Origin of the sequence: Streptomyces similanensis (assembly GCF_039543625.1) — a bacterium.
Classification (GTDB): domain Bacteria; phylum Actinomycetota; class Actinomycetes; order Streptomycetales; family Streptomycetaceae; genus Streptomyces; species Streptomyces similanensis.
The window spans coordinates 1-57,671 of record NZ_BAABKC010000027.1; the positions used below are offsets into that span (position 1 = coordinate 1).

The window sequence follows — 57,671 nt, forward strand, 5'->3', positions numbered from 1 at the left end:
CGCGCCGGCCGTGGCCGGTGTGCAGGCCCTCGCCCTGGCCGGCTCCGCCCTGCTGGGCCTGCGCGGCGGCGCCGGCACGACGCGGGCGGACACCCCGGCCGCCGCCGCCCGCTGGGCCGCCCTCCCGGCCGGCTGGAGGCCGTGGCAGACGACCGCGGCCGCGGCCGCGGAGAAAGGCGTGCGCGACGCACCGGGGTACGAGGGAAACCGGGCGCCGGCCTGCGTGCCGGACGACGGCGCGCTCTACTGCGCCGGCAGCGCGCTCCTGCCGGAGCGGATCGACGCCACCACCGGACGCACCCTGTGGCGCTCCGGCATCGCGCCCGCCGGCGTCCCGGCCGCCCGCTACGTCACGACGCTGCTCGGGGTGCACGAGGGCGTGGTGCTCGTGGAGTTGACGGTCACCGACGAGGGCGGCATCGGACAGGCGCAGTCCGTCCTCGCGCTCGACGGCGCGAGCGGCGCCCGGCTCTGGTCCCATCCGGTCCGCACCGACAGCCTGGGCTCGGTCTACGCCGCCGGGGTGCTCCTGACCCAGGAGGACGACGGCAGCGCGGTCACCGTCCGCTCGGCGCGCGACGGCGCCGTACGCCGCAGGATCCCCGTGCCGCCCGGGTACGACTGCCTGCCGCTCACCGCCGGGGACCGCCCGTACGTGGAGTGCATGATCAAGGCGGAGGGCTCGCACGCCATGAAGTTCCTCGTCGTCGAGCCCGGCGACGGCTCCGCGCGCACCCTGGACTCCCCGGCGCAGCAGCGGAGTTTCGTGGGCGTCCAGGACGGGCGGCTGCTCTTCGCCGAGACGGACGACCGCCCCGTGGTCAACGGCCCCGACCAGATCTACACCCGGATCGTGCGCGTCGATCCGCGCACCGGGGAGCGCACGCTGACGCCGCTGCCGGAGCGGTACCGAGGGGGCACCCCGACCCTGGCGCACGGGACGCTCTACTTCGTCACCTCCAGCGGCCTGGTCACCGCCGTCTCACCCGGGACGGGAGCCCGGCGGTGGCAGACGCACACGACGCTGGAGACACCGGGGCAGGCGTCGGTGGACGGCGGCGGGCGCACCGTGTACCTGGCCGGGGGCAGCGGCCGGGTGGCCGCCCTCGACACGGCGCGCGGCACCCTGCTGTGGGAGTCGTCGGCACGTGCCGAGGTGCTGAACACCGGGCTGCTGCCCACCGTGTGGTTCGACAAGGGCGCCCTGGTGCTGGCGGCCTCCGACGGCACCCTCTTCACCCTCGACCCGGCGCACCCCGGGCGGAAGCCCGTCACGGGGTGAGCCGGGCGCGGTGTACGGGCGCCGTCGGGCGCCCGTACCGCTGTCGCCGACGCGGCTACTTCACGACCGTGATCCGGTCGGCGGCCGGCGGCGCGATCGGGTGGGACGCCGACGAGGCGGCCGTCAGGTAGTCGTTGAACGCCTTCAGGTCGTCCGCGCCGACCACGGGGTTCTTCCCCTTGCCCAGCTCGGTGAAGCCGTCGCCGCCGCCCGCGAGGAAGGAGTTCATCGCGACCCGGTAGGTGGCGGCCGGGTCGATCGCCGCCCCGTTCAGCCGGATCGAGCCGGTGGCGACGCGGGCCGCGCCCGACTTGGTGAGGTCCAGCGTGTAGGTGAGGCCCGCGGATATCTGGAGGATCTTCGGCGATGCCTCGTTCGGGCCGCTGACCTGCTGCTGGAGCGCGGTGATCAGTTGCGCGCCGGTGAGGTCCACCAGGTTCACCGTGTTGCTGAAGGGCTGGACCGTGAACGCCTCGCCGTACGTCACGACGCCGTCGCCCTCGCCGCCGCTCGCCTTGTGGACGAGGTCGGAGCGGATGCCGCCGGGGTTCATCAGCGCCAGCGCGGCCTTGGGGTCCAGGGACTTGGCGTGCGCGAGCTGGGCGTCCGCGATCAGGTCGCCGAGCGGGGATTCGGGGGTGGTGGCCCCGCGTCCGTTGATGTCGCCGGAGATGTAGCCGACGGGCTTGCCGGCCACCGGCGCGGCCAGCGCGTTCCAGCGGGAGATCAGCGCCGTCATGTCGGCGGCCTTCGGCTGGGTGCGGCTCACCACGTGGTTGGCGGAGCGCACGCCGGTGCGGACGATGTCCCGGGTGCGGCGGTCGTAGGTCAGCGTGGTGTCGGTGTACAGCTTCCCGTACGAGGACGCGGAGGTGACCATGCGCGGCCGGCCCGACGGGTCCGGGATCGTGCACACGTATGCCTGGTGCGTGTGACCGGTGACCAGGGCGTCGACCTTGGGTGTGAGGTGCCGGGCGATGTCGACGATCGGCCCGGAGACGCCGTCGCCGGCGCCCGGGGAGTCGCAGTCGTAGTCGTAGGACTGCGAGGCGGGCTGGCCGCCCTCGTGGATGAGCGCGACGATCGACTTCACACCCTGCTTGTCGAGGATGTCGGCGTACTTGTCGACGGTCTCGACCTCGTCGCGGAACTTCAGTCCCTTGACGCCCTCGGCGGTGACGATGTCCGGCGTGCCCTCCAGCGTCACGCCGATGAAGCCGATCTTCACGCCGTCGTGCTTCCACACCCAGTAGGGCTTGAGGATCGGCTTGCCGGTCTTCTCGTCGGTCACGTTGGCGGCGAGGTAGGGGTAGTCGGCGCCCTTGAAGGTGCGGCCGCGTTCGTAGCAGCCGTCCTTGGGGTGGCAGCCGCCGTTCTGCATGCGGGCGAGTTCGGTGGCGCCCTCGTCGAACTCGTGGTTGCCGACGCTCGTCACGTCCAGGTCGAGCTTGTTCATCGCCTCGACGGTCGGCTCGTCGTGGAACAGGCCCGACAGCAGCGGGCTCGCGCCGATCAGGTCGCCGGCCGCGGCCGTGACGCTGTACGGGTGCCCCTTGCGGGCCGTGCGCAGCGAGGTCGCGAGGTACTCGACGCCACCCGCGTCGATCTTCTTCGCGGTGCCGTCCGGCGCGGTCTCGGTGACCTGGCCCGAGGAGCCGGCCGGCGGTTCGAGGTTTCCGTGGAAGTCGTTGAACGACAGCAGTTGGACGTCGACCGTGCGACCGCCGTGCCCGTGGTGGTGGGCCGCGGACACCCCCTTCGCCGGCGTGGCGGCGGCGGTCAGCGCACCGGCCGTGGCCAAGGCGGCGACGGCCCCGAGGACACGGCGGGCGCGCCGTCTCGGCTTGGTCGGGTGGGTCATGAGGCTCCCTCGGTAGGAGTACGAAGCGGTTGAAGCTGTGCGAAGCCTATGATCAACGCGCGTAGCGTGGACAGGGGTCGGCGGGTCACGAGGAGGTTGCGCTCAGCTTGGGCCGGGCGCGCTTCCCGCCATGCGGACGTCGCTTGACGCGCCCCTTCCCGCGCTGGCAGCCTCCCCGGTCATGAGGCCGCCCGCCGATCACCACCGTGTCCGCACCGCGCTCGTGGAGCGGCGGCACGTCGATCTGTGCCGGCAGTCCAGCGCCCTGTGTCGCTGAGCCCGTAGGGCCGCCCCTCACCCAGAGGTGATTACTCGACTCCCCGTCCGTGGGGGTCTTTTCGCGTACCGCATCCGCCGCTTCCCCCGCGCGCCCGGCGCCCTCGTGCCGCCGGGCGCCGCGTGGCGTGCGCGGTGGCGCGCCCCGCCCGCCGATCCGCGCCCTGTCACGGGCGCCGCCCGAGCAAGGACTTCGCATGCCCGACACCTCACCCGTCTCCCGCCGTGCCTTCGGCGGCCTCGTCGGCGGCGGCGCGGTCACCGCCGTCGCCGGCGCCGTCGCGACGACGACTCCCGCGGCCGCCGTCCAGGACAGGGCCGAGCGGCCCTTCCGGGCCAAGCCCGGGAGGAGACCGGGACGGCGGCCCAACTTCCTGTTCATCCTCGGCGACGACCTGGGCTGGGCCGACCTCTCCTCCTACGGCGCCCCGCACATCCGCACCCCGAACCTGGACCGGCTGGCCGCTCAGGGAGTGCGCTTCACCGACGCCTACTCCGGCTCGGCGACCTGCTCCCCCACCCGGTTCAGCCTCTACACCGGCCGCTATCCGGGCCGTACCAAGGGCGGACTGGCCGAGCCCATCGGCAGCAGGACGCAGGGCCTGGACCCCCATCACCCCACGCTCGCCTCGCTGTTGAAGCGGGCCGGGTACGCGACCGCGCTGATCGGCAAGTGGCACTGCGGCTGGCTCCCGGACTACAGCCCCACCCGGTCCGGCTGGGACGAGTTCTTCGGCAACTTCGGCGGCGCGCTGGAGTACTTCTCGAAGCTGGGCCAGCTCGGCGACTACGACCTGTACGAGGGCGACGCCGCCTACCAGGACCTGCGCTACTACACCACCGTCCTGACCGAGCGGGCCGTGGACTACGTGGGCCGCCGCCACGACAGGCCCTGGCTGCTGAACCTCAACTTCACCACCCCGCACTGGCCTTGGCTGACCGAGGACGACGAGGAGACGGCCGCCGGGATCGCCGCGCGGATCCGCGCCGGGAACGTGCTCGGCGCCCTCCTGCACACCGACGGCGGCTCGGTGCAGAAGTACAAGGAGATGGTGGAGAGCCTGGACGCGTCGGTCGGCGAGGTGCTCGGCGCGCTGCGCCGCTCGGGACAGGAGGAGAACACCGTCGTCGTCTTCGCCAGCGACAACGGCGGCGAGCGCTTCTCCTACCAGTGGCCGCTCAGCGGCGGCAAGTCCGAGCTGCTGGAGGGCGGCATCCGGGTGCCGACCCTCCTGCGGTGGCCGGCCGCCGTCGACGGACGCCAGGTCAGTCACGAACCCGTCTACTCCCCCGACTGGACCGCCACCCTGCTGGAACTGGGCGGAGCGCGGCCGGACCCGGCCTACCCGCTGGACGGGCACAGTCTCGCCGGTTACCTGCTGCGCGGGGAGGACGTCCCCGAACGCGACCTGTTCTGGCGGGTGCGCGGCAACCGCGCGCTGCGGCGCGGCGACTGGAAGTACTTCCAGGACGCCGACGGCACGGACCACCTGTACGACCTCGCCGCGGACGCGCGCGAACAGGCCGACCTCGCCGGCGACCGGCCGGCCCTGCTCGCGGAGCTGAAGGCGGCCTGGGAGCGGATCGACCGCGGACTCCTGCCGTACTCGGCGGCCTGACCGCACCGCGAGGCCGCCGCGCCCCGGCGGCTGTTACAGGACGGGGACATACGCCGATGAACGCCCCACCCCTCCCGTGCCATCCCTCTCCATGACTGCATCAAACGGCATGTAGCTCACCTCAGGCAGGAAAAGGCACACTCGGCACGGAAGGAACATACCTGTGATGATCTCGAAGCGGCGCTCGCTGCGCACCGTCGTCGTCGGCGCTCTGGGAGCCGCGTCCCTCGCCCTCGCGGGCACCGCGACGGCCGCCACCGCGAGCACGCCCACCGCGTCGCCCGTCACCTCGGCGCACCCGGCCCAGGCCGCCAAGGCCGCCATCAGCGCCACGCCCTCGACGACCTCGGTGCGGGCCTGGCAGCTGTTCCGGGTCACCGGCAGGACCACCGGCATCGCGGCCGGCGGCAAGGTGACCCTGCAGCAGAAGCAGCACGGCACGTGGGTCTCCCTGCCCGCGTCCGCCCCCGTGTCGCGCGGCGGCTCCTACTCGCTGGGCGTCAAGCTCGGCCTCAAGGGCAAGAACGACCTGCGCATCGTCAACGGCGCGACGGCCTCCCCGGTCTTCCAGGTCACCGTGCGCTAGGGGGCCCGCTCACCGGCCCCGCCCGGCCGCCTCACGCACCCGTCCGACGAAGGGGGCGGAGGCCGGCCGGGCGGGCGGTGTCCGCGCGCACGACTCACCCCGCCCGGCGCACTCACCCCGCCCGGCGCACTCACCCCGCCCGGCGCATTCGCGTCGTCAGGCGCACTCATGTCACCAGGCGCAGTGACGTGTCCGCGATGCCCAGCCGTACGCTCTGCCCCCAGGTCAGCTCCAGGGCGTCGGCCTCCATCCCGTCCCCGAAGACCACGACCCGGTCCGACTCCACGGTCAGCCGCAGCGCCTGCCCCCGCCCCAGCTCACCGCCGACCCGGGACGTCCCGGTCGCGGGCGACGGCCACGCCTCGCGCACGAACCACAGGAGCCGCCGGTCGCACGGCGCGGGCATCGGCACGGTGCCGGCGCGCTCCAGCCACACGGAGCGCAGCCAGCCGGTGGCGCCGGTGCCGGTGCCGACCAGTACCCCGGAGGACGCCTGGGCCTCGTCGGGCGCCGTCTCGCCCTCGACGCCGAGGCGGTAACGGGTCGTCTGATGGCCGGCCGAGCCCAGGTAGATCTCGTTCAGCGCGACGAGTCGCTGGGTGTCGTCGGCGACGGCCTCCACCATGGTCAGCTCCTCCACCCGGCCGCCGGCGGTCGTCGCGGCCCGCAGCAGGGCGGCGGCGTCGGCGCGGCGGTGCCGGACCAGGACTCCCGGGTTGCGGCCCGGATCGGTGTCGATGCCCACCACCGGCTGCCCGGCGAGGTACTTCGCGGTGTTGGCGACCAGGCCGTCCTGGCCGACCACGACCACCACGTCCTCCGGGGCGAACAGGAAGCGGTCCAGGTCCGCCCGCTCCACCCGGGAACTGCGCCAGGTGAGCGGCACCGCCGACGAGACGTCCCGCAACGCCTGCTGGGTGCGCTCGTGGCGGCGGAGCACCTCGTCGACGGAGCGGCCCCGGCCGGCGAGGAAGAACGCGGCCTGCCCGTGCGTGCCGTGCCGGGCGAGCAGTTCCTCGTACTCGGTCCTGCGGTGCACGAGGACCGCGCGCGGGGCCAGGCTCACGCGTCCGCTCCGCCGTCCGGGCGCCCGAGCTTGGCGAGGAGCCCGGTGAGGACGTCGGGGGTGAGCACGACGCTGTCGATCCGCGGCAGGTTCTCCGCCAGCCGGGTCGCCGCCAGGGCGTGCAGCGTGGCCGGGTCGACCTCGCCGTGCACCCGCAGCCAGGCGGCCTGGGCCTCCGCGCGCGCCGCGCCGGTCTCGCGGGCCGCCTCGGCCTCCGCGCGCGCCAGGCGGACCGTGCGGGCTGCCTCGGCCTCGGACCGCACGCCGTCGGCGGCCGCCTTCTCCTCGGCCTCACGACGGGTGTTGGTGCCGCGCTGCTCGACCAACTGCTCCTCGCGCCGGGCCAGTTCGATCTGGCTGGCCAACTCGTTCTCGGCGATGGCGCGTTCGCGCTCGACGGCGACGGCCCGCCGTTCGTAGGTGGCCCGGTCGGCCTCCTGCTGGATCTGCTCGCGGGCCGGGGTGCGCAGGGCGCGCTCCACCTCGACCTCGGGACGGATGGCGACGACGCGGACGGTCACCACCTCGATGCCCGTGGCCGGGAGCCGGGGTTCGGCCTCGAGACCGGTGACGACCCGTTCCCGTACGGAGGCGACGCCGTCCACGAGGGCGACGGCCAGCGGGGTCCGGGCCAGTACGTCCAGCGTGTGCTGCTGCGCGGTCTCGGTGAGGAGGGTGGCGATCTGCTCCAGGGGCGCGGCGCGCCACTTCCCGTTGTCCGGGTCCACGGAGAAGTCGATCCGGTCCGCCGCCTCGGCCGGGTCACTGATCCGGTAGGTGACGGTGGCCTGCACGGTGACGTCCTGGAAGTCGGCCGTGCGGGCGTGGAAGGCCATCGCCAGCTCCCGGTCGTCGACCGGCACTTCGGAGAGCGCCGCCGACAGCGACCGGTACCAGAAGCTGAGCCCCCGGCCGTCGTGCGCGAGTCGGCCGCGCTTGTGGTGGCGGATGTGCGCGGTGGGCGCGGAGCGCAGATGGCGCCAGCCCAAGCGGCGGGTGATGTCGGCCATGGTGGACCCCCCTCTACCTTTTATTTCGTCAGTGCGACGATAACGGGCCACGCGAATATCGTCAACAGGACGAGAAGAGGGCGATCGGCAGGGAGCAGCCGCGTCGTCGTATCCCTCGGTCCCTCTCCGCCGAGATCCGCCGAGCCCTTCCGTTGTCGCTGAGGGAGCCGGCTCCGGGGCGGCGACGGGCACGTCAGCCGGCGCTCAGCGCGGCGATGTGCGAGAGCAGCGGGGCGGCGCCGTCCTCCGCGGCGAGGCCGCGGGCGAGTTCGGCGGCGCGGCGGCGGTGGGCCGGCTCGGACAGGCAGGCGGTGATCGCGTCGCCGAGGGCGTCGGCGGTGAGGTCCCGGAACGGCACGGGCCGGGGGGAGACTCCCAGCCCGTGCAGGCGGGACGCCCAGAACGGCTGGTCGGCCATGACGGGAACGGGCACGGCGGGCACTCCCGCGCGCAGACCGGCCGCGGTGGTGCCCGCCCCGGCGTGGTGGACCACGGCGGCCGTGCGGGGGAACAGCCAGTCGTGCGGGACGTCGCCGACGGTCAGGACGTCGGCGCCGCGGCCGCGCACACCGGCCCATCCCGCCTGCACCACCGCCCGCACGCCCGCCCGCCGCACCGCCGCGGCGACGAGTTCGCTGAGCCGCTCCCCCTGCCCCGCCGCCATGCTGCCGAACCCGATGAACACCGGGGGCGGCCCGGCCCGGAGGAAGTCGGTCAGGGCGGCCGGGGGACGCCAGCCGTCCGGCCGGGCGGGCCACCAGTAGCCGACCACCTCGGCCCAGGACGGCCAGTCCCCGGGGCGCGGCACGACCAGCGGGCTGAAGCCGTGGAAGACCGGCCGGACGTCCACCGGCGCCGAGGGCCGGGCGGCGGGCAGCCCGAGGCGGGCGCGCAGCCGGGTCACCGCGCCCGCGAAGGCCCCTTCCGCGCGCCTCAGCACGTCCCGGCCCGCGGCGAGGTTCCCCGCCGGGCCGAGGCTCCCGGCGCTCCGCGCGTTGGGCAGCGGGAAGCGGCCGGTGGGGAAGGCCGGCACGAGGTAGGCGCCGACGACGGGGACGCCGAGCGCTTCGCCGGCCGTCCGGCCGAGGGGCGCCGGGGCGAAGGCCGTGATCAGGAGGTCGGCCCCGCCTGCCACGGCCTGCGCCACCCCCTCGGCCAGGCCGTCGGCGTACGCCCTCGTCAGGGCCCGGACCTCGTCCCGTGACGCCGCCCGGCCCCGGTCCCGGATCAGCTTCCGCGGGTCTCCCGGCACGGGCCGGTGTTCGAGACCGCACGCGCCGACGAGTGCGGCGAAGGCCGGGTGAGCGGCCACGGCGACCTGATGGCCCGCGTCCCGCAGCCGCCGCCCCAGTCCGGTGTAGGGCGCGACGTCTCCCCGTGAACCGGCGGTGATGATCAGAATGCGCATGCCGCCACCCTCCTCGGCGGACGCGGTCCGCTCGCCGTCGCCGGCCGTCTCCGGCGCCGTTGTCACTGGTCTGCTCTACAGTTCCCGGCACTTGATCATTGCGGGTGCGGGAGGCACGTATGGGGTGGGTGTCGGCCGGCGGCTACGAGGTCGCCCTCGACGACGGCAAGGTGGTGTGCCGCAACGCAGCCGGACGGCGGCTGAAGTCCGTGCCGCCGAAGATCGCCGACGATCCGGCGGTGCTCTTCTCCGAGCCGGTGCTGACCTCGACCGGCTACGCGGGCGCGGTCATCTGGACCGCCGACGCGGGCGGCCGCCTCTACACGGTGTCGGACGTGGCGCAGGGCCGTACGGCTCGACGACACCGCGCTGACCCATCGTGAACTGTCGCGGGCGGGGCTGGCCGTGTCGGGCGCCACGGTCTCCGGGACAGGCCGCCTGGGCGCGGGGGCCGGGGTGCGGGCGGTCCGCGCGTCCGGCGCCGCCTGGCACGCCGAGCCGCTGCGCCGGCTGTGGGACGTGCCCGCCGCCGAGCAGGTGGCCCGCGCCCTCGACGGCGGTCACGACCTGCTGTTCCTGGAGGTGACGTGCGTGGGCGCGGTGCGGGAGGCGGCCGGTGAGAGTCTGCTGGCCGACTGCGCGGGCGTGCCCGTGCGGCTGGCCGTCGCGCACGACGATCCCGCGCTCCCCTACCGCGACAACCTCCGGCTGCTCGCGGCCGCCCGCGGCAGCCGGCTGCGGATCGTGGCGCGCCTGGCGCCCGGTCCCCGTCCGCGCGCCCTGCCGCTGGCCGCGGAGCATCCCACCGACCCCGCCGCCCGGGTGGACCTCGGCCTGGACCGGCTCCGGCGCGCGGACCTGCCCACCGGCGCGGCGGCCGTGTCGCCGGCCGCGGTCGCCCCGGGCGAGGACGAGGCTCCGCTGCATCTGCTGCGCCGCCGCGTCCACCAGGCGGTGTCCGGGGGCCGCCCCGTGCTGGCGTTCGCCGGGGACGGGGCGGGCGACGGCGCCCGGCTGCGACGGCACGGCCTCACCACGGCCGCCACTCTCCTGGACGACCTGCACGCCGCCGCCGCGGTCCGCTCCCGCGACGCCTTCGGCCGGCTGCTGCCGACCGACACGGACCGCTTCGCCCGGTCCTGGCTCGCCGCCGCCGTCTACACCGACACGGTCGAACGGTCCCTGTGCGCGGCCGGCTGGAGCGTACCCGCCCCACCGCTCCCCCTCCCGCCCCCGGCCACCTGACCGAAACGCGAACGCCCGCGGCCCGGCCCCGCCCGGCCCCGCCCGAGCCCAGCCGGGCCGGGCGGAGCCGGGCGGAGCCGAGCCGACCCGAGCCGGGGCCGACCCGACCCGAGCCGGGCCGAGCCGAACCGGGCCGGGCGGAGCCGAACCGGGTCAAACCGAACCGGGACGGGCCAACCGGAGCGGAGCCGGGCGGAGCCGAACCAGACCGACCTCGGAGCGGAGCCGGGCGGAGCCGAACCGGGCGCCTCGGAGCCGGGCCGACCCGAACCGGGCCGACCCGAACCGGGCGGAGCCGAGCCGGGCCGAGCTGGACCGGGCCGGGTCGAGCCGCACCGCACCGCACCGCAAGGCGACGACCCGGCCCGGTGCCACGAGGGGTTCGGGGCGCCCGGCCGGTGCCGTCATCGCCGCCCCGGTCCGCTCGCCGCCCGCCACACCACCGCGAACCGCCGACGGTCAGTCGTTGAGTTCCGTGTACACCGTCTCCACCAGTTCGTCGGCCTCGTGCGTCCCGGGGTCGTCCGGGACGACGTAGTAGCCGCCCAGGGTGTTGATCACGCTCTTCTCGGAGCGGTCGAACTCATGCTGACCGTCCCCTCTCTCCTCGGAGGTCCCGGACTCGGTGTGCTGCCACCACCACACCTTGTCCCGGATCTCCTCCTTGCTCAGCGGGCCCGTCAGGACGATGTCCCTGCCCTGGACCTTCCCCGTGATCCTCGGGGAGTTCACGTCGGCCGCCATACGCCATCTCTCCTTCCCGCCGGAGGAGTTGTCACCGATGTGCCGCCCCCGACCACAGCAGCGGATACCCGGCGCGGGCGCTTCCTCACCCCGCGCACCCGCGTGAACACCCCGATGGCCGCGGGGCTCACCCGAGACATGCGGACGCCGCCCTGACGGGTCTGGCATGCAACGGTCAAATCTGTCACTCTTTGGCAGTCGCGGCCCCGACCCCAGTGGGGCCCGACCGGCTCCTGAGCACAGCAACGCGCAAGCCCCACCCACGGCCGCCCCGGCGCACCCCGCCGGTCCGGCGGCCTTCGAGCAGGCCGGGACCCCGGCCGCCGTAGAAGGAGTAGCGTTGAGACCCACCCCCCACAAGGCCCTCGGCGCCGGTGCGCTCACCGTCGCCGCCGTGGCCGCCCTCGTCCTCCCCGGCACCCCCGCCGCCGCCCGGCAGGCCGCCGCACCGGCCGCCTGCACCCCGGCCCAGGTGGTCGCCAACAGCGGTTTCGAGAGCGGGACTTCACCGTGGTCCCCGTCCTCGTCCAGCGTGATCACCAGCCGTTCCGGACAGAGCGCGCACGGCGGCAGCTCCTACGCCTGGCTGGACGGAACCGGCGGCACCCGCACCGACACCCTCACCCAGAGCGTCACGATCCCCTCCGGGTGCTCCACCGCCACCCTGAGCTACTGGCTGCACATCGACACCGCCGAGACCACCTCCTCCACGGCGTACGACAAACTGTCCGTGAAGCTGGGCGGCAGCACCCTGGCCACGTACTCGAACCTGGACAAGAACACCGGCTACGTCCGCAGGACGGTCGACGTGTCCTCGTTCGCCGGGCAGACCGTGAACCTGTCCTTCACCGGCGCCGAGGACTCCAGCCTCCAGACCAGCTTCGTCCTCGACGACGTCGCCCTCGACACCTCGGGCGGAGGCACCACCCCGCCGGCCGACTCCACCCGGACCCCGGCGGCCCCGGCGTACACCGTCAGCCTCAGCAGCGACACCGCCGGCACCGTCTGGAACGGCCACGAGAGCGTCACCTTCACCAACGCCTCCGCCACCGCGCTGAGCGAGGTGTACCTGCGGCTGTGGGACAACTACCACGGCAGCTGCGACGCGATGCCGATCAAGGTCAGCAACGTCACCGGCGGCACCGCCGGCGCCCTCTCGGTGGCCTGCACCGCCCTGAAGGTCGATCTGCCGGCCCCGCTCGCCCAGGGCCAGAGCGCCACCGTCGGCTTCGACCTCGGCATCACCGTGCCCAGCGGCGCCGACCGGTTCGGGCACGACGGAGCGTTCAGCTTCATCGGCAACGCCCTGCCCGTCCTCGCGGTCCGCGACGGCGCCGGCTGGCACCTGGACCCGTACACCAACAACGGCGAGTCGTTCTACTCCCTGGCCGCCGACTTCAAGGTGACCCTGGACCACCCCAGCACCCTGCTCGTCCCGGCCACCGGCACGTCGGCCGACACCCCCGGCGCCAGCGGCCGTACGGTCACCACGGCCACCGCCTCCAAGGTCCGTGACTTCGCCTGGGCCGCGGGTCCGTTCAGCAAGATCTCCGGCACCTCACCCGGCGGCGTCCCGGTGAACGTGTACTCCGTCTCGAACATCAGCTCCTCCAGCGCCCAGTCCATGCTGAGCACCGCCAAGAGCGCGGTCGACGCCCACGCGGGCCGGTTCGGCGCCTACCCCTACGGCGAACTGGACGCCGTCATCGACAACAACTACTGGTTCGGCGGCATGGAGTACCCCGGCTTCGTCCTCGACCTGGTCAGCACCACCGCGCTCACCCACGAGATCGGCCACCAGTGGTGGTACGGCATCGTCGGCGACGACGAGTACAACAGCCCCTGGCTGGACGAGGCGTTCACCGACTACGCCACCGACCTGGCGCAGGGCATCACCGGCGCCAACTGCTGGAACAGCGTGTCCTGGGCCTCCAGCGCCGAGAAGATCACCAACTCGATGGCCTACTGGGACGCCCACTCCTCCCGCTACTCCACCGTCGTCTACGGCTACGGCAAGTGCGCCCTGCACGACCTGCGCCGGCTCATCGGCGACAGCACGATGACGAAGCTGCTGAAGGACTACGCCACCGCGCACTGGTACGGCGTGTCCACCACGGCCGAGTTCAAGGCGGCGGCCCAGGCCGCCACCGGCACGGACCTCACGTCCTTCTGGACCCAGCACCGCATCGACGGCTGACCTGCCCCGTCCGTCGCCGCCCGGTCCGGTGAGGGCCGGGCGGCGACGGCAGCGTCGGGCGGCGCCGCGCTTCGGGCGCCGCCCGACCGCCGACCGGCCCGCGCCCTCGGGCGGTCCCTAGCCGGTGACCTTCACGGTCCAGTCGCACTCGCTGACGATCTGCAACCGGCGCGTGCCCGACGAGTGCTGCCGCGTGTCGGCCTCGCCGGTCTTGTCCATCTCGTTGACGAGCCTGTCGTCCTGGTCGAACACGATGAAGTTGCCCTTGCCGTCGACGGCGCCCATGGCCTTGGTGCAGTCGAAGGTGTAGGACAGCGTCCAGTCGCCGCCGGTCTCGAACGCGCCGGTGGTCTTCGTGCCGGAACCCGTGAGGGTGAGCAGCGTGGCCGGCGCGGCCTTGTGCGCCGGAGCGGGAGCCGCCTTCCGCGACGCGGTCGCCGACGCCGGCGCGCTCGCGGCCGGCCCGCCGCCGTCGCTCCTGTCGTCGTTCTGGTCGTCGCTCCCGCAGCCGGAGACGGCGGTGACGAACACGACGGCGGCGAGCGAGCCGCCGATCCCCCACGGAAGACGGCCGTTACGCTGCGGACGGAAGTCGGACACTCCGGTTTCCCCTTTTCATTTTCCTCGCGACCGCGAGACCCGCTGGCTCCGCATGGCGCCCGCCGTGACGGCGACGGCCGCCCCGGACAGGGTGGGAACGAGCGGCCACGGCAGGCCCGTCCAGCCGGTGATCAGGCCCACGGCGGCACATGCGGCGCCCGCCGCGACGACCAGCCGCCTGCCGTACGGACGCCAGGTGAAGGGGCTGGGCTCATGCGGTCTGACCAGGTGCATCGTACCGAACACCAGTGCCTATGCCGCCAGCAGCCCGGCGTCGCCGAAACGCACGAGTGTCCTGGGGAAGGGTTCCGGGCCGCGCAGGGTCGCCGTCAGCTTCTTCACGTTGAGCGAGGTGTCCTCGACGGTGAAGGTCATCTCCCGCAGGCAGTCCTCCGCCTTCGGCACCGCCTGCCGGGCGGGGCACTTCCCGGCCGCCCGGTACTCCCGGTACAGGGCGCGGTCGCTGGGCAGCCAGCCGGTGAGGACGACGTAGGAGGCGAGCGCGCAGGCCAGGGACAGAACGATCAGCAGCGCGCCCACCAGCAGGTTCCGGCCGGTCCTCGGCCGGGGCGGCGGAGGTCCGTCCACGTTCCTGACGGCCCTGCTTCTCGTCGCGGTCATCGCTCGTCTCCCGCCGTCTTCTGCCGTGCGCCCCCAGTTTTGTCCGTCCGCGATCAAGCAGGCAAGGTGACGAACCCGCAGTCGCGGAGCAGCGCTCCTTGCCGCATCCGGGCAAGGAGCGCCGGGAACGGCGTCCGGCGTCCGCAGCGGTCTGGAGGCCGCGGACGTGGTGCGCGCGCACCGTGCGGCGCTCCAGGTCCTGCGGGACGGCATCGAGACCGCGCACGTCGACGCCTACAGCGACGACGCCTGGCCGCGGGACGTGGTGCCCGCCTACGAGCAGGCGCTGGCGATGGCCGCGCGCGAGGTGGCCGAAGGCGTCCGTCCGGCGAGGAGCGACCCGGGCATGGGGATCGACGTCGACGTCCGCGACGACGCCCAGTTCGACGTACTCCTGGCCCTGGCCCCCCACACGATCCACGCCGAGGCGTGGCAGCGGGGCCGGCTCGTCTTCAGCGCCAGTGACACCGGCACGGCCCTGTGCCTCACCGTCACCCCGCGGCAGGAGGAGCGACTCCTGTCCCGGCTCGACGCGTCGGGCATCCCGCGCACGGCGTTCACGACCCGCCCGGCACGGCGCGGTCGATGGACCTCGCGCTGGAAGAGGGCGGCCCGCACGAGCTGATGACGCGTCAGAAACGTTCCGCGGCCAGGGCGCAGAGTCGGGAGCGGTTGGGCTGGCCGGTCTTGGCGATCAGGCTGGCGACGTGCTTCTCCACGGTGCGCGGCGATATGTAGAGCCGGGCGGCTATGTCCTTGTTGCTGGGGCGGTCGGCCAGCAGCCGGAAGATCTCGTACTCGCGGACCGTCATGCCCTTCAGGCGCAGCTCCGCCGGGATCTGTTCGCTGCCGGTGCGGTGCTGGCGCACCGGCGCGCCGATCGCGCGCAGCAGGGTGCGGCAGGCGCCGACGACCGCGGTGGCGGAGGTCTCGCGGAAGTGCTGCTCGGCCTCCCGCAGCCATCGTTCCGGCTCGCCCCAGCCCAGCGCGTGGGCCTCCTCCGCGATCAGCCGCTGCCCGAGGTGGCGGGCCGTGGGATAGGGCGCGGCCGCCTTCTGGGCGAGCAGTGCCGTGTGTCCGGCCTCCTCGGGCCGGCCCTCCCGGCCGAGCAGGACGGCCTCGGCGAGCAGGACGAAGTGGCGGTTCCACCGCATCCGGCCGGCGGCGCTCGCGGCCAGCCGTTCGAGGTGGGCGCGGTCGGCCCGGCCGGCCAGGAGGTCGAGCAGCAGTCCGAGGCCGTGCCGTCCGCTCAGGTGGAAGGTGGTCGGGTTCTCCGCCTCCAGCGCCTGGAGGTCGGCCATGGTGCGGGCGGCCCGGTCGCGGTCCTCCTCCAGAAGGGCGCAGAAGACCTGGGCGAGGCCGAGGGCCAGCGGCTCCTCGGGCGAGCGGCTCCCGCCCCAGCGGCCGAAGTCGGTCAGGGCCTCCTCCATGGCGCTCCGGTCGCCCTGGTGGGCCGCGAGCACCGCGCGGGCCATCAGCAGGTAGCGGGCCACCGACGTCAGCTTCTGGCGGGCCGCCATGGTCAGCGTCTCGTCGCCCAGCGTCCGGGCCTCGGTGAAGCGGCCGCACAGCACGTCGTGCAGGGTGAGGATGCCGTCGATGCCGTACAGGACGGGGACCGCGCCCAGCCGCCGGGCCTCCGTGCGGGCCTCGTCGAGGGTGGCGGTGCTGCCGTCGTCCAGCCAGCGGATGCCGCCGAGCCGGGTGAGCGCGTACATCCGCTGGAGGGGCAGGCTGTGCCGCTCGGCGGTGCTCATCGCCTGTTCCAGATAGGTGCTGGCCTCCGCCAGGTCGCGTTCGCGGGCGACCACGCCCAGCAGTTCCCACGCCTGGCAGGCGACCAGGTGCAGGCCCTGGCGCTCGGCCGTGTCCAGCGCGGTCCGGGCCAGCCGCTCGGCCCGCTGGGTGCGGTCCGGTCCCGGCGTGTCGAGGCACAGGTACGCCTCCACCACGTCGGTCAGCGCGGTGTGCGCCTCGTCCGGCGCCGTTCCCAGCAGTGCGCGGGCCCGTTCGATCTGGTTGTTGCCGTCGGCCCAGCGGCCGGCCATGTACGCCACGTGCGCCAGGCGGGTGTGCAGGGCCGCCAGCCGGGCCGCGCCGAGGCCGGCTCCGACGAGTTCGCGCAGGCTGCCGGTGAGGCTGAGGGCGCGGGTCAGCTCCCCGGTCTCGGCGAGCGCGGGCAGCAGCGCCTCCAGGGCCTCGGCGCGGGCGGCCCCGTCGCCGCCTTCCGCCAGCAGTCGTTCGGCGCGGTCGAGCAGCGCGACCGCGGAGCCCACCGAGCCGTCGGCGAGGGCGCGGTGCCCGGCCTCGGTGAACAGCCGGCCGGCCCGGACGAGGTCGCCGGCGTCGGCGCGCAGGGTCGCCGCCAGCGGGCACCAGTCGCCCGGCAGGCCCGGGTTGAGGGTCTCGATCGCGTCGGCGGCCTGCTGGGACAGGGCGACCCGGGCGGTCGGGGTGAGCTGAGCGAGCAGTGCCTCGGCGGTCAGCGGGTGCTGGAAGGCGTACCAGTCGGGCGCGGGTTCGTCGGCCGCGACCAGCCGGGCGGCCACGCTGGCGTGCAGATGGCTGAGCAGGGTCCGGTCGTCCACGCCGGTCATCGACTGGAGCACCGACAGGGGGAAGCGCCGGCCGAGCACCGCGGCGGCGCTGAGCAGGGTGCGTCCCTGCGGGCCGAGCTGGTCGATGCGGTGGATGGCGCCTTCCAGCAGGGCCCTGGGCATGTTGCGGCGCAGGTCGCCGACCACGCGCCAGGCGGCGCCCTCGCGGACGAGCGCGCCGCCGGCGACCGCGCCCTGGAGGAGTTCCTCGACCAGGAACGGGATGCCCGCGCTGTCCTCCCACATCTGGCCGAGCACCTCGGCGGGCATCAGGGCGGGTTCGGTGTCCAGGCAGGAGGCGATCATCCGGCCGACCTCGTCGGCGTCCAGCGGCGCCAGCCGGAACACCGCGGCGCTGTGTCGGCGCCCGGCGGACTCGGCGAGGCTCAGCGCCTCGCCGGGCTCCGAGCGCAGCGTCGCCACCAGCATCAGCGGCTGCTGTTCGAGGTTGTCCACGAGGTACTCGACGACGGCGAGGGTCTCGGTGTCGGCGTCGTGCAGGTCCTCCAGCACCAGCAGGCAGCCGCTGTCGCGGCCCGCGAAGGCGAGCACCCGCAGGACCGCCTCGGCGAGCACCACCGTGGACCCCTGGTCGGGGGCGCCGCCGGTGCTCCAGCCCGGGATGAGCCGGCCGAGCACCGGGCGGTACGGTCCGAGGCTCGCCTCGTCCGGTGTCACCCCGCCGCGGGAGAGCGGCATCAGGGCCTCGGTGAGGGGCCGGAGCGGCACCATCGGTCCGATGGTGCTGCTCCGGCCCTTGAGGACCCGCACGCCGGCGGCCAGCGCCGAGCCGATCAGCTCGGCGACCAGCCGCGACTTGCCGATCCCCCCCTCTCCGACCAGGAACGCCGTGCCTCCGCGGGACCGGTTCAGAGCCCGCAACGACTCGCCGAGCTCGGTGACTTCGGCCTCACGACCAATGAGATGAGCTGCCCGCAGACGCATACCTCCGGATAGTAGTCACTCGATCACGAAGGTCACACACCTCCTCGGGCAGAGAGTGCGGGCGACGGCAGGTCAGGCGGGCACCGACACGGTGGTGATGGCGGCGGAGCCGAGGCCGACCACCACGCCGCTGCCGAGGTTCATCCCGGCCAGCGCACGGGTCCGGGCGCACGCCCCGTTCCAGCGGACCAGTCGGATCTCGCCGGCCGGGTCGGCGGCCGTCGCGGACGCGCCGGTGGGCTCGCCGTGGACGGTGCCGTTCTGCAGGAAGCTGGACATGGGGGGTTTCCTTTCCCTGGACGTCGATCCGGTGGGGATCGCTCTGTTTACCGACTGTTCGTGTTTCCGAGGAGGTCGTCGTGGCGCCCGCGGCGCGGGCTCCGGGCCGTACGGCGGTACGGGGGCGCTCAGTCGCGGGCGCCGCCGTCCGGGGCGGGGTCGAGCAGCAGGACCGAGGGCACGGTGTCGGCGAAGCCCAGCCGGAGCAGGGCGTAGCCGATGCCGGACAGTCCGGTGAGCAGCCCGGGCGTCGGTACCCGCCCGGGTGTTCCGCAGCGCGGTCCCCAGGCGTGCAGCAGCCCGAGGACCGGGCCGATCCGGCCGGTCGGGCCGCCGTGTGCCTCGCTGTGGCCGTGCCCGGCGAGGGCGGCCACCGCCTCGGCGATGCCCAGCTCGCCGTGGCACAGGCTCAGGTCGGCCACCGGCGGGTGCTCGGCGAGCCGGCGTCCTGCGGCCGGCGCCGGGCCGTGCGCCCGCCGCGGGCCCAGTCCGGCGTCGGCCGCCGCCAGCACGACGCCCGCGGTGCCGGAGCACCAGCCCGCGTCGAGCCGGTCCGCCGCCGCGAGCGCGGTGGTCAGCCGGTCCCGGCCGGCCGCCGCGGCCCGTGCGGCCAGGGGGCCGTCGGTGAACCGGGCGTGCCGGGCGAGCGCCCAGCCGGTCCCGGCCTCGCCGAAGGCGAAGCCGAGGCGTTCGGGCGGGCCGTCGTCGGGCGGGCCCGCCGGGGGGAGCGCGAGCAGCCGTTCGGCGATCCGGTCGGCGAGGCCGGCGGCCTGCGGCAGCCCGCGCTCGCGGTGCACCGCGTGCAGGGCGGCGAGCGCGCCGGCCAGGCCGGCCGACACGTCCGGCGGGGTGTCGTCGCCGAGCGCCGCCAGCGCCAGGGCGTCCAGCGCGGTCGGCAGGCACGCGGCGAGGTCGTCGTCGACCAGGGTGGCCACCCGGGCGAGGGCGTAGCAGATGCCGCCCAGGCCCTCGAAGCCGCCCGGGCCCACGGCCCGGCTCAGCGCCGGGTCGGCGGCCAGCGCGGCGACCAGTTCGGGCACCGGGGCGAGGGCGGCCCGGGCCAGTTCGGTGTGCCGGGCGGAGCCGGTGAGCGCGCCGAGCTGGGCCAGGAACAGGGCCACCCCGCTGTATCCCTGGGCGAGGCCCGCGCCCAGGGGCAGCACGGTCCAGCGGTCGTCGACCGCCTCCAGGCCGATCCAGTTGGCCCGCCCGTGCCCGTGCACGGCCCGGCCGGCGATCTCGTCGGCGATCCCGGAGGCGGCGGCCAGCAGCGCGGAGGGCTCCGGCAGGGCGGCGGGGGCCGGGCGGGCCCGGCGGTCCACCCGGTGGTGGCGGCCGGCGGCGTCCGGCTCGGCGGACGCCAGGGTGGCCGAGATGATCCACTCCTGGGCGTGGCGGTCGACGGTGCTCATGGCGGCGAGCTTGGCCCGCGCGGAGGCGAGCCCCGAGGTGTCCAGGACGCCGTCCACCTCGCTGCCGTCCGAGGCGAAGACCCGCGGTGAGCCGGGCCGGTGGAAGAAGACGGGGACGTCGCCGTCCCACAGGTCGGCGATCTCGTACTCGATCAGGGCCTGGCGGGCCGGGTCGCCGTCCGAGTCGGCCCACAGCACCGCGAACATGGCGTCCCGGTCGAGTCCGTCGCGCAGCACCTGCGGATGGGTCGCCTCCTCCAGCAGGGTGGCGTACAGCATCGTCGGGCGGAGCACGAGGCGGCCGACCGCGTCCGCTCCGGCGGCCAGCGGGCCGTTGGGTGCGGCCAGTTCGTCGCGGTGCCGTACGACGGTGTCGTAGCCGGTGCGGAAGCCCGCGAGTACGGCGGTGAGCCGGTCGGCGCTCCGGGGTCCGGCCGCCGCGCTGTACGGCCGGTTCAGCGCGCCGGTGAACAGCGCCGGGCGGCGTACCAGGCGCATCTCGTCCGTGCCGGCGTCCTCCCACACCATGCGGGTGTTGGGGGCGGTGCCGCCGGGTGCGCCGCCGAGCGCGGAGACGTCGACCGCGCCCAGCTCGCCCACCAGGAGCTGCGGCAGCAGGCAGGTGCGGTGCACCGAGGAGGCGTGCGCGGCGGCGGCCGGGTCGGGGCGGGTGGTGCCTCCCTCCCGCAGGACGGGGTGCAGCAGGGTCTCGACGTCGACGAGCACGGGCTGGTCGCCGTGCGCGAGGACGTTCTCGTAGTGCAGGTCCACCCCTTCGAGGGTGTAGGCCAGGGCGAGCAGCGCGCCCTGCCGGCGGTGGAACCGGTCGATCTCGGCCAGGGAACGGCACGTGCGGTGGTCGATGTACTCCAGCCATCCGTAGCCGTCGCCGGCCACCCAGCGCGGGGTGCGCGGCGCGAGGTCCGGCACCTTGCCGTCCAGCCAGCCGGCCATCCGGTCCAGCAGGGCGTGCTGGTCGACCGGCCGCGGCTTGTAGACGGCGCGGGCGCCGTCGGCGAACCGGAGCACCGCCACCGACCTGCCCCGCTGGTGCAGGTCCCCGAGTCCCAGCTCGACGGCGGTCAACGGGCCCGGGTCGCGTCCGTCGAACAGGACGTCGGCGAGCCGTCGCCGGTCGGCGGCGAGCCGCGCCAGCAGTTCGGCGCCGTAGCGGGCGGTGTGCCGGCAGGTCCGGGCCAGCAGCCGGGCGAGCACGGGGTAGCGGGAGAACAGCCGGGTCAGACCGGTGCGGGTGCCGGCCCGGGCGGCGAAGTCGGCGAACCGGGCCGCGGCGGTGGCGCCGGACAGGTCGCCCGCGGTGCGCGCGGCGGCGAGTTCCACGACCAGGGTCCGGGCGGCCGCCTTGGCCAGGCGGCGGGTCAGCCAGCGGGCGTAGAGCGGGGCGAGCACCGCCACGTCACCGGGTTCGGCGCCGTCCGCCGTGGCCCGGTCGACCAGTTCGGCGACGGCCGCCGTCACCAGCGGGCGCAGCACCGGTTCGAACACCGCCGCCCCGTCCGCCGGGTCGGCGGGCGCGGTCACCGCGTCCCCGCAGACCTCGGCGGGCGTCTCGGGGGCCGCGGCGACCGCCGCCTCCACGAACACCGCCCACCGCGGCTTGGCGAGCCGGCCGGCCAGGCGGGTGGCGGGTTCGGCGGCGAGCGCCGCCACCAGGGGGGTGTCGGCGCCCAGTCGGGCCGAACGCACGGACTCGCAGGTCAGCTCGATCGGTGAGCGGGTGCGCGGCCCGGCGGCCGGGCCCGCCGCCGGCGCCGCCGGCGGGTGCGGGGCCGACAGCCGTTCGCGCAGTGTGGCGGCCGGCGCCCACCAGGAGGGCGTCGCCTCCGTGCTGGGACAGGCGGTGTCGGTTGTGGTCACGTCGGCAACCCTTCCAGCGGCCTCACCCGCCCGTACAGGGAGTCGCGCCCCCACATTCCGCGCCGGACTACCCACTCGAGGGGGTCGGGGGTTCTCCATACGTGGGGGGTGGGGGGAGTGGGGGTGAGTGGTGACCGCCGCGATGGTGTCGGCGCGTCCGGGAAACGGCCCCCAGCTGCGGCGGGGTGCTGTCGGGCGGTGCCCGGCGGTGGGCGGGGCGGGTGCGTGGTTGTACGGCCGTTCGCGGACCGGACGCCCGTGCCGGACGTACGCGGGGACGGCCGCCGGCGCACAGCCGTGCGCGGGACGGCCGCATGGGTACGGGCCGGAGGCCGGGCGGGCCTCGGTACAAGTGGGTGGAGCGAACCAGTCGCCACTGTAGGGGTGTTCACAGTTCGGCCGCCGGTGCGCGGCGGGCACGGGGCGGCCACCTGGGCGTATCCGGGGCCGGGCCGCCGGGGTCCACCCGGGGTGGTCGGCGGAGTGGGGGAATCCGGGTAATCGCGCCCCATGCGGCGCGCCGCGCCGGTTGCCGAGACTCCTCGCCGAGAGGTTCGACCCGCGCTGATCGAGGAGTACACATGGGCAACCCCCTGTCGTTGTGCGTCGTGGCCCTGGACCCGCTGCTCGAAGCCGGCGCCGTCGCCGCCCTGTCCGGCGACCCGGACATCGCACTGGTCCGGCCGGAGGAGAGAGCCGACGTGGCCGTGGTGATCTTCGATCGAGTGGACCGTCAGGAACTCGACCTGGTGGCCGCGACCGGTGCCGGACCGCACCGGCCCGCCATCATCGTGATCGCCTCCGACATGTCCCCGGCCGAGGCCGCCGAGGCCATCAACGCCGGGGCCCGCGGCCTGCTGCGCCGGCACGAGGTCAACGCCGACCGGCTGGCCCGCACCGTGCGGACGGTGGCCGGCGGCGACTGCACCGTGCCGCCCGAGCTGATCGACGGCCTCCTCGACCAGAGCGGCGAGGCCGACGCGTATCACGGCTCGCGGGGGCGCGGACCGGACTGGGGTCTGGACGAGCGGGAGCGCGCGGTGCTGCGGATGGTGGCCGACGGCCGGGAGACGGACGAGATCGCCAGGGAACTCTGCTACTCCCCGCGCACGGTGACCACCGTGGTCCGCGACATCACGCAGCGGTTCCGGCTGCGCAACCGCGCCCACGCGGTGGCCTACGCCCTCCGGACGGGCCTGCTGTGAGCGGCCTGGTCCTCGAAGCGGCGCCGGACGCCGGACGCGCCGTCGGCGCGCTGCGCGTGCGCCTCGGTCCGGCGGGCGGCGCGGCCCGCGACACGGTGGCCGCCGGGCTGCGCCGGGCCGGCATCGAGCTGGTGGCCGGGCGCTGCGACGAGGCCGTCCGGGTGGCCGTCGGGCGGACGCCCGGCGCGGCGCTCGACGGCTGGCCGGAAACCGGCGGCGGCCCTCTGCTGCTGGTCGCCGACACGTTCACCGCCGCGGGAGTGCGGCAGGCCGTCCGGGCGGGGGCGGTGGCCATGCTGCAGTCGGCCGAGGCCACCCCGGAGCGTCTGCTCACCGCCGTCCACGCGGCCCGCTACGGCGAGGGCCGGATGTCCTACGGCGTCCTGGTCCGCCTCCTCGACCAGGCGGACGGCGGTGCCGCGGAGCGGCGGCGTCCGCCGGCCGACTCGCCGCTGACGGCCCGGCAGAAGACGGTGCTCGCGCTGGTCGCCGAGGGGCACGGCAACGCGGCCATCGCCCGGGAGCTCTCCTGCTCCCAGCACACGGTGAAGAACGTCATGTACGACCTGATGACCCGCCTCCAGGTCCGCAACCGGGCCCACGCGGTGGCCTACGGCGTCCGCACCGGCCTGATCTGACCCGGCCGCGGGCCCGGCCGCCGAAGAGCGGTCGCGGCCCTGGCCGTCCCACCGCTGGCCCGGTCGCGAGGCCCAGCAGCGGACCCGATCACCGGTCGCGGCCCCGTCCACCCGACGCTGGGGCCGGCCGCACCCCCGGCCGCCCGGCCGCGCGGCCGCAGTCCCGCCCGCCCGACCGCGGGCTCGGTCACGGCGCCGACTGCCCGGCCGCAGACCCGGTGACCGGTCACGCGCCCCCGGTCGCCCGGTCCGAGGACCAGTCACGCCCCCGACCGCCGGACCCGGCAGCGGCCCCGCCGCCCCAGACCCGGTGACCGGCCCCGGCACCGGCCGTCCGGCCGCGCACCCACCCGATCGCCCGACACCGGTCCCGGCAGGGGCCCCGGCGCGAACCCCGCCCTCCCACCGCAGACCTGACCGTCCGGCCGAGAGCGTGGCCGTGGCGTCGGCCACCCGGCCGCGCACCCGCTCGCCCGGCCGCGGCCTCGGTCGCCAGGCCCGGTCGCGGACCGGCCCCGCCCCGCCCCGCCCCGGCCACTCGGCCGTAGGCCCACTCGCGCACCCGGCCGCCCGGCCGCCCGGCCGCGTACCCGGCCCCCTCGCACCCCGCCCGCAAGCCCCAGGCAGCCGCACCGGCCGCGAACCCGACGGTGGCCCCAGCCACCGCCCCACCGCCGCCCGGCATCCCCTCGCACCCTCGCCGCCCGGCACCCCCTCGCACCCCGCCCCCACCCCAGCCACACCCCCCAACAGAGACATTGACGCAGCAAAAGGCGCGGCGGGCGTTGCCGCTCCTTCCCTACTGCGGTGCCTCGGGGGGACGGCAAGCTCCGGACGTGCCCCGACCACCCGAGGCGCGACGACCTACCCGACTCCTCGGAGGTGAGCCGGTGGACCGCTGTGACGGCCGGACGACATCCTTCTCGCAGCAACGGCTGTGGTTCCTCGACCAACTGCGGCCCGGCACGGCCGACCATCTGCTGCCGATGGCGCTGCGCCTGCGCGGCGGCCTCGACGCCGAGGCCCTCGCCGCCGCCCTGGGCGACGTGATCGACCGGCACGAGGTGCTGCGCACCCGGTACGCGGCCGCCGACGGCGAGCCGGTGGCCCTCGTGGCGCCGCGGGTCGCGGTCCCGCTGGACACGGTCGAGGCGCCCGGCGCCGACGCGGCCGGCGTCGCCGAGGTCCTGGACCGCGCGCTGCGCCGGCCGGTCGACCTGTCGACCGCGCCGCCGCTGCGGGCCACCCTGGCGCGGTTCGCGCCCGACGACCACCTGCTGGTCGTCGTGGTGCACCACATCGCCTTCGACTTCTCGTCCTGGAACATCCTCACCCGCGACCTGGCCGCGGCCTACCGCGCCCGGACCACCGGCGTCCCGCACGGCCTCCCGGAGCTCCCCCTCCAGTACGCCGACCTCGCGGCCCGCCAGCGCGAGCAGTCGGCCGGCCCGCGGCTCACCCGCGGCCTCGACCACTGGCGCACCCGTCTCGCCGACCTGCCGCCGCTCGACCTGCCGACCGACCGCCCCCGCCCCGCCGAGTTCGACGGCGCCGCCGCCGTGACCCGCTTCACCCTCCCGGCGGACCTGGTGGCGCGGGCCGATCTGCTGGCCAGGTCGCACCGGGCCACCCGGTTCATGGTGCTGCTGGCGGCCTTCCAGGCGCAGCTGGGCCGCTACAGCGGGCAGCGCGACTTCGCCGTCGGCACCCCGGTCGCGGGCCGCGGCCAGGCCGCCGCCCGGGATCTCATCGGACCTTTCGTCAACACCGTGGTCCTGCGCGCCGACCTGTCCGGCCGGCCGAGCTTCGGGGAGCTGGTGGACCGGGTCCGCAACGCCTCCCTGACCGACCTCACGCACGCCGACGTCCCCTTCGAACGCGTGGTCGGCGAGCTGGCCCCGCCCCGCGACCTCAGCCGCAACCCCCTCTTCCAGGTCTCCTTCCTCACCCTGGACGCCCAGGCCGCACCGCCCGACCTGCCCGGCCTGTCCGTCGACGTGCTGCCCACGCCGGTCGCCGGAACCCCGTTCGATCTCGCGCTCGACCTGCTCGGCCGTCCCGACGGCGCCCTGGTGCTGCGCCTCCAGTACGCCACCGCGCTGTTCACCCCCCAGACCGCCGCCCGCGTCACCGAGGACTACGTGCGGCTGCTGCGCGCGCTGCTCGCCGCGCCGGACGCGCCGCTGGCCGACGCCGTCGCCGCGCTCGCGCCGCTGCCCGGCGGGGAGCGCCGCCGCCGGCTCGCGCTCGGTCTGGGCGAGGCCCGCGCCGTACCCGCGCACACCGTCACCGACCTGTTCGAGCGGCAGGCGCGCCGCACCCCGCACGCCACCGCCGTACGCTCCCGGGACGGCGAGCTGACCTACGCGGAACTCGACGCGCGGGCCGACGTACTGGCGCACCGGCTGCGCGGCCTCGGCGTCGGCCGCGGCGCCCGGGTGGGCGTCCTGCTGGAGCGCGGCACCGGGCTCCTGGTCGCCCTGCTCGGCGTGCTCAAGGCGGACGCCGCGTACGTCCCGCTCGACCCCCTGCACCCCGCCCGGCGCATCGGCAGCCTGATCGAGGGCACCGAGGCCGCCGTGGTCGTCACCTCGGGACCGCTGGCCGAGCGGGCGGAGGGCACGCGGGCGAGGGCCCTGCTGCTCGACGCCGCCGTGCCGCCGGCCGGTGCGGTACCGCGGCCGGAGCGGACCACCGGCCCGGACGACCTGGCGTACGTGTTCCACACCTCCGGCTCGACCGGCGCCCCCAAGGGCGTGCAGATCCCGCACAGCGCCCTGACCAACTTCCTGCACGCGATGGCGGCCCGGCTGGAGCTGACGCCGGGGCACACCGTCCTCGGCGTCACCACCGCCTCCTTCGATCCCTCGATGCTGGAGCTGTGCCTGCCGCTGCTGACCGGCGCCCGGCTGGTGCTGGCCGACGCCGAGCAGGCCCGCGACCCCGAGCGGCTGATCCGGCTGCTCGGCGAGGCGCGCCCGGACCTGCTCCAGGCCACCCCGTCGATGCTGCGGATGCTGGTCGACACCGGCTGGACGCCCGCCCCCGGCCTGACCGTGCTGTCCGGCGGTGAGAAGCTGCACACCGATCTGGCCGCGACGCTCGCCGCCGGCGGCGCCCCGGTCCTGGACCTGTACGGGCCGACCGAGGCGACGATCTGGACCAGCGTGGCCCGGCACGGCGCCGACGGGCTGGTACGGGAGTGGGCCGCGGTGGACAACACCACCGTGCGGGTGCTCGACGACCGGCTGGAGCCGGTGGCCGAGGGCGTCACCGGACACGTCTGCATCGGCGGCGACGGGCTCGCCTGGGGCTACCGGGGTCGGCCCGGCCAGACCGCCGGCGTCTTCCTGCCCGACCCGCACGCCACCGCGCCCGGCGGCCGCCTCTACGCCACCGGCGACCTCGGCCGCCTGCGTCCGGACGGCTCGCTGGAGATCCTCGGCCGCAGCGACCACCAGGTGAAGATCCGCGGCCACCGGATCGAACCGGGGGAGATCGAGGCCGCGCTGCTCGCCCTCGACGGTGTGCGCGCCGCCGTGGTGCACCCGACGCCGGACGCCGACGGCGGCCGGCAGCTCACCGCCTACCTGGTCGCGGAGGACGCCGGGAACCCGCCCGCGCCGGACACGCTGCGCGCCGCACTGCTCGACTCCCTGCCGCACCACCTGGTGCCGGCCGCGTTCGTCCTGCTGGACGCCATCCCGACCGCGGTCAGCGGGAAGGTCGACCGTCACGCGCTGCCGGTGCCCGCGCCGCAGGCCGCCGGCCCGGCCGCCGCTCCCCGCACCCCGCGCGAGCGGTCGGTCGCCGGGGTGTGGGAGGAGGTGCTGGGCGCCACCGGGATCGGCGCCCACGACGACTTCTTCCTGCTCGGCGGCCACTCGCTGCTCGCCACCCGGGTGTCCGTGCGGCTGCGCGCCGCCCTCGGCGTGGACGTCCCCGTACGGGCGCTGTTCGACCACCCCACCGTCGCCGCGCTCGCCGCGGCCCTGGAGGGCTATCCGCGGCTGGCCGCGGACGGCCCCCTGCCGCGGCTGACCGCCCGCCCGCGCGGCGCGCGCACCACCGCCGGCCGCTGACCGAAACCGCCTCCTCGCCCAAGGACCGCCATGACCCTCGTCGCGACCACCGAATCCTCCCTCCGGGAGCAGTCCGACACCTCCGTCTTCGAGAAAGTCGAGTCCGAGGTGCGGATGTACTGCCGTACCTTCCCCGTGGTGTTCGAGCGCGCCAAGGGCGCGCTGCTGCACACCGACGACGGCCGGGCCTTCATCGACTTCTTCTGCGGCGCCGGCAGCCTCAACTACGGGCACAACCACGACGCCGTCAAGGACCGCATCCTCGGCTACCTCGCCGCCGACGGCCTGATGCACGGCCTGGACCTGCACACCGTCGCCAAGCGCGACTTCCTCACCCGTCTCACCGAGGTCGTGCTGCGGCCCCGCGGTCTCGACTACAAGGTGCAGTTCACCGGCCCGACCGGGACCGACGCGGTGGAGGCCGCCCTCAAGCTGGCGCGCCGGGCGACCGGCCGCACCGGCCTGACCGCCTTCACCGGCGCCTACCACGGGATGTCGCGCGGCGCGCTGGAGGTCACCGGCAGCCGCCGGGCCCGCCGCGCGGGCGCGGTCGCCGGCGGGGACGTGACCTTCGTGCCCTACGAGGACGGCCCGCTCGGCCCGTTCGACTCGATCGGCCTGCTGGAGCGGCTGTGGACCGACCCGTCCTCCGGCACCGAGCCGCCGGCGGCCGTCGTCGTCGAGGCGGTGCAGATGGAGGGCGGCGTGTACGCGGCGAGCCCGGAGTGGCTGCGCCGGCTGCGCGAGGTCACCGAGCGGCACGGGGTGCTGCTGATCGTGGACGAGATCCAGACCGGCTGCGGCCGCACCGGCGCGTTCTTCGGCTTCGAGGAGTCCGGGATCGTGCCGGACGTCGTCACCGTCTCCAAGTCCCTCAGCGGCTACGGGCTGCCGCTCTCGCTCACGCTGTTCCGGCGCGAGCTGGACGTGTGGCAGCCCGGCGAGCACACCGGCACGTTCCGCGGCAACCAGCTCGCCTTCGTCGCGGCCACCGCGGCGTGCGAACTGTGGCAGCGCGAGGACTTCCTGACCGGCCTGCGGCGCGGCGCCGACCGCCTCGCCCGGTTCCGGGCCGAGATCGGCGCGCTGGACCCCCGCCTGGTGCTGCGCGGCCGGGGCATGGTGCTCGGCATCGACACCGCCGGGGCCGGCGGCGCGGAGCGGGCCGGGCGGATCCAGCGCCACGCCTTCGAGCACGGCCTGATCGTCGAGCGCTGCGGCCGCCACGACGAGGTCCTCAAGGTGATGCCCCCGCTGACCATCGCGCCCGCCGTGCTCGATCAGGGCCTCGGCATCCTGCGCGACGCCCTGCAAGCGAACTGACGCCCCGCCACCCGAGGAGGAACCCCTGATGCCTCGATCCGACCGCCGCCACCTGATCTCGGTCGACGACCTCACCGACCGGGAGCTGCGCTGGCTCGTGCACCGCGGCGCCCAGTACGCCGCCGGCGAGTGCGAGGACGCCCGGCCGCTCTCCGACGCCGTCGTCGGCGTCCTGTTCCGCAAGACGTCCACCCGCACCCGCACCGCGTTCTCGGCCGGCGCGCTCCGGCTCGGCGGGCAGCTGATCACCTACGGCCCCGGCGACCTCCAGGAGAACACCGGGGAGAGCTCCGAGGACACCGGGGACGTGCTCTCGCGGATGCTCGACGTGCTGGTGGCCCGTACCGCGGGCAGCACCGAGGAGCTGCGCGCCTACGCCGCCCAGCGGCGGATGGCCGTGATCAACGCGATGAGCGCCGCCGAGCACCCCACCCAGGCCCTCACCGACCTCACCACGATGCTCGGCCGGTTCGGGCGCATCGAGGGGCTGCGGGTGCTGTACGCGGGCGAGGGCAACAACACCGCCTCGGCGCTCGCCCTGGCCCTGAGCCGGTTCCCCGGCACCGAGCTGCACCTGCGGACCCCGCCCGGCTACGGACTCGACCCGGCCTTCCTCGACCGGGCCCGCGTCCACGCCAAGGAGTCCGGCGCGCTGATCGAGGAACGCCACCACATGGCCGACCTGCCGCAGGCCGACATCGTGTACACCACGCGCTGGCAGACGACCGGCACCACCAAGCCCGACCCCGACTGGCGGCGCGTCTTCGCCCCGTTCCGGGTGGACGCCGCCGTGCTGGCGGCCTGTCCCGGCGCCGTCTTCATGCACGACCTGCCCGCGCACCGCGGCGACGAGGTGACCGGCGAGGTGCTGGACGGCCCCGCGAGCATCGCGTTCCAGCAGGCCGAGAACAAGTACCACAGCGCCCGCGCCGTTCTGGAGTGGTGCCTCGGCGGCATCCCGGCGGACCGGCCCTGCCGGCCGGCCTGACCACACGCCGGCCGCCGGTCCCGCGCACGTTTTCCCCAGGGAGGTAGCACAGCAATGTCCGACACCATCAGCATGCCCGGCGGCGGGTGGCGCCTGTGGCGGCACTTCGCGCTCCGCGGGCCCGGTTTCCCCGCCGCGGGGGTACTCCGGCTGGCCCCGGAGGGCCTGGCCTCGGCCGCGGACAAGTTCGCCCCCGGGGAGGTCTTGGCGGGGGCGGACTGGGAGGCGTTCCAGGAGGACTTCTCCGAGGCCGCCGTGCGCACCGCCCGCGACCTCCAGGAGATCGCCGCCTCGGCGCCGTTCCGGGCCGCGGTCGCCTGGCAGAACCGCGCGGTGCTGCGCACCGGCATCAAGCCGTTCCTCGACTGGACGCCGTCCGCCCAGGGCCGCACCAGCATGCCCCGCCAGCGCGAGGAGCTGGTCGCCCACTACTGGCAGCGGTTCTGCGTCAAGAACGACACCATCGGCTTCTTCGGACCGGTCGGCTGGGGCGCCTTCGACACCGCCCGGCGCGGCGTCGAGGTGCACCCCGGCGCCGGGCTGGTCGCCGAGTCCCGGGTCTACTTCTCCAGCTGGTCGATGGACGCGCTCGCCAAGGCGATCGACCGCGACCCGCGGGTGCGCGCCTGGACGCCGCCGCGCCAGGTCCCCTTCGTCCGGGTGGTCGACGGCACGGTGCGCCTGCCCGGCCGTCCGCCGCAGCCGGCCCCCGAGCCCGCGCTCACCGTCCTGCGCCTGTGCGACGGACGCCGCACGCCCACCGAGATCGCCGGCCTGGCCGCCCGGGAGCTGGGCCGCGAGGTGCCGGCCCCGGAGGTCACCGAGGCCCTGGAGTGGCTGGTCGCGCGCCGCCTGATCGGCTGGAAGCTGGACGTGCCCGCCGGCACCTACCCCGAGCGGGAGCTGCGCGCCCTGTTGGAACGCATCGGCGACCCGGCCGTACGCGAGCCCGCGCTGGCCAAACTGGCCGTGCTGGAGAGCGGCCGCGACCGGGTGGAGCGGGCCGGTACGGACGCCGAGGAGCTGACCGCCGCGCTCGCCGCCCTGGAGGCCGGCTTCGCCGAGATCACCGAGGTGTCCGCGGTCCGCGAGAAGGGCGCCAGGACCGCGCCCAACCGCGCGCTGGTGTACTCCGACTGCCGCCGCTCCGCCACGGCGACCGTGGGCACCGCCGTCCTGGAGCAGCTCGCGCCGCTGGAGCTGTGCCTGACCGCCGCCCGCTGGATGACCAACCGGTACGCGCGCACCGTCGGCGCCCGCCTCCACGAGGCCTACGAAAAGCTGCGCGCCGAGCACGGGCAGGTCGACCTCGGCTCACTCTGGTTCGCCTGCCTGCCCGCCCCGCACCCGAGCTCCATCGCCGACATCGAGCGCATCCAGGCCGAGCTGCGCGAACGCTGGAGCCGGATCATCGACGCGCCGCCCGGCGCCCGGCGGGTGACGCTGACCAGCGCCGCCATCGCCGACCAGGTGCGCGAGGCGTTCCCCGAGGGCGGCCGCGGCTGGTCGCTCAGCCGGTACGTCAGCCCCGACCTGATGATCGTCGCCGAGGACCTGGCCGCCGTGGAACGCGGCGAGTTCCAGCTCGTCATCGGCGAGCTGCACGTCGCGATGAACACCATCGGCCAGTCGCTCTTCGTCCACCAGCACCCCGACCGTGCCCAGCTGATCGAGGAGACCACCCGCGACTTCCCCGGCCCGCGGCTGCTGCCCATGCTGCCCAAGGAGCTGCCGCTGAAGTGGTCCGCCCGCAGCCGGCAGTCCCTGGAGCGCCCGGAGGACCACTACGTCGCGCTCGCCGACTTCAGCGCCGACCCGCACCGCCCGCGCACCGTACGCTCCGCCGACGTGCGGGTGGAGGAGCGCGACGGACGGCTCGCGGCCGTACTGGCCGACGGCTCGGTCTTCGACCTGATCGACGTGTTCTGCCACGCGCTCAGCAACCGTGTGATGGACCGCTTCACCCTGCGCGCGGACGGCGACCACTCGCCCCGCATCACCATCGACTCCACCGTCGTCGCCCGGGAGTCCTGGCGGTTCGCCGGCTCCGCGCTGGCGTTCGCCGACGACAAGAGCGAGGCCCGCCGCTTCGTCCGCGCCCGCCAGTGGCGCGACACCCACGAACTGCCCCGCTTCGTCTTCGTCGTCTCCCCCACCGAACCCCGCCCCTTCTTCGTCGACTTCGACAGCCCCGTCTACGTCAACATCCTCGCCAAAGCCGCCCGCCGACTCGCCCGCAAGGACCCCGCCGCACAACTCACCGTCACCGAGATGCTCCCCACCCCCGAACAGGCCTGGCTCACCGACGACCAGGGCCGGCGCTACACCTCCGAACTCCGCCTCGTCGCCGTCGACCGCACTGTCGCCCCCGGGGAGCCGGCATGAGCGCTCGCGCCCGGACGACCTTCGTCGACGCCCTCCGCGCGCACGCCGACCGCGCGCCGCGCTCCCCCGCCCTGCTGACCGCCGAGGGACCGACCGGCTACGGCGAACTCGCCGCCCGGATCGAGCGGCTCGCCGCCCACCTCGCGGCGCACGGCGTGGGACCGGAACGGGTGTGCGCGGTGGCCCTGCCGCCCGGCGTGGACGCCGTGGTCGCGACCGCCGCCGTCGTCCGGGCCGGCGGGGCGTTCCTCACCCTGGACACCGGCCTGCCCGACCGACGGCTCGCCGCGCTCGCCGCCGGCGGCGGCGCGACCCTGCTGCTCACCGGCGCCGCCCTCGCCGACCGCCTCACCGCGCTGGTCGACGCGCCCGCCGTCCTGCTCGACCGGCTCCCGGCCGCCGACCCGCCGCCGGCCGTCTTCCCCGCCACCCATCCGCGCTCGCTCGCCTACGTCAGTCACACCTCGGGCTCCACCGGCGCCCCCAACCCCGTCCTGATCGAGCACGGCGGCCTCGACACGTATCTGCGCGCCGTCGTCCGCGACAACGACCTCGGCCCCGGCACCGTCGCCCTCCAGCTCGCCCCGCCCGGCTACGACGCCTCCATCCGGGACACCTTCGCGCCGCTGGCCGCGGGCGGATGCGTCGTCCTGGTCGAACGCTCGCGCCTGCTGCGCGCCGAGTCCTTCGCCGACACCGTCGCCGCGTACGGCGTCGACACCCTCCTCAGCACCACCCCCTCCTTCCTGAGCTTCCTCGCCCAGTCGCCCGCGGCCGCCGGACGGCTGCGGTCGCTGCGCCTGGTCTGCTCCAGCGGCGAGTCGCTGCGCCCCTTCCTGGCCGCCGGCGGCCGCGCGCTGCTCGGCGGCCGGCTGGTCAACCAGTACGGTCCCAGCGAGTGCACCATGACCTCCACCCGCTACGAGGTGCCGGCCGCCCCCGACACCTCGGCCGACACCGTCGGCACCGCCGTCGACGGCGCCGTGGTGCGCCTGCTCGACGCGCGCGGGCGCGAGGTGCCGGCCGGGCGGACCGGCGAGGTGCACATCGGCGGCGCGGGCGTGGCCCGCGGCTACGGCGGGCGACCCGGCCTGACCGCCGACCGGTTCCCGCCCGACCCGTACGGGCCGCCCGGCGCCCGGCTCTACCGGACCGGCGACCTCGCCCGGCGCTCCCCCGACGGGACGCTGGAGTACCTCGGCCGGGCCGACCGCCAGATCAAGATCCGCGGCCACCGCGTGGACCCGGCCGAGATCGAGGGCGCCCTGCTCGCCCACCCCGAGATCACCGGCGCCGTGGTGACCGCCGAGACCGACGAGCGGGGCCGCACCTGGCTCGGCGCCCACGTCACCGGCCCGCCGGAGAGCACCACCGACGCCCAGCTGCGCGCACACCTGGCCCGTACCCTGCCGCCGCACATGATGCCGCGGCGGTTCACCCGGCTGGAGCGCCTGCCCGTCACGCACAGCGGCAAGGCCGACCGCCGCGCGCTGCGCGCCCGCGCGCCGGAGCCGGTGTCATGACGGCCGCCGACACCCGGATCGCACCGGCCGCCGTGCCGGCCGCCGCCGACCGGATCGCCCCCCATGTCCGGCACACGCCGCTGCTGCGCGGCGACCTGCTGCCCGGACTGCTCGTCAAGGCCGAACACCTCCAGCACAGCGGGTCGTTCAAGCTGCGCGGCGCGGCCAACGCGATGCTGGCGCTGGGCGCGGACGAGGTGGTCGCCGGCTCCTCCGGCAACCACGGCATCGCGGTGGCCACCCTCGGCCGCGCCCTCGGCGTCCGGGTCACCGTGGTGATGGCGGCCGGCGCCGCCGAGGCCAAGGCGGCGGCCGTCCGGGCGCTGGGCGGCCGGGTCGTGCGGGTGCCCGGCGGGGTGGCCGACCGCGACCGGCACGCCAAGGACCTCGCCGCCCGCACCGGGGCCGCGCTGGTGCCCTCCTCCGACCACGAACTCGTGGTGGCCGGACAGGGCACCGTCGGCCTGGAGGTGCTGCGCGACGCCCCCGACATCGACACGCTCGTCGTGCCGGTGGGCGGCGGCGGTCTGCTGGCCGGCGTCTGCCTGGCCGCCGCACACCTGCGCAGCGCGGTGCGGATCGTCGGCGTGGAACCCGAACGCACCCGGCGCTACGCCTGCTCCCTCGCCGCCGGCCACCCGGTCGAACTGCCGCCCGGTGACTCGGTGGCGGACGGACTGCGCGGCCAGCGGCCCGGCGAGGTGATCCTGCCGGTCGTCCGGCACCGGGTCGACGAACTGGTCGGCGTCGACGACCGGGCCGTGCTGCGCGCGATGGACCTGCTGCACCGCGCCGGCATCCCGGCCGAGCCGAGCGGCGCCGCCGCCCTGGCCGGCGCGCTCCGGCTCGGACCGCCCGGCCGCTGCGCCGTCGTCGTCTCCGGCGGCAACACCGCCGCCGCCCTGTCCACCGCCCGGGCTACGCCCGCGGCCGCCGCCCGCTGACGGCTGACCTGCGACACGTCGCACCGGCCGCCGGGCGCGCCGCGTCACGCCTCTCCCGCTCACACCCGCTCACACCCGCACAGCTCACGTGCACCCCCGCACCACTCACACGTGTGCACACCGAACACCCCTCACCGGAAGGACCCACCATGAACCCCGTCGACACCGCCGAACTCACCGGGCTGATCACCGGCTACTACCGCGAGACGCTCGGCGACGACACCCTCGACGCCGCGAGCGACTTCTTCGAGGCGGGCGGCGACTCGCTCGCCGCCTTCCAGATCGTCGGCCGCCTGCACGAACTGCTCGACGCGGAGATCGCCGTCGCCCTGGTCTTCACCTACCCGTCCCCGGCCGAGCTGGCGCAGGTCGTCGTCGACGACCTGGCCCTCGCGCCCGCGTCGGCCTAGGGGCGGCCGGGATGAGCGAGGGAACCGTCTCTCTGAGCGGCCGCTGGCGGCTGTGGGACCAGGTCGCGGTACGCGGCACCGGGTTCCCGGCGAACGGGGTGCTCCGGCTCGCGCCGGAGGGCCTGGCGGCGGCCGCGGACAAGTTCGGGCCGCGCGACGCCCTGTCGGGGGCGGCCTGGAAGGTCTTCGAGGAGGAGTTCACCCGGGCCGCCGCGCTGGCGGCCGCTGACGCGCAGGAGATCGCCGCCTCCGGACGGTTCCGGGCGGCGGTCGCCTGGCAGAACCGGGGCGTGCTCGACTCGGCGATCCGGCCGTTCCTCAACTGGTCGCCCGAGACCGCGGGCCGCACGTTCAAGCAGCGCCAGCGCGAGGAGCTGGTCGCCCACTACTGGCAGCGGTTCTGCGTCAAGAACGACACCATCGGCTTCTTCGGACCGGTCGGCTGGGGCGCCTTCGACACCGCCCGGCCCGGCGTGACCGTCGAACCGGGCAGCGGGCCGACCGCGTCCTCGGAGGTCTTCTGGTCCAGCTGGTCGGTCGACGCGCTGGCCCGGGAGATCGACGCCGACCCCGCGGTGCGCCCCTGGACGGCGCCCCGCCGGGTGCCGTACGTCCGGCTGGAGGAGAACGCCGTACGGATACCCGCCAGGCCGCCGCGCCCGGTGCCGCCCGAGACGCTGCGGCTGCTGCGGCTGTGCGACGGCACCCGCTCCGTCCCGGCGCTCCAAAGGGAGTTGGGGCCGGACACGGACGTACCCGCCCTGCTCGACGAGCTGGTCCGGCTGCGCTGGATCACCTGGCGGCTGGAGGTGCCCGCCGACATCCGGCCCGACCGGCGGCTGCGCGCCGCTCTGGAGCGGATCGGCGAGCCGGGTCCGCGCGCGGCCGCGCTCGCCCGGATGGACGAGCTGGAGAGCGCGGTCGAGGGCGTCCGGGCGGCCGCCGAGGACCCCGAGCGGCTGGTCGCGGCCCTCACCGCCGTCGAGCAGACGTTCCAGCGGGTGACCGAAGCGGCCGCCAAGCGCGAGAAGAGCACCACCACGGCGCCCGGCCGCGCCGTGGTCTACTCCGACAGCCGCCGCGCCGCCCGGGTCACGCTCGGCGGCGACGTCCTGGCCGCGCTCGCCCCGCTCGACCTGCTGATGTCCGCGGCCGCCTGGCTCTCCGGCGCCCTGGCGGCCCGGGTGAGCGAGCGCGTCACCGAGGTGTACGAGCGGCTGCGCGCGGACGCCGGTCCCGGCCGGCCGGTGGACCTCGCCGCGTTCTGGTTCGCCTGCATGCCCGTCCTGCACGGGGCCGCGGTCGCCGACGCCGCCGAACTCCAGGCGGAGTTCGAGCGCCGCTGGCAGCGGGTCCTGCCGGACACGGAAGGGGTGCGGCGGGTCACGGTCGCGGGCGCGGACATCGCCGGCCGGGTGGCGGAGGTCTTCGGTCCGGCCGCCGCACCCGGCTGGAGCGCGGCGCGGTACATCAGCCCGGACGTGATGATCGCCGCGCCGGACGCCGCCGCCGTCGCCCGGGGCGAGTTCGGCCTCGTCCTCGGCGAACTCCACCTGGCCGCCAACACGCTCGGCAACGAGCTGTTCGTCAACCAGCACCCCGACCCCCGCGAGCTGTTCGAGCGGACCGACCGCGACCATCCGGCGCCCCGGCTCATGCCGCTGCTGCCCAAGGAGCACAAGTCCCGGCTCTCCGCCCGGATCCGGCACGCGCTGGTACGGCCTCAGGACTACCAGGTCGCCCTGCTCGACAACACGGCGGACCCGCACCGCGACCGCACCGTGCCGAGCGCCGACGCCGTGGTGGAGCGCCGCGAGGGCCGGCTGTGCGTGGTGCTGCCCGACGGCGCGGTGTTCCCGGCCGTGGAGGTGTTCGCGCATGTGCTGACCACGCTGGTGACGGACCGGTTCCGGCTGCTGCCGGAGGCCGACCACTCCCCCCGGGTCACCGTCGACCGGATGACGGTGGCCCGCGAGACCTGGCGGTTCGCCGGCTCCGCGCTGGCCTTCGCCGACGACAAGAGCGAGGCCCGCCGCTTCGTCCGCGCCCGCCAATGGCGCGACACCCACGAACTGCCCCGCTTCGTCTTCGTCGTCTCCCCCACCGAACCCCGCCCCTTCTTCGTCGACTTCGACAGCCCCGTCTACGTCAACATCCTCGCCAAAGCCGCCCGCCGACTCGCCCGCAAGGACCCCGACGCACAACTCACCGTCACCGAGATGCTCCCCACCCCCGAACAGGCCTGGCTCACCGACGACCAGGGCCACCGCTACTCCTCCGAACTCCGCCTCGTCGCCGTCACCGACTGAACCGTCCCACCGGAACCGCGCCTTCGCGCCGCGGTCTCCACCCCGCACCGCCGAACCGGGCCGGGCTCCCCACCAGGAGCCCGGCCCGTTCGCACGCGCGGGTGCGGATGCGGGACGCGGCCGGTGCCCGGCTGGGGCAGAAGCCTGCCGTGAGCGCGCGGTGGTGCGGCCACGCGTCCCGGGCACCGGCCCGCACGCGCGGACACAGACCGCCACCCGCACCTGCGGCCCCGGACTCGGCCCCTCGGCCCCGCACCGGCACCCGCACCTGCACCCCCACCCGCGGCGCCGGAGCCGCACCCGCAGACCCGCAGCCACACCCGCACCCGCACACCTGCGGGCACGAACCACACCCGTGCCCGCCGCCCCCGCCGACCGGGCCCGCGGCGGACGGTGGCCCCGTACGGCCGGGCACGCCGAGAGGGCGGGGGCGCCGTGTGCGCCCCCGCCCTCTCGGCCGTACCGGCCTTGGGTGTCAGCCGGTGTCAGCCGGCGCCCTCCGTGCCCTCGTCGCCGAGGATGCCGGTGACGGCCTCGGCGAGTCGGGCCAGGTGCGGCGGCTTCAGCACGCCGAAGTGGTCACCGGGGATGCGGTGCAGCGTCACGCCCCCGGTCAGCTCGCGCCAGCGGGCGAGGTAGTCCGGGAAGGACTGCCCGGAGGCCACCTCGTGCTTGCCGTCGGCCAGTTCGTCGCTGGCGATCAGGTGCAGTCGGCCCGCGTACCGGCGGTGCCGGTAGGTCAGGCACATCTCCATGACCTCCCGCCACATCTTCGCCGAGGGCAGCCACACGTCACCGGCGCCGTGCTCCGGCAGCGTGATCCCCACCTCCGGGTCGATGTCGTCCACCAGGTGTTCGAGCAGGGCCAGGGCCTCCGCACGCAGTGCCGAGGTGTCCTGCTCGGGCGGCGCGTCGGCCAGCTCCGTCAGCTTGGCCACACAGCTCTCGATCAGCCAGTACTCGCGCCACAGCTCGATCCGCTCGTGGTTGTCGAGCCCCGGGTCGAGCAGGATGAAGGTCACCTCCTCGCCCTCGGCCGTGAGCCGGTGCGCCAGTTCGCTCGCGATGCCGCTGCCGCCGCACCAGCCGAACAGCCGGTACGGGCCGTGCGGCGCCTCGGCCCGCAGCTCGGCCAGGTAGCGCTCCGCCATCTGCTCCGTCGAGGGCACGGGGCCGTGTTCGGCCTGGAGGCCGGGCCAGCCGAAGGCGGCGACCGGCTGGTCGGGGTCGAGGTACGGCACCAGCGGCCGGTACCAGTGGGCGCTGCCGCCGCCGGGGTGCACGCAGAACAGCGGCGGCCGGCCGCCCTCGCGCCGCAGCCACACCAGTGACCTGGCCTCGGTGGCGCCGCCCTCGGCGGCCGCGGCGAGCCCGGCCACGGTGGGGCGTTCCAGGAACGCCCGGACGGTCAGTTCGATGCCGTGCCGCTCGCGCAGCAGGGCGATGATCCGCAGGATGGCCAGCGAGTGTCCGCCCAGGACGTGGAAGTCGTCGTCGGCGCCGACCCGTTCCACGCCGAGCACCTCCGCCCAGACCTCGGCCACGGCCCGCTCGGCGGGGGTGCGCGGGGCGGTGTGGGACGAGGTGGGGGCGGGTCCGGCGGGTTCGGGCAGCGCGGCCCGGTCGATCTTCCCGTTGGCGGTGAGCGGGAGGGCAGCCAGCTCCACCCAGGCGCCGGGCACCAGGTAGTCGGGCACCCGCCGGCGCAGCCGCTCGCGCAGCGCAGCGACGTCCAGCGGGCCGTGTCCGGGTTCGAGGACGACGTAGCCGGCCAGCCGCTTGTGACCGTCCGGTCCGCGGTGCACGGCGGCGGCCGCCGCCCGGACGGCGGGCAGGTCGCCGAGCGCGGCCTCCACCTCGGCGAGTTCGACCCGGTGGCCGCGGATCTTCACCTGGCCGTCGCGCCGGCCGATGAAGGTCAGCGTTCCGTCGGGGTCGCGGCGGACGACGTCCCCGGTGCGGTACAGGCGCGCCCCGGGGACGGTCCCGGACGAGTCGGGCACGAAGCGGTCGGCGGTCAGATCGGGGCGGCCCAGGTAGCCGCGGGCGAGCCCGGGTCCGCCGACCAGGAGTTCGCCGGGCACTCCGAACGGCACCGGGTCGAGGTGCTCGTCGACCACCAGGGCCCGGGTGTCGGTGATCGGCGTGCCGATCGGCACCCCGCGGTCGGCGTCGGCCTCGGTCACCCCGCGCAGCGCGGTGCTGAAGGTGGTGCACTCGGTGGGGCCGTAGCCGTTGGTGAGGGTCACGCCGTGGGCGAGGGCGGTGCGCACGTGCGAGGGGGAGAGCGCGTCGCCGCCGGCGAGCACCTGCCGTACGCCGGCCAGCGCCTCCGGGCAGGTCTCGACCATGTGCTGGAAGAGGCCGGCGGTGAGCCAGAGCACCGTCACGCCGTACCGGCGCACCACCTCGGCCAGTTCGTCGGCCGTGTTGGCGCCGGGCGGGCAGACGGCGAGCCGGGCGCCGTTGGCGAGGGCTCCCCACACCTCCAGGGTGGAGGCGTCGAAGGCGAGCGGTGCGTGCAGCAGCAGCACCTGGTCGGCGTCGAGGTCGGCGTAGTTCGCGTCGTGCACCAGCCGGACGATCGCGCGGTGGGTGATCTGCACGCCCTTGGGCCGGCCGGTGGAGCCGGAGGTGTAGGTGACGTAGGCGAGGTTGTCGGGGACCGTGCCGGCCTCGACGGGTGTGTCGGGCAGGCCGTCGAGCACGGCCGCGGCGGCGTCCAGCGCGACGCCGCGGACACCGGGGAAGGCGGCCAGGCGGGCGGTGTCCTGCGGGCGGCACAGGGCCACCTCGGCGTGGACGTCGGCCAGGACGTAGCCGAGGCGGGCGTCCGGGTAGGCGGGGTCGAGCGGGACGTAGTGGCCGCCGGCCTTCAGGACGCCGAGCATGGCGATCACCGCCTCGATGCCGCGGTCCAGGCAGAGCGCGACCGGCTTCTCCGGGCCGATGCCGAGCCCACGCAGCAGGTGGGCCAACTGGTTGGAGCGGGCGTCCAGTTCGCGGTAGGTCAGGGTGCGCGGCCCGTCCTGGAGCGCGGTCGCCTCCGGGCGGGCGCGGGCGGCGAGGAGTTCGGGGACGCAGACCTCGGGCAGCGGCCGGGTGGCGGTCGGCGTCCCGTCGGTCTGCTCCAGGCCGGGGGCGCGGAAGCGGCGCGGGTCCGCGTCGGCGTCGTCGGCCATGGCGGTGAGGACGGCCAGGAAGGTGTCGCCGATGGCCGTCAGCCGCTCCTGGCCGGCCCAGCCGGGGCGGCAGGTCATCCGGAGTTCGCCGGGGAAGGTCCACACGTCGAAGGTGAACTCATTGGGGCTGTGGTCCTCGACCGTGCCGATGTCGGCGCGCTGCTCGTCCAGGACGTGGAAGTCCAGGTAGGCGAAGACCACTTCGACGAGCGGGTCGCCGTCCCCCCAGGCGCGCTGCATGGCGGGCAGCGGGTAGCGCCGGTGCGGCCACAGGGCCACTTCCTCGGCGAACACCGACCGCACCAGTGCGCGCCAGCTGGTGGCGCGCAGGTCGACGGCGAACGGCACCGTGTTGAGGTACATGCCGCGTACCCGGTCGCCGCCGGGCCGTTCGGGGCGGCCGTTGGTGACGGCGCCGGCGAAGAACCGGTGCTGGCCGCTGATCAGGCCGAGCACCTTGAGGTGGGCGGTGTACAGGACGCTCTTGAGCGAGGTCTGGGTCTCGGCGGCGAGCCGGCGCAGCCGCGGCTCCAGTTCCCGCCAGGGCAGCCGTACTTCGGGGGCCGGCAGGCCGGCTTCGGCGGGCGCGCCGTCGGCGGGCAGCCGCAGCCGTTCGTGGCCGGTGATGCGCTCCCGCCAGAAGTCCTGGTCCGCCGTCGAGGCCAGGGCCTGCTGTTCGAGGCGGATGAAGTCGGCGTAGCGGACCGGCGGCGGGGCCGCGGACGGGGTGCCGGTGCCCTGGGACAACGCACGGTAGGCGGCGCGGAGTTCGCCGATGACCGAGTGGTGGCTCCAGCCGTCCAGGATGGCGTGGCACTCGACGTGGGTGAGCAGCCACTCCCGTTCGCCGATCAGGTGGGCGTGGTAGCGCAGCAGGGGCGCGCGGCCGACGTCGAACGGGGTGCGCTGGGCCCGGGCGCGGAAGTCCCGTATCCGCGCGCGCTGTTCGTCGGCGGGCAGGCCGCGCAGGTCGGTGACGCCGGTTTCGACCTCCAGGCCGTCGGCCGCGTGTACGAGCTGGAGCGGTTCGGAGTATCCGGACAGGTGGAAGGAGGTGCGCAGGATCTCGTGCCGTGCGATGAGCAGGCGTACGGCGCCGGTGAACGCCTCGGCGGAGAAGGGGCCGTCGTCGAGGATCTGGAAGGTGCTGACGTTCTGGTAGGTGTTGCGCTCGGGGTCGGCGAGCATCTCGTAGACCATGCCCACCTGGACCTGGCCCATGGGGTAGGCGTCGGCCAGTCCGTCGGGGAGCCGGTCGCGGTCGGCCGGGGCCAGCAGTTCGAAGCGGCCGGTCAGGGCGCTCTCCTGCGGCTGGGCCGCCGGCCGGGCGGCGGCCAGCGGGGCCAGTTCGGCGACGGTCTGCCGGGTGAAGACGTCCTGCACGGTGAGGGCGAGACCCTGGTCGCGCAGGGCGCCGACGGCCCGGATGGCGCGCATGGAGTCCCCGCCGAGCTGGAAGAAGCCGTCGTGCACGCCGACCTTGTCGACGCCGAGGGCGGCGGCGAAAGCGTCCGCGAGGGCCCGCTCGGTCTCCGTGCTGGGGGCGAGGTAGGCGCCGACCAGGTCGGAGCGGGTCCGCTCGGGTGCGGGCAGCGCGGTGCGGTCGGTCTTGCCGCTGGGGGTCAGGGGCAGTGTCTCCAGCAGGGTCCAGTGCACGGGCCGCATGTGTTCGGGCAGCCGTCCGCGCAGGTGTTCGCGGGCCGCCTCGACGTCCGCCGAGGGCGGGACCAGGTAGCCCACGAGCTGTTCGTCGTGCACGGCGACGGCGGCGGCCGTGATGCCGGGGGCTTCGGTCAGCACCGCCTCGATCTCGCCGAGTTCGACCCGCTGGCCGCGGATCTTCACCTGGTGGTCGAGCCGGCCGAGGTACTCGATGGAGCCGTCGGCGCGGTGGCGGGCCAGGTCGCCGGTGCGGTAGAGCCGCCCGCCGGGTTCGGTGGCGTAGGGATCGGGGACGAAGCGGTCGGCGGTGAGCGCCGGGCGGTTCAGGTAGCCGCGGGCGAGCTGGACGCCGCCGAGCAGGAGTTCGCCGGGCACGCCGGTCGGCACCGGCCGCAGGGCGGCGTCCAGGACGTAGGCGCGGGTGTTGGCGATCGGGCGGCCGATGGTGACCGGGCGGTCCGGCTCGCACCGGGTGGCGGTGACGTCGACGGCGGCCTCGGTCGGCCCGTACAGGTTGTGCAGCTCGCAGCCGATCCGTTCGTGCACGGCGGTGACGAGGTCGGCGGGGAGCGCCTCGCCGCTGCACACCATGCGGCGCAGCGAGGGCAGCGCCGGCAGCGGCTCGGCGAGGAAGGCGCGCAGCATGGACGGGACGAAGTGGACGGTGGTGATCGCCTCGGCGCCGATGAGTCCGGCCAGGTAGGCGGGGTCGCGGTGGCCGCCGGGGCGGGCGAGCACCAGGGTGGCGCCGGTGATCAGCGGCCAGAAGAACTCCCACACCGACACGTCGAAGCTGTACGGCGTCTTCTGGAGTACCCGGTCGTCGGCGCCGAGCCGGTAGGCCTCCTGCATCCAGTGCAGCCGGTTGACGATGGCCCGGTGCTCGATGAGCACGCCCTTGGGGCGGCCGGTGGAGCCCGAGGTGTAGATCAGGTAGGCCGGGTGTCCGGGGTCCGGTGTGGGGAGCGGGGCGCGGTCCGAGCCGGGGGTCGGAGCGGCGGTGATGTCGACCAGGTGGGGTGCGCGGTCGCGCACCAGCGGGGCGAGGCCGGGGTCGGTGAGCACGGCGCGGGCGCCGGAGTCGGCCAGCATGAAGGCGAGCCGGTCGGCCGGGTAGTCGGGGTCGAGCGGCAGGTAGGCGCCGCCGGCCTTGAGCACCGCGAGCAGCGCGACCACGAGGTCGGGGCCGCGGTGGAGGCAGACGCCGACGACGGACTCGGGTCCCACGCCGAGGGTGCGCAGGTGGTGGGCGAGCAGGTCGGCGCGCTCGTCGAGGTCCCGGTAGCCGAGGGCGGCGCCCTCGAAGCGCACCGCCTCGGCGTCGGGGGTGCGGGCGGCCTGGGCCCGGAACAGCTGCGGGAGGGTGCCGGCCGGGTAAGGCCTGGCGGTCGCGTTCCACTCGACGAGCTGGCGTTCGCGCTCGGCGGCGGGCAGGATCTCCAGTTCGTCCACCGGGGCGCCGGGCGCGGCGACCGCGCTCTCCAGCAGGCGGGCGAACTGGGCGGCGAACCGCTCGGCCGTGGCCGGGTCGAACAGTGCCGAGGCGTAGTTGACGCCGCCGGACAGCGAGCCGTCCGGCCGCTCGGCGAGCCCGAGGGTGAGGTCGAACTTGGCGCTGCTCTCGCCGACCGGCAGCCGCTCGACCGTCAGCGGTCCCATCGCCGGGGGCGCGGCCGGGCCGGCCGCGTCCTGCCACAGCAGCATGGACGAGAACAGGGGTGTGCGGGAGGGGTCCCGCTGCGGCGCCAGTTCCTCGACCAGCCGCTCGAAGGGCAGTTCCTGGTGGGCGTAGGCGTCCAGGGCGCGTGCGCGGACCTGCCGCAGCAGGTCCGTGAAGGACGGCGTCCCGGACAGGTCGACCCGCAGGACCAGCGTGTTGAGGAAGAGGCCGACCAGATCGTCGAGTTGCGAGCGGTCGCGGCCGTCGACCGGGAAGCCGACGGCGACGTCGCGCCGGCCGCTCCAGCGGCCGAGCAGGACGGCGTGCGCGGCCAGCAGGGCCATGAAGGGGGTGGCGCCGTGCTCGCGGGCGAGCGCCGTCAGCCGCCGGGCGGTGCCGGCGGGCACGGCGAGCGGGGCCAGACCGCCCGCCGAGTCGCGTACGGCGGGGCGGGGCCGGTCGGTGGGCAGGTCCAGGGGCGGCAGTCCGGCCAGCCGTTCGCGCCAGTGGTCCAGCGGGCGGCGCAGCGCCTCGCCGGACAGCCGTTCGCGCTGCCAGTGCGCGAAGTCGGCGTACTGCACCGGGAGTTCGGGGGAACGGGTGGGCCGCCCGGCGACCGTGTCCGCGTAGCGTGCGGTGAGTTCGCCGACGAGGATGTCCTCGGAGCGTCCGTCACAGGCGATGTGGTGGACGGTGAGCAGGAGGACGTGCTCCCGCTCCGCCAGGCGGGCGAGCACGGCGGACAGGACCGGTCCCTCGGCGAGGTCGACGGGCCGGCGTGCGCCGGTGGCCAGGGCGGCGACGCGGGCGTCCGCCGCCGCCGGGTCGAGTGCGCCGAGATCCTCCTCGTCGAGGGGGACGGCGCCCGGTTCGTCGACGATCTGCACGGGTTCGCCGTCGACCACCGGGTAGCGGGTCCGCAGCACCTCGTGCCGGTGCTGGAGCCCGTCCAGCGCGGTGCGCAGTGCGGCCCGGTCGAGGGGGCCGCGCAGCCGGAGCGCCACGGTCATCAGGTACGCGGTGCCGCCGGGCTGGAGCCGGTCGAGGATCCACAGGCGGCGCTGGGCGAAGGACAGCGGGAGCGGGCCGCCGCGCGGTGCGCGGGCGATGCCCGCCGCCGGGGCGGGGGCCGCCCGGCCGGCGAGCCGCCGGCGCAGCAGCTCCTGCCGCAGTTGGGCGCGGTCCCTGGTGTCGGTCATCGCAGACCTTCCTCGGCGAGCAGGCCCGCCACCTCGTGGTCGGACAGCGCGGTGATCTCGGCCTCGACGGCCTCGGTCACCGCCTCGGACAGCCGGGCCACGGTGGTGGCCTCGAACAGCAGCCGCAGCGGCAGCTCGACGGCGAACGTCTCGCGCAGCCGGGCCAGTACCCGGGTGGCCAGCAGCGAGTGGCCGCCGAGCGCGAAGAAGTCGTCGTGGACGCCGATCCGCTCCAGGCCCAGGATCTCGGTGAAGATCGCGGCGACGGCCTCCTCGGCCGCATCGCGTGGGGCGAGGTGTTCGCGGGCGCCGCCGGTCAGGGCGGCCGAGGCGTCCGGCAGGGCCTTGCGGTCGATCTTCTTGCTGGCGGTCAGCGGGAACGCGTCGAGCGGCACCCACACCGAGGGGATCATGTACTCGGGCAGCAGGGCGCCCAGGTGGGCGCGCAGCTCGGCCACGTCGGGCAGCGCGGCGCCGGGCCGGGCCACCAGGTAGGCGGCGAGCCGGCGTTCGCCCGGGGCCGTCTCCGGTGCGGTGACGACCGCTTCCTGGAGGGCGGGGTGCCGGGCGAGCGCCGCCTCGATCTCGCCGAGTTCGATGCGCAGGCCGCGTACCTTGACCTGCTGGTCGATCCGGCCGAGGAACTCGATGGCGCCGTCCGGCCGGTGGCGGGTCAGGTCGCCGGTGCGGTAGAGCCGCCCGCCGGGTTCGGCGGCGAAGGGGTCGGGGACGAACCGGTCGGCGGTGAGGTCCGGCCGCCGGTGGTAGCCGCGGGCCAGGCGGACGCCGCCGAGGTACAGCTCGCCGGGCACGCCGACCGGGACGGGCCGCAGGTCGGCGTCCAGGATGTAGGCGCGGGTGCCGGGGACGGGCCGGCCGAGCGGCAGGGCGCCGGCCGCGTCGCCCTCGGCGGGGGTCTCGGTGACGGGGTGGAGCAGGCAGGTGACGGTGGCCTCGGTCGGCCCGTAGTTGCACAGGAAGCGGGCGGGCAGGCCGGTCTCGGCCCAGCGCCGCGCGTCCAGGCCGGTGACCACGTCGCTGCCGACGTTCATCAGCTTCAGCGAGCCGAGCCGGGACAGATCGGGCGACTCCAGGACGGCCCGGTAGTAGGAGGGGGTGATCTCCAGGACGGTGACACCGTGTTCGGCGAGCCGGGCGGGCAGTTCGTCGGGGGTCCAGAACACCGGGTCGGCCACGACGACGGTGGCGCCGGCCACCAGGGTCGCCGCGATCTGGTCCATGGCCACGTCGAAGGTGAGCGCGGACAGCAGGGCCACGCGTTCGCCGGGGGCGATGCCGTACGCGTCGGCGATCACCCGGCAGTGGTGGGCGTAGGAGCGGTGCTCGATCATCACGCCCTTGGGGCGGCCGGTCGAGCCGGAGGTGTAGATGACGTAGGCGAGGTTGTCGGGCCGGACCGGTTCGGGCGCGGGGCCCGCGGGCAGGTCGCCCGCTTCGTCCCGGGCCTCGGCACCGGCATCGGCACCGGTGTCGGCATCGGTGTCGGCGTCGGCATCGTCATCGTCATCGGCGAGGACGACGCGGTGGGCGTCGGTCAGGCGGTCGGCGAACGCGCGAGTGGTGACCACGAGTTCGGGTCCCGCGTCGGCGAGCATCAGCTCCAGTCGCCCGGCGGGGTGTCCGGGGTCGAACGGCACGTACACGCCGCCGGCCTTCAGCACGCCGAGCAGGACGACCACCGCCTCCACGCCGCGTTCCAGGCAGGAGGCGACGACGGTCTCGGAGGCGACGCCCAGGGAGCGCAGCCGCGCGGCGAACCGGTCGGAGAGGGCGTCGAGTTCGGCGTAGGTGACCCGTCGGCCGCCGAAGACGACGGCGACGGCGTCCGGGGTCCGCCGGGCCTGCCGGGTGAACAACTCCGGTACGCACAGGTCGTGTTCGTCGGCCGGGTCGAGCACCGCGGCCCGCTCGGCGTGCGGGTCGGCCCAGACGGTCAGGGCGCGGCGCCGCTCGTCCTCGGTGAGCATGCCGAGGTCGCCGATCCGCGCGCCGGGGGCGGCGGTGGCGGCGGCGACCAGCGTCAGGTAGTGGCCCGCCAGCCGCTCGACGGTCTCCCGGTCGAAGAGCGCGGTCGCGTACTCGAACCAGCAGTACATGCGCCCGCCGCGTTCCTTGACGGTCACGGTGAGGTCGAACTTGGCGGTCTCCAGACCGGCGCGGACCGCCTCCACGGCGACCGCGCCGAGCCGCTCCGGGACGCCCGCCAGGTGCTGGTGCTCGAACATGATCTGGAACAGCGGGTTGCGGGAGAGGTCCCGCTCCGGCTGCAACGCGTCCACCAGGTGTTCGAACGGCACGTCCTGGTGGGCGAAGGCGTCGAGCACCGTGCCGCGGACCTGGTCCAGCAGGTCGGTGAAGACCGGGTCGCCGCCGAGGTCGCCGCGGATCACCAGGTTGTTGGTGAAGAACCCGACCAGGTCCTCCGTCTCCTGGCGGGTCCGGCCGGCGACCGGGGTTCCCACCGCGAGGTCGTCGCGGCCGGTCCAGCGCCGCAGCAGCACCTGGAAGGCGGCGAGCATCACCATGAACGGGGTCGCGCCGTGCCGGCCGGCCAGCTCGGCGACGGCCCGGGCGACGGCCGGGTCCACCTCGACCACGACGTTGTCGCCGCGGGCGTCGCGGACCGCGGCGCGGACCCGGTCGGTGGGCAGCTCGACGGGGGTGAGTCCGGCCAGCCGGTCGCGCCAGTAGGCGAGTTGGCGGTCCAGCCGGCCGGCGTCGCGCTGCTCGCGCTGCCAGAGGGCGAAGTCGGCGTAGTGCACCGGCTGCGGGGTGTGCGGCGACGGATCGCCCGCGGCGAAGGCCCGGTAGGACAGGTCCAGGTCGCGCAGGTAGACGTTGGTCGACCAGGCGTCGAAGGCGATGTGGTGCAGGGTCAGCACGAGGAGGTGGCCCTCGGCGGCGGTGCGGATCAGGGTGGCCCGCAGCGGGTGCCCGTGCGCCAGGTCGAAGGGCCGGCGGGCCAGCTCGTCGACCAGTTCGCGGGCCCGGCGCGCGGCGTCGGGCGCGTCCGTCAGATCGGCCAGGGTGAAGTCCACCGGTCCGGCGGGGTCCACGATCTGGACGGGTTCGCCGCCCTCGTCGCGGTAGCGGGTGCGCAGCACCTCGTGCCGTTCGGACAGCGCGTCCAGCGCGTGGCGCAGCGCGACGGTGTCGAGGGGTCCGGTCAGCCGCAGCGCCAGCGGGACGACGTACTCGTGGCTGCCGGGCTCCAGTTGGTCGAGGAACCACATCCGCTGCTGGCCGAAGGAGAGCGGCAGCGGGCGGTCGCGGCCGGCCGGACGGACGGCGTCCGGGTCGCTCTGCGGCGCGACTTCCTCGCCGGCGCCGGCCTCGGTGACGCGGGCGGCGAGCGCGGCGACCGTCCGCGCGTGGAACAGTTCGGCCACGGTCAGTTCGACGCCGAAGGTGCGCCGGAGCCGGAGCACGAGTTTGATCGCGAGCAGGGAGTAGCCGCCGAGCAGGAAGAAGTCGTCGTCGGCGCCGACCCGTTCGACGCCGAGGACCTCGGCCATCAGCGCGGCGACGGCCTCCTCGGCGACGGTGCGCGGGGCCTGCCAGGCCGCGGTGGCCGGCCGGTCGGGTGCGGCGGCGGCCGGCAGCCCGCGGCGGTCCACCTTGCCGTTCGGGGTGAGCGGCAGTTCGGCCAGTTCCACGAAGGCGGCCGGCAGCATCGCCTCCGGCAGCGCGGCGGCCAGGTGGCCGCGCAGCGCCTCCGGGTCGATCCGGCCGCCCGCGACGGGCACGGCGTACGCGGTCAGCCGGGCGTCGCCGGCGTCGCCGCGGTGCACGGCGACCACGGCGGCGGCGACCGAGGGGTGGGCCGCGAGCAGGGCCTCGATCTCGCCGGGCTCGATCCGCACCCCGCCGATCTTGACCTGGTCGTCCACGCGTCCGACGTACTCCAGCGCGCCGTCCGCGCGGCGGCGCACCAGGTCTCCGGTGCGGTAGCGGCGCGCGCCGGGCACGGCGGCGTCCGGGTCGGGTACGAACCGGTCAGCGGTGAGGTCGCCGCGGCCCGCGTACCCGCGGGCGAGGGCGATGCCGCCGACGTGCAGTTCGCCGGTGACCCCGACGGGCACCTGCCGGCCCTCGGCGTCCACCACGTAGGTGCGGACGTTGGGCAGCGGCAGGCCGATCGGCACCAGGTCGCCGGGTTCGTCCGGGTCGAAGGGCCAGGCGGTGGAGTCCACGGCGCACTCGGTGGGGCCGTAGGTGTTGACCACCTCGGCGTCGAACGCGTCGCGCAGCCGGCCGGCCAGTTCCGCGGTCAGCGGTTCGCCGGCCGAGCACAGCAGGCGCAGCGAGGCGCAGTCGGCCAGGGCCGGTTCGTCCAGCAGCAGGCGCAGCATGGAGGGCACGCCCTGGAGCACGGTGACCCGGTGGTCGGCCACCGCGCGGAGCAGCACCGCCGGATCGCGGTGGGCCTCTCGCGGTCCGGTCACCACCGTGGCCCCGCACACCAGCGGGGAGAGGAACTCCCATACGGCGGCGTCGAATCCGATGGTGGTCTTCTGGAGCACCCGGTCGCCGGGGCCGAGGCCGAGGCGTTCCACCGGCCACAGGACGCGGTTGCGGATGGCGGCCTCGGGCACGACGACGCCCTTGGGCCGGCCGGTCGAGCCGGAGGTGTACATCACGTACGCGGCCCGCGCGTCGTCGGCGCCCCGCGGTTCCAGGGGCGGCGCCGTCTCGTCCCTGTCCGTCGGGGCGGCGTCGAGCACGAGGGTGTTCGGGTGGGCGGGCAGCTGTCCGGCGAGCGCCTGCTCGGTGACGAGCAGGGTCACGTCGGCGTCGGCGACCAGGTGGGCGAGCCGGTCCGCCGGGTGTTCGGGGGCCAGCGGCACGTACACCCCGCCCGCGGTGAGCACCGCGAGGAGGGTGGCGACCAGGTCGGCGCCGCGGTGCAGCGCGACGCCCACCGCGCTCTCCGGGCCGACGCCGCGCGAGCGCAGCACTCCGGCCAGGCGCCGTACCCGGTCGGCGAGTTCGGCGTAGTCGGTCTCCCGCGTGCCGGAGATCACGGCCACCGCTTCGGGGGTGGCGCGGGCCTGGGCGAAGAAGAGTTCGGCGAGCGAGTGCGCCGGGCGCTCGGTCCCCGTGCGGTTCCAGCGCGCGAAGGCGGCGAGGTCCGTCGCGGGGACGGTCTCCAGGGTGTGCGCGGGGGTGTCCGGGTGTGCGGCGATGCTCGTGAGCAGCCGCAGCAGACTCGCCGCCATCCGTTCGATCCGGGCGCGGTCGAACAGCGCGGTGGGGTAGATCAGCCGGGCGGCCAGCGAGCCGTCCGCGGCCTCGGACAGGTGCAGGGAGAGGTCGAAGGCGGAGTGGTCGGTGCCCGGTTCGACCTTGGCGACGTCGAGTCCGGGCAGCCTGAGCGGGCGGCGTTCGGCGTTGTGCAGCGCGAAGCCGACCTGGAAGACCGGGTTGCGGGAGGGGTCGCGCTCGGGCGCGAGATCGGCCACCACCCAGCCGAACGGCACGTCCTGGTGCTCGTAGGCGTCCAGGGTGGTCGACCGGACCCGGGCGAGCAGGTCGAGGAACGAGCCGTGGCCGGACAGGTCGCTGCGCAGGACGACGGTGTTGAGGAACAGGCCGATCAGCGGCTCCAGTTCGACCTCGGTGCGGTCCGAGACCGACACGCCGACCGCGACGTCGGCCTGTCCGGACCAGCGCGCGAGCAGCAGTTGGAAGGCGGCCAGGTGCACCATGAACGGGGTCGCGCCCGCGTCCCGGCCGAGCACGGCCAGCCGTCCGGCCAGGTCCGCCGGGACCGTGAAGGCGACGCTGTCCCCGGCCGGGTCCCACCGCGCCGGGCGCCGGCGGTCGGCGGGCAGCTCCAGCGGCTCCAGGCCGGCCAGGCGCTCGCGCCAGTAGCCGCGCCGCTGTTCGGCGCGGGCGGGGGCGGCGGCCCAGGTGTCGCGCTGCCACTGGGCGAAGTCCGCGTACTGCACCGCCACCGGCTCCAGCGGCGAGGGCCGCCCGTCGGCGAACGCGGCGCACAGCTCATGCAGTTCACGCGCGAGGATGCCCCAGGACCAGCCGTCGAAAGCGATGTGATGAACCGTCACCAGCAGGGCGGCGTCGTCGTCGGCGAACCGGGCCAGGGTCAGCCGCCAGGGCGCGTGCGTACGCAGGTCGATCGGTGTGCGCAGCTCGGCCGCGTGCAGCGCGCGCACCCGCGCCTCGCGGTCGGCCGGATCCGTGCCGGTCAGGTCCACCCGGGCCAGCGGTACGGGGCCGGGCTCGTCCACGAACTGCGCGCCGGCGCCGCCGGCCGTGCCGTAGCGGGTGCGCAGCACCTCGTGCCGTGCGGCGATCTCGGTGAACGCCGCCTCCAGCACCGCCGGATCGAGCGGGCCGCGGACGCGGAACGCCTCGCACATCAGGTACTCGGTGGACGCGCCGGAGCGCAACTGGTCGAGGAACCAGAGCTGTTCCTGGGCGTAGGAGAGCGGGTGACCGCTGTCATCGGCGGGCATCGGCCACCTCCGCGGACGAGGCGGACCGCACGGCCGCCGAGTGGGGTTCGGCCATCGCCACGGCGATCCGGCGCGGTCCGGTGAAGGGCTCGCGGGCGTGCGCCGAGAGCATGTTGTCGACGAGGAGCACGTCGTCGCGCTGCCAGTCGAAGCGCCGCTGCTCGGCGCGGTAGCAGTCCCGCAGGTGGGCGACGACCTCGTCCGGGATCGGCCGGCCGTCGCCGTAGTAGGTGTTGGTCGGCAGCCGCTCGTCGTCGTACATCTCCCGCAGCGCGCCGCACACCTCCTCGGACAGCGTGGTCACGTGGAAGAAGGTGAGGTGGTTGAACCAGACCGTCTCCCCGGTCACCGGGTGGCGGTGCACCGCCCGGCGGCGCGCGCGGGTGCGCAGGCCGTCCGCGGTCCACTCGGTCTCGACGCCGTTGCGGGCGCAGTACGCGTCGACCTCGGCGCGGTCGCCGGTGTTGAAGGCCTGCTGCCAGGGCACGCCGAAGCCGTCGGAGAAGTTGCGCACCACCATCCAGCCGCGGGCGGCGAACTCCTCGCGCACGGACGGGTCGATCGCCGCGTACACCCGGCGGGTGTCGGCGAGCGGGGTGGCGCCCAGGGTGTCCGGCGGCTGTACGCAGTGGAAGAACAGGGTCAGCGGCCAGTCGGCCTGGTAGGAGTTCTCGTTGTGCAGGAAGATCTCCTCGTTCGGCGGATAGTCGGTCGAGGTGTACACCTGGCCCTTGATGGTGCTGCGCGGCGAGGACCGCTCCGCGTAGGCCAGCGGCGCGCCGGACACCGCCCGCACCGCGGCCTCGAAGCCGTCCACGCCGCCGACGTCGAAGCCGCGCAGCAGGACCGCGCCGTGTTCGCGCAGCCGGCGGCGGACGAGCGGCCGGGCGGCCGCCAGGTAGGCGGGCAGGGGGGTGCCGGGCGACTCGGCCGACAGCGTCACGGGCAGGGGGCGGCGCTCGGCGCGCTCCTCGGCGCGGTCGGCCGGCGCGGTCCGGAGGGTGGGGTTCGCAGTCATGCGCCTCAGCGTCGCCGCCGGGCCGTCGCCGCTCCGAGAGAACAACCGGCAGTCACGTCGGCAGCCTGCGCGCCGCGGTGACTGCGCCTCCTTCTCTGGGGCCCGGCCGGTCGGGTGCGGCAGGCTCTCCGGCGCCGCCACCGGTCACGAGAGGTTCGTGACGCGGCAGTCGATCCGAGGGAGGGCCCGCCGTGGCCGAGGAAGACACCGACGAGCGCACCTACCGCGTCGTCCGCAACGACGAGGAGCAGTACTCCGTCTGGCTCGCCGACCGCGAGCTGCCGCTCGGTTGGCACGCCGAGGGCACCGAGGGCACCCGGGCCGAGTGCCTGGCCCACATCGGCACGGTCTGGACCGACATGCGCCCGCTCAGTCTGCGCCGGCGGATGGAGCAGGCGGCGCGCGGCTAGCGTCCGGCCCGGGCCGAGTTGGAGGGTGACAGATGACGAGCCCCGACACGAGGGCGCCGACGGACCCGCGGCCGCCGCACCCGCCGGAGGCGGCGGCCCCTGCGGTAGCCCCTGCGGTAGCCCCTGCGGTGGGCACCGCCGGGGCGGCGGCCGCCGCCGCAGCTTCGGTGGCCGCCGCCGCTTCGGTGACCGCCGCCACAGCTTCGGTGACCGCTGCCAACCCGGCGACCGCAGCGGCTCCCCCGGCCGACGCCGCTCGGGTGGCCACCGCCGGACCGGTGACCGCCGCCGAACCGGTGACCGCCGCCGGACCGGTGACCGCCGCCGGACCGGTGGCTGCCGCCGGACCGGTGGCTGCCGTCGCTCCGGTGACCGCCGCCGCTCCGGTGACCGCAGCCGACGCGGTGACCGTCACACATCCGGCGACCGCCGAACCGACGCCCCCCGGCGAACCACTGGTCCCGCTCCACCGCAACCGCGACTTCCTGCTGCTGTGGGGCGGCTCGGCGGTCTCCCTGCTCGGGTCGACGGCGACCACCATCGCCTACCCGCTGCTGGTCCTGGCCCTCACCGGCTCGCCGTTCGCCGCCGGCCTCGCCGGATTCGTCGCGCTGCTGCCCGGGCTGCTGCTCCCGCTGCCGGCCGGCGCGCTGGTGGACCGCTGGCCGCGCAGGCGGCTGATGATCTGGTGCGACGCGCTGCGGGCGCTCGGCGCGGCGGTCATCGCGGTCGCCGCCGCGCTGCACGTCCTCGGCCTGCCGCTGGTGCTGGCCGTGAGCTTCGCCGAGGGCGCGCTCACGGTGTTCCACGGGCTCGCCGCGCACGCGGCCGTCCCGAACGTCGTGCCGCCGAGCCAGCTGTCGCTGGCCCTGTCCCGCAACGAGGCGCGGGGGCGGGCCGCCGTGATGGTCGGCACGCCGCTGGGCGGTGTGCTGTTCGGTCTCGGGCGGGCCGTGCCGTTCCTGGCGGACGCGCTCAGCTATCTGGTCTCGCTGACCGGACTGCTGTTCATCCGCAAGGAGTTCGAGGCCGAGCGGTCCGCCCGCACCGACGGCATGGGCGCGCAGGTCCGCGAGGGACTGAGCTGGCTGTGGCGGCATCCCTTCCTGCGCACCAGCACCTTGCTGGTGGCGGGCAGCAACCTGATGTTCCGGGCGCTGTTCCTGGTCGCCATCATGCTGGCCACCGCCGTCGGCGCGTCCTCGGCGGGGGTGGGTCTGATGGTCGGCTTCGCGGGCGGCGGGGGCGTCCTCGGCTCGCTGGCGGCGCCGTGGTGCGCCCGCAAGGTGTCCCTGGGCGCCCTGGTGATCGGGGCGAACTGGGCGTGGGCGGTGCTCATGGCCGTGATCGCCCTCAGCCGCGACCCGTTCACGCTCACCGTCGCCTACGCCGCGATGTGGTTCGTCGGACCGCTGTGGAACGTGGCGCTCGGCAGCTATCAACTGGGCATCACCCCGGACCGGTTGCGCGGCCGGGTGCTCGCGGCGATGAGCACGCTGTCCAACGGGGCGCTGCCGATCGGCTCGCTGCTCGGCGGGCTGCTGCTGGACTCGGTCGGCGCGCGCAACGCCGCGCTGGCCCTGGCCGGCTGGATGGTGCTGATCGCCGGCGCCGCCTCTCTGGCCCGCTCCGTACGCGCCACGCCCGGCCCGCCGGCGCGGTGACCGGCCGGGCTCCGGCCCGGCTGCGGCCGGCGCCCCCGCCGCATCCGGCCGGGCGGCCGCCGCACCACCCCCGATCCAGTGCTGACAGGAGGAACTAGCGTGTTCCGCACCATGCTCGGGCCGTGCCCCGATCCGACGGGGCGAGGCCACCATGCCGGAACCTGACGACGGGCCGGCCGGCGTGCTCGGCACGATCGGCGGCACCCCGCTGGTCGAGCTCGCCAAGCTCGCCCCGGGGCGGCACTTCACCACGTACGCCAAGCTGGAGGCCTTCAACCCCGGCGGCAGCATGAAGGACCGCTCGGCCCTGGAGATGCTGCGCGCACTGATCCGCGACGGCACCCTGGTGCCCGGCCGCTCGGTGGTCGTCGAGTCCAGCTCCGGCAACCTCGGCATCGGACTCGCCCAGATCTGCGCCTACTACGGACTCCGGTTCATCTGTGTGGTGGACCCGCGCACCAACCGGCAGAACATCGCCGTCATGCGGGCCCTGGGCGCGGAGGTCGAGGTGGTGAGCGAGTGCGACCCGGCGACCGGCGAGTACCTGCCCGTCCGGGTCCGCCGCATCAACACGCTGGTCGCCCGGATCCCCGGCGCCTACTGGCCCAACCAGTACGCCAACCCGCTCAACCCGCGGGCGCACCGGCGGACGATGCGCGAGATCGTGGCGGCGGTGCCGGGCGGGATCGACTACCTGTTCTGCGCGACGGGCTCGTGCGGCACCCTGCGCGGCTGCGCGGAGTACGTCCGCGAGCGGGGGCTGGCGGTGACCGTGGTCGCGGTGGACGCCAGGGGCAGCGTCATCTTCGACGACGCCCCGGCGCCCCGGCTGATCCCGGGCCACGGCGCGGCGGTACGGCCGGCGCTGTTCCGCGACGATCTCGCCGACGAGGTGATCCATGTGACGGACCTCGACTGCGTGGTCGGCTGCCGGCGGCTGGCCGCCCGGGAGGCCGTCCTCGCCGGCGGCTCCTCCGGGGCACTGGTGGCGGCGGTGGAGCAGATGGCCGACCGCATCCCGGCGGGCGCGCGCTGCGCGGTCGTCCTGCCCGACCGGGGGGAGCGCTACCTCGACACGATCTACGACGACGCATGGGTCGCCCGCCACTTCGGCGACGTGTCCCACCTGTGGAAGGAGACGAAGTTGGCGATGAAGGAGGCATCATGCTGATTCTGGGAGCCGCGGACGTCCACCGGGTCCTCGACGACGCCGAGACCGAGGTCGTCGCGGCGGTGCGCCGCGCGTACCAGCTGCACGACCGGGGCCGTACGGCCCTGCCGCACTCGGTCTTCCTGCGCTTTCCCGACCGGCCGCGCGACCGGATCATCGGGCTGCCCGCCTATCTGGGCGAGGAGGAGCCGGTGGCGGGCATCAAGTGGATCGCGTCCTTCCCCGGCAACACGGCGCGCGGCCTGGAACGCGCGTCGGCCGCGGTGATCCTCAACTCCATGGCCACCGGGCGGCCGGAGGCGCTGCTGGAGGGTTCGGTGATCTCGGCGCGGCGCACCGCGGCGAGCGCCGCGCTGGCGGCGGCGACGCTGCGCTCGTCGGTCCCCGAGACCGGCGTCTCGCTGATCGGCTGCGGGGTGATCGGGTTCGAGATCCTCGCCTATCTGCGGGCCGTCCTGCCGGACCTGGCGGCGGTCACCGTGTTCGACCTCGACCACCACCGGGCCGAGGAGTTCGCCGCCCGCTGCCAGGAGCGCTGGCCCGATCTGAAGACGGAGGTCGCGGTCGGCGCGCAGGAGGCGCTCTGCGCCCACCGGCTGGTCTGCCTGGCGACCACCGCGGCCACTCCGCACGTGACCACCGACGCCTGCCGGCGCGGCACCCTGGTCCTGCACGTGTCGCTGCGCGACCTGACCCCGGGGTCGATCCTGACCTCCGTCAACGTGGTCGACGACGCCGACCACGTGTGCCGCGAGTCGACCTCCCTGCATCTGGCCGAACAGCTCTGCGGCGACCGGGACTTCATCGCGACGTCCATCGGCGCCGTGCTGAACTCCGGACGACCCTTCCGGCGTCCCGAGGACCGCGTCACCGTGTTCTCCCCGTTCGGCCTGGGCGCCCTCGACCTCGCCCTCGCCGACCTGGTCCGCCGCCGAGCCGAGTCCCTGGGCCTGGGCACCCGCGTACCGGACTTCCTCCCGCCCCCCGCCGATCCGGCGGCCGGCTGAGCCGCGGAACGGCGCCGGCGGAACGGCGGTGGATCGGCGGCAGCCGGGGCGGCGGCCGCCGCCGGTCACCGCCGTCCCGGCCGGGACGGCGCCGGGCGGAGCGGCCGGGAGCCCACCGCACCGCACACACGCCGGTCGCCGTCCGCTCCGCGGCCGGCGGGCCCCGCCCCGCACCGCTCGCCGTCGTCCCGACCGGAACGGCGCGCCGGCCGACGCTGCGGGGAGCCGTCACACCAGGGGCACATCGTCGGCCATCCGCCCTGTGGCCGGGCGGAGTTCGCCCCTCGTGCCGGCCGTCGCGCGGGCCGGTGCCGGGTCGGCCACGGTGTGGCGTGGCCGTGCTGCCCGGGGGTCAGTCCCGGGGCAGCAGGACGCGGGCGAGGGCGGCGGTGGCGAGCAGGACGGCGGCGACCGCGAGGAGGCCGAGGCGCATGCCCGGGAGGGAGAAGCCGTCGTCGGCGCCGACCAGCAGGCCGCCGAACAGGGCGACGGCGAGCGCGCCGCCTGTCTGCCGCAGCGCGTTGAGCAGCCCCGACGCCGTTCCCGCGCGCTCCGCCGGAACCGCGTCGATCAGCAGGGCGGTCAGCGCCGGGACCGCGAGCGCCCCGCCGACGCTCAGCGGCAGCAGCAGGACCAGCACCAGCCACACCGGGGTGTGCGCGGTCAGCGGCAGCATGGCCGCCATCGCCGCGGTGAAGATCAGCTGTCCGACGACGATGACCTGCCGGCGTCCGATCCGCTCCGCCAGCCGGGGCGAGACCAGGT

The 57,671-nt window shown here is 75.4% G+C and carries 35 protein-coding genes and 2 pseudogenes (1 of these 37 running past the window's edge); 22 read left to right on the top strand and 15 right to left on the bottom strand.

Features of this window, described 5'->3' with window-relative positions:
* The coding region (locus ABEB07_RS09880) for an outer membrane protein assembly factor BamB family protein (protein WP_345667913.1) at positions 1–1,282 on the top strand (1,282 nt) is incomplete at its 5' end.
* A gap of 55 nt (positions 1,283–1,337) precedes the next feature.
* Here the strand turns inward: ABEB07_RS09880 and ABEB07_RS09885 are convergent.
* Positions 1,338–3,143: a bifunctional metallophosphatase/5'-nucleotidase gene (locus ABEB07_RS09885; RefSeq protein ID WP_345667914.1), complete on the bottom strand. Its 1,806-nt coding sequence runs from the start codon at positions 3,141–3,143 to the stop codon at positions 1,338–1,340.
* Positions 3,144–3,324: 181 nt separating this feature from the next.
* On the opposite strand from ABEB07_RS09885, the gene ABEB07_RS39170 reads away from it, so the two are divergent.
* From ABEB07_RS39170 to ABEB07_RS09895, 3 genes are all read left to right on the top strand, one after another.
* Positions 3,325–3,420 (top strand): putative leader peptide, encoded by a 96-nt coding sequence (locus ABEB07_RS39170; RefSeq protein WP_425588980.1) that lies wholly within the window; start codon positions 3,325–3,327, stop codon positions 3,418–3,420.
* Positions 3,421–3,616: 196 nt separating this feature from the next.
* Positions 3,617–5,038: a sulfatase family protein gene (locus tag ABEB07_RS09890; protein WP_345667915.1), complete on the top strand. Its 1,422-nt coding sequence runs from the start codon at positions 3,617–3,619 to the stop codon at positions 5,036–5,038.
* A 166-nt stretch (positions 5,039–5,204) separates the two neighbouring features.
* The gene (locus ABEB07_RS09895) at positions 5,205–5,624 is read left to right on the top strand and encodes a hypothetical protein (protein ID WP_345667917.1); all 420 of its coding nucleotides are present in this window, start codon (positions 5,205–5,207) and stop codon (positions 5,622–5,624) included.
* A gap of 166 nt (positions 5,625–5,790) precedes the next feature.
* Here the strand turns inward: ABEB07_RS09895 and ABEB07_RS09900 are convergent, their stop codons facing one another.
* The 3 genes from ABEB07_RS09900 to ABEB07_RS09910 form a co-directional block, all read right to left on the bottom strand.
* Complete coding sequence (locus tag ABEB07_RS09900; protein WP_176146909.1) at positions 5,791–6,690, bottom strand: NAD(+)/NADH kinase; 900 nt, start codon at positions 6,688–6,690, stop codon at positions 5,791–5,793.
* Positions 6,687–7,700 (bottom strand): SPFH domain-containing protein, encoded by a 1,014-nt coding sequence (locus ABEB07_RS09905; RefSeq protein ID WP_345667919.1) that lies wholly within the window; start codon positions 7,698–7,700, stop codon positions 6,687–6,689. The genes ABEB07_RS09900 and ABEB07_RS09905 overlap by 4 nt, the downstream gene beginning before the upstream one ends.
* A gap of 193 nt (positions 7,701–7,893) precedes the next feature.
* The gene (locus ABEB07_RS09910; RefSeq protein ID WP_345667920.1) at positions 7,894–9,108 is read right to left on the bottom strand and encodes a glycosyltransferase; all 1,215 of its coding nucleotides are present in this window, start codon (positions 9,106–9,108) and stop codon (positions 7,894–7,896) included.
* A gap of 119 nt (positions 9,109–9,227) precedes the next feature.
* Here ABEB07_RS09910 and ABEB07_RS39175 point away from each other — a divergent pair.
* Both ABEB07_RS39175 and ABEB07_RS09915 read left to right on the top strand, forming a co-directional pair.
* Positions 9,228–9,353: pseudogene (locus ABEB07_RS39175) on the top strand (DUF4132 domain-containing protein); the annotation flags it as partial.
* Positions 9,351–10,353 (top strand): annotated as a pseudogene (locus ABEB07_RS09915) (hypothetical protein); the annotation flags it as partial. The pseudogenes ABEB07_RS39175 and ABEB07_RS09915, both read left to right, overlap by 3 nt.
* A gap of 459 nt (positions 10,354–10,812) precedes the next feature.
* Here ABEB07_RS09915 and ABEB07_RS09920 read toward each other — a convergent pair.
* Positions 10,813–11,097, bottom strand: coding sequence for a hypothetical protein (locus tag ABEB07_RS09920; protein WP_176146912.1), 285 nt, complete (start codon positions 11,095–11,097; stop codon positions 10,813–10,815).
* A 340-nt stretch (positions 11,098–11,437) separates the two neighbouring features.
* Here ABEB07_RS09920 and ABEB07_RS09925 point away from each other — a divergent pair, with 340 nt between their 5' ends.
* On the top strand, positions 11,438–13,294 hold the full coding sequence (locus ABEB07_RS09925; RefSeq protein ID WP_345667921.1) for a M1 family aminopeptidase: 1,857 nt from the start codon (positions 11,438–11,440) through the stop codon (positions 13,292–13,294).
* Positions 13,295–13,411: 117 nt separating this feature from the next.
* On the opposite strand, the gene ABEB07_RS09930 is transcribed toward ABEB07_RS09925, so the two are convergent.
* Genes ABEB07_RS09930 through ABEB07_RS09940 form a run of 3 tightly spaced genes read right to left on the bottom strand, consistent with a single transcriptional unit; the run spans position 13,412 to position 14,515 of the window.
* Entirely contained in the window at positions 13,412–13,894 is a 483-nt protein-coding gene (locus ABEB07_RS09930) for a hypothetical protein (RefSeq protein ID WP_345667922.1), read from the bottom strand.
* A gap of 15 nt (positions 13,895–13,909) precedes the next feature.
* On the bottom strand, positions 13,910–14,128 hold the full coding sequence (locus ABEB07_RS09935; RefSeq protein ID WP_345667923.1) for a hypothetical protein: 219 nt from the start codon (positions 14,126–14,128) through the stop codon (positions 13,910–13,912).
* A gap of 18 nt (positions 14,129–14,146) precedes the next feature.
* Positions 14,147–14,515 (bottom strand): hypothetical protein, encoded by a 369-nt coding sequence (locus tag ABEB07_RS09940; protein WP_345667924.1) that lies wholly within the window; start codon positions 14,513–14,515, stop codon positions 14,147–14,149.
* A 166-nt stretch (positions 14,516–14,681) separates the two neighbouring features.
* Between ABEB07_RS09940 and ABEB07_RS09945 the strand changes: the two genes are divergently transcribed.
* A complete protein-coding gene (locus tag ABEB07_RS09945; protein ID WP_345667925.1) occupies positions 14,682–15,140 on the top strand; it encodes a hypothetical protein in 459 nt (152 codons plus the stop codon).
* A 7-nt stretch (positions 15,141–15,147) separates the two neighbouring features.
* Here the strand turns inward: ABEB07_RS09945 and ABEB07_RS09950 are convergent, their stop codons facing one another.
* From ABEB07_RS09950 to ABEB07_RS09960, 3 genes are all read right to left on the bottom strand, one after another.
* Positions 15,148–18,057: a helix-turn-helix transcriptional regulator gene (locus ABEB07_RS09950; protein ID WP_176146917.1), complete on the bottom strand. Its 2,910-nt coding sequence runs from the start codon at positions 18,055–18,057 to the stop codon at positions 15,148–15,150.
* A gap of 72 nt (positions 18,058–18,129) precedes the next feature.
* Positions 18,130–18,336, bottom strand: a complete 207-nt coding sequence (locus tag ABEB07_RS09955) for a hypothetical protein (RefSeq protein WP_164587058.1) — start codon at positions 18,334–18,336, stop codon at positions 18,130–18,132.
* Between the two features lie 128 nt (positions 18,337–18,464).
* Complete coding sequence (locus tag ABEB07_RS09960) at positions 18,465–21,626, bottom strand: type 2 lanthipeptide synthetase LanM family protein (protein WP_345667926.1); 3,162 nt, start codon at positions 21,624–21,626, stop codon at positions 18,465–18,467.
* A gap of 581 nt (positions 21,627–22,207) precedes the next feature.
* Here ABEB07_RS09960 and ABEB07_RS09965 point away from each other — a divergent pair.
* From ABEB07_RS09965 to ABEB07_RS10010, 10 genes are all read left to right on the top strand, one after another.
* Positions 22,208–22,831 (top strand): response regulator transcription factor, encoded by a 624-nt coding sequence (locus ABEB07_RS09965; protein ID WP_176146919.1) that lies wholly within the window; start codon positions 22,208–22,210, stop codon positions 22,829–22,831.
* Positions 22,828–23,469 (top strand): helix-turn-helix transcriptional regulator, encoded by a 642-nt coding sequence (locus tag ABEB07_RS09970; protein ID WP_345667927.1) that lies wholly within the window; start codon positions 22,828–22,830, stop codon positions 23,467–23,469. The genes ABEB07_RS09965 and ABEB07_RS09970 overlap by 4 nt, the downstream gene beginning before the upstream one ends.
* 890 nt (positions 23,470–24,359) lie before the next feature.
* Positions 24,360–27,551, top strand: a complete 3,192-nt coding sequence (locus tag ABEB07_RS09975) for an amino acid adenylation domain-containing protein (RefSeq protein ID WP_345667928.1) — start codon at positions 24,360–24,362, stop codon at positions 27,549–27,551.
* A gap of 30 nt (positions 27,552–27,581) precedes the next feature.
* Positions 27,582–28,874: a diaminobutyrate--2-oxoglutarate transaminase gene (locus ABEB07_RS09980; protein WP_345667929.1), complete on the top strand. Its 1,293-nt coding sequence runs from the start codon at positions 27,582–27,584 to the stop codon at positions 28,872–28,874.
* A gap of 28 nt (positions 28,875–28,902) precedes the next feature.
* Positions 28,903–29,862 carry an ornithine carbamoyltransferase gene (locus ABEB07_RS09985; protein ID WP_176146922.1) on the top strand — a complete coding sequence of 320 codons (960 nt, stop codon included), beginning with the start codon at positions 28,903–28,905 and terminating at the stop codon, positions 29,860–29,862.
* Between the two features lie 54 nt (positions 29,863–29,916).
* Positions 29,917–32,247, top strand: a complete 2,331-nt coding sequence (locus ABEB07_RS09990) for a lantibiotic dehydratase (RefSeq protein ID WP_345667930.1) — start codon at positions 29,917–29,919, stop codon at positions 32,245–32,247.
* Positions 32,244–33,770, top strand: a complete 1,527-nt coding sequence (locus ABEB07_RS09995) for an amino acid adenylation domain-containing protein (RefSeq protein ID WP_345667932.1) — start codon at positions 32,244–32,246, stop codon at positions 33,768–33,770. Before ABEB07_RS09990 ends, ABEB07_RS09995 begins: the two co-directional genes overlap by 4 nt.
* Positions 33,767–34,714, top strand: a complete 948-nt coding sequence (locus ABEB07_RS10000) for a pyridoxal-phosphate dependent enzyme (RefSeq protein ID WP_345667934.1) — start codon at positions 33,767–33,769, stop codon at positions 34,712–34,714. Before ABEB07_RS09995 ends, ABEB07_RS10000 begins: the two co-directional genes overlap by 4 nt.
* A 149-nt stretch (positions 34,715–34,863) precedes the next feature.
* The gene (locus ABEB07_RS10005) at positions 34,864–35,124 is read left to right on the top strand and encodes an acyl carrier protein (protein WP_164589339.1); all 261 of its coding nucleotides are present in this window, start codon (positions 34,864–34,866) and stop codon (positions 35,122–35,124) included.
* An 11-nt stretch (positions 35,125–35,135) separates the two neighbouring features.
* Positions 35,136–37,433, top strand: coding sequence for a lantibiotic dehydratase (locus tag ABEB07_RS10010; protein WP_345667936.1), 2,298 nt, complete (start codon positions 35,136–35,138; stop codon positions 37,431–37,433).
* Between the two features lie 485 nt (positions 37,434–37,918).
* Here ABEB07_RS10010 and ABEB07_RS10015 read toward each other — a convergent pair whose 3' ends face one another.
* Genes ABEB07_RS10015 through ABEB07_RS10025 form a run of 3 tightly spaced genes read right to left on the bottom strand, consistent with a single transcriptional unit; the run spans position 37,919 to position 52,654 of the window.
* Positions 37,919–45,136 (bottom strand): amino acid adenylation domain-containing protein, encoded by a 7,218-nt coding sequence (locus tag ABEB07_RS10015; protein ID WP_345667937.1) that lies wholly within the window; start codon positions 45,134–45,136, stop codon positions 37,919–37,921.
* On the bottom strand, positions 45,133–51,636 hold the full coding sequence (locus ABEB07_RS10020; protein WP_345667938.1) for an amino acid adenylation domain-containing protein: 6,504 nt from the start codon (positions 51,634–51,636) through the stop codon (positions 45,133–45,135). Before ABEB07_RS10020 ends, ABEB07_RS10015 begins: the two co-directional genes overlap by 4 nt.
* Entirely contained in the window at positions 51,623–52,654 is a 1,032-nt protein-coding gene (locus ABEB07_RS10025) for a TauD/TfdA family dioxygenase (RefSeq protein WP_345667939.1), read from the bottom strand. Before ABEB07_RS10025 ends, ABEB07_RS10020 begins: the two co-directional genes overlap by 14 nt.
* A 191-nt stretch (positions 52,655–52,845) precedes the next feature.
* On the opposite strand from ABEB07_RS10025, the gene ABEB07_RS10030 reads away from it, so the two are divergent.
* The 4 genes from ABEB07_RS10030 to sbnB all read left to right on the top strand — a co-directional run bounded on the left by ABEB07_RS10030 (position 52,846) and on the right by sbnB (position 56,906).
* Positions 52,846–53,064 carry an MbtH family protein gene (locus tag ABEB07_RS10030; protein ID WP_164583240.1) on the top strand — a complete coding sequence of 73 codons (219 nt, stop codon included), beginning with the start codon at positions 52,846–52,848 and terminating at the stop codon, positions 53,062–53,064.
* A gap of 128 nt (positions 53,065–53,192) precedes the next feature.
* A complete protein-coding gene (locus ABEB07_RS10035; RefSeq protein WP_345667940.1) occupies positions 53,193–54,728 on the top strand; it encodes an MFS transporter in 1,536 nt (511 codons plus the stop codon).
* A 151-nt stretch (positions 54,729–54,879) separates the two neighbouring features.
* Entirely contained in the window at positions 54,880–55,899 is a 1,020-nt protein-coding gene (gene sbnA, locus ABEB07_RS10040) for a 2,3-diaminopropionate biosynthesis protein SbnA (protein WP_176146931.1), read from the top strand.
* Complete coding sequence (sbnB, locus tag ABEB07_RS10045; RefSeq protein ID WP_345667942.1) at positions 55,893–56,906, top strand: 2,3-diaminopropionate biosynthesis protein SbnB; 1,014 nt, start codon at positions 55,893–55,895, stop codon at positions 56,904–56,906. The genes sbnA and sbnB overlap by 7 nt, the downstream gene beginning before the upstream one ends.
* Before the next feature lie 352 nt (positions 56,907–57,258).
* Here the strand turns inward: sbnB and ABEB07_RS10050 are convergent, their stop codons facing one another.
* Positions 57,259–57,671, bottom strand: the end of a protein-coding gene (locus ABEB07_RS10050; protein WP_425588981.1) for an MFS transporter. The gene runs 1,087 nt beyond the window's last position; 413 of the gene's 1,500 nt are visible here — the last part of the coding sequence; its start codon lies off the right edge, out of view; its stop codon occupies positions 57,259–57,261.

Excerpts from the sequence above, each read along its gene's own strand:
- ABEB07_RS09885 (WP_345667914.1), bottom strand. The coding sequence starts at position 3,143 with ATGACCCACCCGACCAAGCCGAGACGGCGCGCCCGCCGTGTCCTCGGG.
- ABEB07_RS10015 (WP_345667937.1), bottom strand. The coding sequence starts at position 45,136 with ATGACCGACACCAGGGACCGCGCCCAACTGCGGCAGGAGCTGCTGCGC.
- ABEB07_RS09890 (WP_345667915.1), top strand. The coding sequence starts at position 3,617 with ATGCCCGACACCTCACCCGTCTCCCGCCGTGCCTTCGGCGGCCTCGTC.
- ABEB07_RS09940 (WP_345667924.1), bottom strand. The coding sequence starts at position 14,515 with ATGACCGCGACGAGAAGCAGGGCCGTCAGGAACGTGGACGGACCTCCG.
- ABEB07_RS09895 (WP_345667917.1), top strand. The coding sequence starts at position 5,205 with ATGATCTCGAAGCGGCGCTCGCTGCGCACCGTCGTCGTCGGCGCTCTG.
- ABEB07_RS09990 (WP_345667930.1), top strand. The coding sequence starts at position 29,917 with ATGTCCGACACCATCAGCATGCCCGGCGGCGGGTGGCGCCTGTGGCGG.
- ABEB07_RS09995 (WP_345667932.1), top strand. The coding sequence starts at position 32,244 with ATGAGCGCTCGCGCCCGGACGACCTTCGTCGACGCCCTCCGCGCGCAC.
- ABEB07_RS09920 (WP_176146912.1), bottom strand. The coding sequence starts at position 11,097 with ATGGCGGCCGACGTGAACTCCCCGAGGATCACGGGGAAGGTCCAGGGC.
- ABEB07_RS09905 (WP_345667919.1), bottom strand. The coding sequence starts at position 7,700 with ATGGCCGACATCACCCGCCGCTTGGGCTGGCGCCATCTGCGCTCCGCG.
- ABEB07_RS09935 (WP_345667923.1), bottom strand. The coding sequence starts at position 14,128 with ATGCACCTGGTCAGACCGCATGAGCCCAGCCCCTTCACCTGGCGTCCG.
- ABEB07_RS09980 (WP_345667929.1), top strand. The coding sequence starts at position 27,582 with ATGACCCTCGTCGCGACCACCGAATCCTCCCTCCGGGAGCAGTCCGAC.
- ABEB07_RS10010 (WP_345667936.1), top strand. The coding sequence starts at position 35,136 with ATGAGCGAGGGAACCGTCTCTCTGAGCGGCCGCTGGCGGCTGTGGGAC.
- ABEB07_RS09955 (WP_164587058.1), bottom strand. The coding sequence starts at position 18,336 with ATGTCCAGCTTCCTGCAGAACGGCACCGTCCACGGCGAGCCCACCGGC.
- ABEB07_RS09950 (WP_176146917.1), bottom strand. The coding sequence starts at position 18,057 with ATGCGTCTGCGGGCAGCTCATCTCATTGGTCGTGAGGCCGAAGTCACC.
- ABEB07_RS10020 (WP_345667938.1), bottom strand. The coding sequence starts at position 51,636 with ATGCCCGCCGATGACAGCGGTCACCCGCTCTCCTACGCCCAGGAACAG.
- ABEB07_RS09965 (WP_176146919.1), top strand. The coding sequence starts at position 22,208 with ATGGGCAACCCCCTGTCGTTGTGCGTCGTGGCCCTGGACCCGCTGCTC.
- ABEB07_RS10000 (WP_345667934.1), top strand. The coding sequence starts at position 33,767 with ATGACGGCCGCCGACACCCGGATCGCACCGGCCGCCGTGCCGGCCGCC.
- sbnA (WP_176146931.1), top strand. The coding sequence starts at position 54,880 with ATGCCGGAACCTGACGACGGGCCGGCCGGCGTGCTCGGCACGATCGGC.
- ABEB07_RS09985 (WP_176146922.1), top strand. The coding sequence starts at position 28,903 with ATGCCTCGATCCGACCGCCGCCACCTGATCTCGGTCGACGACCTCACC.
- ABEB07_RS09910 (WP_345667920.1), bottom strand. The coding sequence starts at position 9,108 with ATGCGCATTCTGATCATCACCGCCGGTTCACGGGGAGACGTCGCGCCC.
- ABEB07_RS10025 (WP_345667939.1), bottom strand. The coding sequence starts at position 52,654 with ATGACTGCGAACCCCACCCTCCGGACCGCGCCGGCCGACCGCGCCGAG.
- ABEB07_RS10005 (WP_164589339.1), top strand. The coding sequence starts at position 34,864 with ATGAACCCCGTCGACACCGCCGAACTCACCGGGCTGATCACCGGCTAC.
- ABEB07_RS39170 (WP_425588980.1), top strand. The coding sequence starts at position 3,325 with ATGAGGCCGCCCGCCGATCACCACCGTGTCCGCACCGCGCTCGTGGAG.
- sbnB (WP_345667942.1), top strand. The coding sequence starts at position 55,893 with ATGCTGATTCTGGGAGCCGCGGACGTCCACCGGGTCCTCGACGACGCC.